Below are 52,656 nucleotides of genomic sequence, written 5' to 3'. Positions count from 1 at the left end.
CAGGCCCCGCCGCGACACCACACCCGTCACCCGTCTCTACGTCCGAGGCAAGGGCACCCAGCCCGACGGACGTTAAGCATCTCCCGATGACAAACGGTTAAGCATGTCCTGGGACCTCACATTGACAGCTACGACATCCATGGGTCGTCGGTGACGCTGGCGAGGTGCATGCTCGGGACAAGCCGCACGCATGTCAACGACACACAGCCGCCGAATCCCACCACGGGCACCTACCGAGCACGTACACCGAGAGGTTCCGAGGCGAACGCAGGGCAACCGCTGTGTGGCCCGGCCGACCGCGCCTGCGTGGAGGCCGCGGGTGGACGACTAATCCGTGGATCTTGTCTAGGTGGTTGCCGCGGAGGTCTGTGGATTGGGGTGGTCGTCCTTGCTTTACCGGCGATCCGGCCGGGAGAGCTGGCGGCGACCTTCGGCCGGATGCCGCCCCACGGTACGAGAACTGCAGTGCGGCCAGCCAGCCCGGGAGGTCTACCGCTCGGGCTGCTCGACTTCGCAGAGCGCTTTCCCCTGATGATCGAGTCGCTCAGCCGGCCGCCCGGGCTAGGCGATCTGCTCACACCGTCGCGGAGCGGCCCGGTGCGAATTGCCGAATACTGGCCTCGGTGACGCCGTCCACAAGGAGGTCGGCCAGGGCCTCGCCGACCGCCGGTGCGTACTTGAATCCTCCGCCGGAGAATCCGACGGCGACCGCGAGGTGCGCGGCGCCCGGGAGCAGCCCGACGACGGGTCGGCCATCCTCTGTGTACGACTCCACGTGCACCGAGGTCTGCACAGGACGCGGGTTGAGTTGGGGTAGCCAGCGCGCGACGACATCGCGGACCTCCGCCATGTGGTCGGCGGTGAGGTAGGGATTCGGCCGTGCCGGGTCGGCCACCTCTGGGTGCGGGCGGCTCTTCACCCCGATCTTTACCGTGGCGCCGTCCAGGCTGGGAAAGCCGTAGATGGAGGCACCGTCCGGCATGGCGACGCGTTCGAAGACTGGAAAGCGCTCCGTGCCGTACAGCGACGGATCGTCCGGTACGAACCATGTCTGCGCCAGCCGACGGGCGGTCAGCCCAGCCACTCCGATAGCCTCCCGCAGTCCGTCCGGCAGCAGCGTGGCAGCCCAGGCGCCGGGGGCGAGGACCACCGCGTCGAACGTCTCGCTGTGCGGTCGATCCGCGCTGCTTCGGTAGGTCAGCCTGACAGTCTCGGATCTTAAGTCGATGTCGAGGATCTCGGTATCGTGGTGCACCGTTGCCCCGAGCGCCGCGACCTGTTCGACCGCTGCGAGGATTGCCAGCTCGGGTCGGAGAAAGCCGGTCGCGGGGTCCTGGACGGCGATGTCCTCGTCGTCGACGGTGTGCTGGGGGAAGCGCTGCCGCAAGTCGTGTGCGTCGAGGATGCGATGAGCCAGCCCCCAGTTCTCACAGCTGGTCACGGCTTGCCGGACAGAGGTACTGCTGGCGGGGCCGAGGATCAGTCCTCCGGTCTGCTCGAGCAGACGTCGTCCGGTCGCGTCCTCCAGCTGACGCCATAGCTGCTCGGCCCGGAGAACCAGCGGCGGCAGGTCGGGGTCGGCCATGCTGATGACCGCGAACCGGCGGCTCTGCCCGCCGGAGGCCCCGCGGTGGTGCGGGACGCCCCAGCGATCGAAGGCATGCACCTCCAGGCCGCGCTCGGCCAGCTGCCAGGCGGCCATGCTCCCCACCGCCCCGGCCCCGATGACCGCCGCCCTCCTTCGAGCGGTTTCGACGAGCCTCATGAGGCCAGCGCCGGGGCGGCGAGGTACTTGAGGTTCTGGTACTCGACAAGTCCTTCGGCGCCGCCTTCCCGGCCGATCCCGGACTCCTTGATCCCGCCGAACGGCGCGGCCACGTGGGACAGCAGCCCCCGATTGATGCCGACCATGCCACTGTCCAACCGGCCTGCGACCCGGGCGATCCGGTCGCTGTCACGCGCCACCAGGTATGCCGCGAGCCCGAACGGGGTGTCATTGGCCAGCGCCACCCCCTCGTCCTCCGTCCGGAACCGGCGGATGCCCGCGACCGGGGCGAAGACCTCCTCCTGCTGCAGGAGAGCGTCGGCGCTGAGGTGATCCAGCACCACCGGGGCGAACCAGCTGCCGGCTCCGTCGGGCGCGCCGGCACGCCCCAGAAGCGTCGCCCCTTTCGCGACGGCGTCGCCGACCAGCCGGTCGGCCTTGGCGACCGCGCGGTCATCGATGAGCGGGCCGAGGTCGACGTCCGAGGTTCCCAATCCGACCCTGATCGCGGTGAGGGCCTCGGTGAGGCGGGCCGCGAACTCGTCGGCCACCGGTTCCTGGACGAGGAACCGGTTGGCCGCCACGCACGACTGACCCCCGAGGCGCATCTTGGCGATGACCGCCTCACGGACCGCGAGGTCGAGGTCGGCGTCGTCGAAGACCAGGAATGGCGCGTTGCCGCCGAGCTCCATCGACGTACGCAGCACGTGCGCGCCAGCCTGCTGCAGCAGCAGTTTCCCGACGGGCGTGGACCCGGTGAAGGACACCTTCCGCAGCCGTGGGTCGGCGATGAGGGTGCCGCAGACCGCCGCCGGGTCCGTGGTGGTGACCACCGTGAGGACTCCTGCGGGGACCCCCGCATCCTGTGCGAGCTGTGCGAGGGCCAGCGTGGTGAGCGGGGTGAGCTCGGCCGGTTTCAGCACGACTGTGCAGCCGGCGGCCAGGGCAGGCGCGGCCTTGCGGGTGGCCATTGCCAGCGGCACGTTCCACGGGGTGATGAGCAGGCAGGGGCCGACCGGGCGCGGGACGGTGACGATGTGCCAGCTGCCGTCGGGGGTCGGGGTGCTACGGCCGGAGCTGCGAACCGCCTCCTCTGCGTACCAGCGGACGTACTCGGCGGCGTAACGGACCTCGCCGCGCGCCTCGGCGAGAGTCTTGCCGACCTCGAGGGTGATGAGGACCGCCAAGCGCTCCTCGTCGGCGAGCATCGCCTCGTAGAGCCGGTGCAGGATGTCCGCCCGCCGCCGGGTCGGGGTGGCCGCCCAGGCGGGGAACGCGTCGTTCGCCGCGGTCAGCGCGAGCAGGGCGTCATCCGGTTCGCAGTCGGCGACGGCGGCGACCGGACGGCCGAGCGCGGGATCGGCGACGGCGAAGGTCCGCCAGGAGCGCGGCGCCGTCCACTCGGCGGCCAGGAAGCCATCGGGCAGCGACGCGGCTGCGGTCTCCGTGAGGTCGCGGTGCCGAGCAATGTCAGCCGGCCGCAGCGCCGACGCCTGCGCGGGCTCAGGCGGATTCGAGGGTACGGGCTCGGTCGAGAGCGGACTTGAGGACGTCGGCGGCACGGGAGATCTCCTCGGCGGTGATGACGAACGGGGGACTGACGTGCAGGGAGTTGTCGGCCAGCAGCCGGGTGAGGACGCCCCCCTCCCGCGCGGCGCGCAGTACGGGACGTGCATCGACGTCAGGGGCGAGCTGGACGGCCGCGAGCAGCCCGGTACCGGCCCGGACGTCGACGACGGTTTCGTGGTCACGCAGCGGGGTGAGGGCCTGAGCCAGGACGGGCTCGAGGTTCAGGACGCGCTCCAGCAGACCTTCCTCCTCAAGGATGCTCAGGTTCACCTCGGCGGCGACGCAGGCCGCGGCGTGGCCCGAGTACGTCAGACCGTGGCGGAAGGTCGGGGCGTCGGGGGTTTCTGCGAAGAAGGGCTCCCAGATGCGCCGGGACACCAGCACGCCGCCCAACGGCAGGTAGCCCGAAGTGATGCCTTTGGCCATGGTGAGGAGGTCCGGCTCGATACCGAATCGCTGGCAGGCGAACCACTGCCCGACACGCCCGAAGCCGGTGATGACCTCGTCGGCGATGAGCAGGATGTCCAGGCGTCGGCACATTTCGGCCAGCCCGGTGAGGTAGCCGGGCGGGGGCAGCAGTACGCCTCCGGTGCCGATGATCGGTTCGGCGATGAAGGCGGCGACGTTGTCGGGGCCGAGCCGGAGCAGCTCCGCCTCGGTGGCGGCCAGGTCGTTCCATGGCACGCGGGCGGTCTCGGGGATGAGCGAGTCGCTGCCGTACCCGTCGCGGTTGCTCTGGATGCCCGTGATGCTCGTACCGAACCCGTGCAGACCGTGGTAAGCGTGCTGGCGGGAGACGATGACGCGCTTGCCGGGCCGCCCGGCCACCTGCCAGTGCCGACGCGCGAGCTTGCAAGCGGTGTCGACGGAGTCGGAGCCGCCGCTGGTGAGGAAGACCTTCGCGTCGGGAATGGGACTCAGCCCTGCGAGGCGCTCGGCGAGCCGGATGGCAGGGCGGTTGGCCATGCCCTGGAACAGGTGGTACGTCTCCAGGACGTTCATCTGCTGACGAACGGCGTCGGCGATGCGGGTTCGGCCGTGTCCGACATTGGCGTGCCACAAGCCGGCCGGCAGGTCGAGCAGGTCCTGGCCGTCCTCGGTGCGCACCGAGGCCCCCTGCCCCGACGCGATGACCGTGAGGGTTTCCTCGATGGTGGACATCGCGGTCTGCGGATGCCACAGGCTGGTGCTCGTCAAGAAATGCTCCTCATCACATCGGGGAGGGGACTGTGGGTGGTGGCGGGAAGGGTGCGGGTCAGGCGGCGACCACGACGTCCTCGACGACCTCGGCGTGGATGTGCAGCATCCGGGCCACCAGGCCGTTGCCGCGGGTGAACTTTAGGTCCTCCGGCGCCACGGGGGCGTCCGCGCCAGTGAAGAATGCGGCACCTTGGTCCATCGACTTGTCGGACTTGTCATCGGGGTAGAGCGGGTTGATCGTGTTCTCGATCTTCGGCCACAGGGCCCGGGCGGCCTCGGTGCTCTCGAACTCCAGCGTCATCACCAGCGTGTTCGGAATGAGCTCCCCGGCACACTCGCGCAGAACCGAGCCCCCGAGGTAGCCGGGGTGACCCTCGAGGCTGCGCAGCCAGTCGACGAGGCTGGTGCGGGCATCCTCGATCTTGGTGGGCTCGGCAACGAAGATGAAGACGTCACGACGCTTGGACATGGTGTTCTCCTGTCTCGCCAGTACGGTCAGGGTGGGAATGAGGACTGCGCAGCGACACGACGCTGGGGCACAGCGCAGAAGTCACTGAGGGGAACGCGGCAGGTCGTAGAAGACCGCGCCGCTGGCCCCCTGCGTGTCGTCATGGACGAGCAGGGCGCCGAAGGACTCCCACAAGGCGATGGCGCCAGGGGAGTGGCGATAGGTGTGCAGAGCGATGGCCTGGTAGTGCCCCTCCTGGTCCGCGCGGTCGAGAATCGCTCGGACCAGGGCCCCGGCGATGCCTTTGCGGCGGGCGTCTTTGCGGACGTAGATGCGTACGAGCTGGCCGTGCCGGCCGTCCTCGTACCGGTTGACGACGTGTTGCGGGGTGAGGCCGGGCTTCAATCGTCCGCTGCGGATCCCGCCCGTCGCCAGGACCTCACCCGTGCTGTTGTCGGTCACCACCAGGAGGAAGGGACCGTTTCCCGGGGCGTAGTGGGTCATTGGGTCGTCGACGTCGGCGTGGATCTGCGGGTCGTAGGCGTCGCCGAAATCCTCGGCGATGCTACGCCGCATCACCGATTGGGCGCCGGGCAGGGTGCGCTCGCTCAGCGGGTGGATCGACCATCCTGCCGAGCCGTCCACGGGCGTCACCGCGCGTCCTGCGTGGCGAGCTTGGTCCGGTACGCCTCCCGGGCTTCCTTCGAGGCGTGGTGGCCGGACAACTCGTGGAGGCCGTCGGGCATCATGCCGTTGACGGTGGGGTGGATGTGGACGGTGACCCGATCCAGGTTGCCCACCGCGTGCATCAGGGAGTGCTGCACATTCTCGGCCACGTCGTGGGCCTCGGTCACGCTCAGCCCGGAGTCGATGCCGATCTCGGCGTCGCCCTCCATGCGGTGGCCCGACCAGCGGACGCGGACCTCGCCGACGGTCACGACGCCGTCGACGTCGGCGATGGTGGTGCGCATCCGGTCGATCGTCCCCGGCTCCACGCCGTCCATGAGACGGCGGATGATGATGACTAGGGAGTTGATCAGGATGCCGCTGATCGCCAGGGCGATGAGGAGGCCGACGATGGCGTCGGCGCGGTCGAACCCGAGCCACACGCCGATCACGCCGGCGACGACGGCGATCGAGGTGTATCCGTCGGCGCGGGCGTGCTGGCCCTCGGCGATCAGCGCAGCGGAGCCGATGCGACGGCCGGTCCGGATGCGGTACACGGCCACCATCTCGTTGCCGAGGAAGCCGACGAGCCCTGCGGCGAAGACCCACCACAGGTTGGTCAGCGGGTGCGGGTTGAGCAGCGCGTCGATCGACTCCCAGATGATCAGCACGATCGAGGCGACGATGACCAGGGAGATGAACAACCCGACCAGGTCCTCGGCGCGCCGGTAACCATAGGAGTACTTCTTGGTCGCCGCGCGCCGGCCCAGCCGGAAGGCGATGATCAGGGGGATCGTGGTCGCCGCGTGCCCCAGATTGTGGATGGTATCGGCCAGCAGGGCGATCGAGCCGGATACGGCGACGATGACCATCTGCGCGATCGCGGTGGCCATCATGCCGGCCAGCCCGATCCAGGCCGTGCGGATCCCGTCCTGGGCCGACTCCTCGGCGGTCTGGATCGCGTCGTTGGCGTCGTGGGCATGCGGGATCAGCGTGTGCTTGATCCGCGCCCACAGGCCGGTCCCGTGGTCGTGGCCATGGTCGTGACCGTGCCCATGCCCATGTCCGTGCCCATGGTCGGTTGTGGCCGACGCCTCGGCCGCGTGGTGATCGTGGTCGGAGTGTCCGTGTTCGCGGTCATGGCCGTGCCCGTGGCCGTTCACGACGGCGGGGGCGTCATCGTGTGGGTGGCCATGGCCGTGGCCGTGATCGTCTGCGGTAGTGGAAGCTCGCATCGAGAGTCCGTTCATGCCGGCGGAGAGGGAGTCGCGGGACCGAGAGGGTGCGTCGCGGGACCGAGAGGGTGAGTCCGCGGGGCTGGGAGAGTGAGTCGCGGGACCGGGAGAGAGGGGCGGTCGGCTGCCGAGTGGCGTCTGCCGCGCCATCACATCTTGTCCACAACAGCCAGCGATGGTCAACTGTTGTCAACAATATTCCTGCGATGAGGAGCGTGCAGGAGGTGCGGAAATCAGAACTTATACCTGGCAACTAGCGTCTGAAGATCGATGAAATCCGGGGAAACATACTCTTTACAAGCATGCGGCTCTGAATTGTTGACAACAGAGAATCGGATGCTTAGCGTTCCAGACACCACGCCGCCGGCCGCCTCGGGCGGCTCGCACCGGTCGTGATATCTCGCCGCTTCGCCGACGGCTCGCTCGCACCGACGGGCTCCGGCTCTCACCGGACCGACCACCGACGCTCCTACTCCCACCGGACCGACCCCCACCGGAGGAACTGCTCGTGGACCTGACCAGCGTGCGCCCTAAATACATCACCTTCGACTGCTATGGGACGCTGACCAGCTTCGACCTCAACCTCACCGTCAAGCCGCTGGTCGCCGACCGGATCTCCGAGGAGGACATGCCGCTCTTCCTCAAGGACTACCGCGCATATCGAATGGACGAGGTGCTCGGCGAGTTCAAGCTCTATCCCGACGTGCTCAAGGACTCCTTCAGGCGCACCTGCGAACGCTGGGGCATCGGCTACCGTCCCTCCGACGGCGAGGCGATCGTGGCCTGCGTGCCGACCTGGGGTCCTCATGCAGACGTTCCCCCGGCCCTGGCCAAGCTCGCCGACGCCTACCCTCTGGTGATTCTGTCCAACGCCGTCGACGAGACGCTGCAGCACAATGTCGACAAGCTCGGTGCCCCCTTCTACAAGGTGTTCACCGCCGAGCAGGCCAGGGCGTACAAGCCGCGCTACCAGGCCTTCGAGTACATGCTCGACCAGCTGGGCTGCGAACGCGACGAGATCGTCCACGTCTCCTCGCACATCTGGTACGACCTGATCCCCGCCCACGAACTGCGGATCCCGCACAAGATCTACGTCAACCGCGGCTACGACCCCTCCACGCCTTTCTACCAGTACGCCGAAACCGCCGACCTGTCCGGCGTACCGGCTGTGCTGGGTCTCTGAGATCGCAAGGAGGACGTCGTGAAGCTGACCAGCTACTGGCTCGACACCGCCGAACCGGCCGGCGACTTCCGCCGCACCGAGCTGCCTGAGCACGTCGATGTCGCGGTCATCGGTGCCGGGTTGACCGGCCTGTCCGCCGCGCTGCATCTTGCCCGCCGCAATGCCAGCGTCGCCGTACTGGAGTCGCACACCGTGGGCTGGGGGGCATCCGGCCGCAACGGCGGCATGGCCACGACCGGCCTGGCCATCTCCTTCCCCGCCGCCGTCAAGCGGTACGGCCCGGAGCGTGCGACAGCGATGTTCACCGCCTACGACGACGCGATCGACACCGTCGAGAAGATCGTCACTGACGAGGAGATCGCCTGCGACTTCGAGCGCTCCGGCAAGCTCACCCTGGCCGCCAAACCGGCGCACTACGCCGCTCTGGAGCGTTCGGCGGAGATGATCGAGAAACTCGTCGGCCGCTCGGTTCAGCTGGTCCCCCGCGGCCGTATGCGGGACGAGCTCGGCAGCGACCGCTATCACGGTGCGCAGGTCGACCCGAACGGGGCGGGCGCCCACGTCGGGAAGCTGGTCATGGGGCTGGCCCGCGCCGCGGTCGGACATGGGGCCCTGGTGGCGGAGAACGCCGCGGTAACCGGCGTCCGCCGCGTCGGTCCGGGCAACAGTCATCGGGTGCAGACCACGCGCGGCGTCCTGACCGCCTCCGACGTACTCATCGCCACCAGCGGGTACACGGGGTCGCTGACTCCGTGGCTGCGCCGCCGCATCGTGCCGGTGGGCAGTTTCATCGTCGTCACCGAACCTCTGCCTGACGACCTTGTCGCCCACCTCATGCCGCACCGGCGGATGGCGTCGGACACCAAGAACCTGCTGTACTACTTCCGTCCCACGCCCGACAACCGGTTACTGTTCGGCGGGCGGGCCCGGTTCGCCCTGTCGGACGCCCAGTCGGACCTCAAAAGCGGCGAGATCCTGCGCAAGGCCATCACCGAGGTGTTCCCGCGGCTGCGTGAGGTCCGGCTGGACTACTGCTGGGGCGGGCTGGTCGACATGACGATGGATCAGATGGTTCACGCCGGCGTACGGGACGGGATGCACTACTCCGTCGGCTACAGCGGCCACGGGGTCCAGATGGCCACCCACATGGGCAAGGTCATGGCCGACGTCATCGGCGGGGACCCCACCGTCAACCCCTGGCAGGGGCTGGCGTTCCCTCCGGTTCCCGGTCACTTCGGGCCGCCCTGGTTCCTGCCGGCCGCCGGGGCGTTCTTCCGTGCGCTCGACGCCGTGCGCTGATCGATCCGCGAACGTGTGACGACCCGGAGGTTCCCGAGTGTTGTACGTGCTGAGACGGTTCGCCGTCCTCGTGACGACCCTGCTGGTCGCCTCTTTCCTGGTGTTCCTCATCCCCTACGTCACGCCCGGGGACCCGGCCGCGCGGATCCTGCGGGCCCGGGTGGGCGACCTGGTCCAAGACCCGGAGTCGCTGGCCCGCCTCCGGGTCGAGTACGGACTGGACCGTCCGCTGCTCCAGCAGTACCTGTCCTGGCTGGGCTCAGCGCTCCAGGGTGATCTCGGCCGGTCGTTCACCAACGGCACGGAGGTTCTCCCTCAGCTGATGCGGGCGTTGTCGGTCACCGCCTCGATCGCCGTCATCGCCCTCCTACTCGCCCTATTGGTGGCGCTCCCTCTGGGAGCCGTCTGCGCCGTACGGCGTGGAACGATGCTCGACGGGGCGATCACCGGCATCACGCAGGCATTCGTGGCCGTACCGGAGTACTGGCTCGGCCCGGTCCTGGTTCTGGTGTTCGCCCTGGAGCTCGACGCCCTGCCCTCCTCCGGCTGGCATGGGGTGGAGTCAATGGTGCTTCCCTGCCTGACCGTGGCGCTGCGGCCGATGAGTTACTTCACCCAGGTCGCTCGCGCGTCGATGATCGAGGTACTCGAGGCGCCCTACATCACCGCCGCCCGCGGTCGCGGGCTGAGCTTCGCCCAGACCATGCTGCGTCACGGGCTGCGCAATTCCGTCCTGCCGGTCCTGACCCTGTTCGCGGTCTGGCTGGCCGGCCTGCTCGGCGGGTCGGTCGTCGTCGAGGTGATCTTCGCTGTGCCCGGGGTCGGGCGGCTGATGTACGACGCGGTCATCAACAACGACGTCCCACTCATCCAGGGTGGGGTCGTGGCGGTCGTCGGCCTGGCCGTGCTCATCACCACCCTCACCGATGTCCTTTACACCGCCATCAACCCGAACGCGAGGACAAGCCGTGTCCGTGCTTGACGTCTTCGGAGACGACGCCCGCCGCGACGAACCCGGCGCCGCGCCTCCGCCGGCACCGGTCGAGACCGCCGCCGCCCCGGCTCGCCGCCGGCGCGCAAAGTGGCCGCCGGCATTGCTGGCAGGATCCATCCTGTTCGGGGTGATCGCCACGCTCCTGCTGCTCGCACCGTGGCTGGCGCCCTATCCGCCTGCTCAGCAGGACCTCGTCGCGCGCCTGGAAGGCAGCTCCGCGGCTCACCTGCTGGGCACCGACCACCTGGGCCGTGACGTGCTCAGCAGGCTGCTGGACGGGGGCCGGTTCTCTCTGGCCGTCGCCTCGGTCACGCTGGTGATCTGCGCCGTCACCGGCACTTTCGTGGGGTTCGTCGTCGCGCGACGAGGTGGCTGGCTGGACACCGTCGTCATGCGCGTCACCGACATCCTGCTCGCCTTCCCCGAGATGGTGGTCGCGCTCTTCCTCGTCGCGGTCCTCGGCACCGGTGACCTGACGCTGCTGCTCGCCCTGACCATCGGCGGGTGGACACCGTTCTGCCGGCTGGCCCGCGGCGTCGCGCTCGAAATCAACGGCCGTGACTTCATCGAAGCGGCTCAGGCTCTGGGCTGCTCGGGGTGGTTCATCATCCGCCGCCACCTGCTTCCCAACGCCCTGCCCCCGTTGCTAGCCCACGCGGCAGTGCGTTTCGGCCACAAGCTCATCACCGTCGGCGCCCTGTCCTTCCTGGGACTCGGCGTCCAGCCGCCGTTCTCCGACTGGGGGTCGATGTTGTCCGAGGCCATTCCCTATCTCGACCGCTCGCCGCTACTGGTCCTGGCACCCGGTGCCGCGATCTTCATAGCCGCTCTCAGTGTCACACTCGCCGGTCGTGGTCTGGAGACACACCGAGCCCGTACAGGCCGGGCCTCGTGACCTGCGGAGCACCGCTGCACCCGCGCGGCGGTCAGACTGGAAATGCTCACCCGCTCCTGCGACTAAAGGGCGTGATCGGTGAGAACGGAACACAAACCCGGAGAAGCACACTCATGAGCCCTCAGACCCCGGCCCCGGCGGGCAGGACCTCGAAGCGGACGCTGACGGAGGTGGTCACCGGGCTGTTGCGCGACCGCATCCTCGGCGGGGAGTTCCCGCCGGGAACCCAAATGAACGAAGTCGAGCTCGCGGCGTACTTCGAGGTCTCTCGCGGCCCGTTGCGCGAGGCGATGCAGCGTCTGGTGCAGGAAGGCCTGCTGGTCAGCTACCCCCGCCAAGGGGTCTTCGTCCCCACCTTGACCAGAGAGGACCTGGAGGACATCTTCGTCGCCCGCCAAGCGATCGAGCGGGAGGCGCTGCGCCGGGTCACCGCCCGAGGGGTTTCCGCGGGCCTGGTCGCCGACCTCGAGATGATCGTCGCGCGTATGAAGGACGCCGTCGGCCGCGCGGACGAGAGCGCGCTGGCCGCCCTGGACCTCGCCTTTCATCGCCGGCTGGTCAGTGCCGCCGGCAGCACCCGGCTGGATCGGCTGTACGGACTCATCGCCAACGAGATGCAGCTGTGTTTCCGGATGATCGTCGACAGCTACAGCGATCGTTCCGTGCTACCGGCCGAGCACGAGCAACTGCTGCACGTCATCGCCAGCGGTGACAGAGTCGCCGCCAAGGCACTTCTGGACCGTCACTTCGCCGAGGTCGGCGAGCTCCAGCCGACGTCATCGGACCAACCGCTCAAGCACCGCCTTCACCCTCACTCGCATCGCCACCAAGATCCGTCGGCGTTTCATGAACATGCCGACGGCTACCGCCACGGCGACGACCAAGCAGCCCCACCACACCCCCGGGAGCAACCATGAGCGCGCGCCTGGAGGTCCGTGACCTGACCGTTCACGCTGGGCGGCCCGGACAGGCCTCACCCATCCTCGACCGCATCAGCCTGACCCTCGATCCCGGCGAGGTGCTGGCCGTGGTCGGTGAATCAGGGTCAGGCAAGAGCATGACCGCCCACTCGGTGCTGCGCATGCTGCCGGCCGGGTTGCACATGCACGCCGAGGGCCTGCGGCTGGGCGACGTGGACCTGCTCGCCGCCTCCTCACGGGCGTTGGATGGCGTTCGCGGCCGACGTATCTCCATGCTCTACCAGCAGCCCAAGCGCATGCTCGACCCGACGGCGACGGTCGGCAGCCAGGTCGCCGAGCCGCTGCGCCGGCATCTCGGCATGAGCCGACAGGCCGCCCGCCGCCGGGCCGTGGAGTTGCTCGCCGCGGTCGGGATCCCCGATCCCGACCGCCGGGCCGGTGACCATCCACACCAGATGTCCGGCGGCATGGCTCAGCGCGTCATGATCGCCATGGCGCTGGCCGCCCACCCGGACGTCCTCATCGCCGACGAACCCACCACCGCCCTTGACGTCACCGTCGAAGCGCAGATCCTGCGGCTGATCGCCGCCATGCAGGTCGAGACCGGAATGTCGGTCCTGTTCATCTCCCACGACGTCACCACCGTCGCCTCCATCGCCGACCGCATCGCCGTCATGTACGCGGGCCGCATCGTCGAGGACGGACCGGCCGCCGAGGTCATCACCGCCGCCGAGCACCCTTATACCCAGGCGTTGTTGCGCTGCTCCACCCTGCAGACCGACGACACCGGCCATCTGCACACCATCCCCGGCAACGCCGCCTCGGCACGCGCCGTCAGTCACGGCTGCCGCTTCCGCCCACGCTGCGCCGTTGCGGCCGGCGACGGGGAACTGGGCACCCACTGTGACAGCGAGGAACCCGATCTCGCCGGCTGCGGCACCCGTCGCAATTCACGATGCTGGGTCACCATCGAGCCCCGACGACAGGTGCCGGCATGAACGACGCTCCGCAGAACTCCGACATCGCTGTCATCGACCACGTGACCAAGCACTATCCCTTGTCTCGGAACGGGTTCGGGCGTCGGCTGCACGTGCACTCCGTCGACGACGTGTCCCTGCGCATCCATGCGGGGGAGGTACTGGGGCTGGTCGGTGAGTCCGGCTCAGGCAAGAGCACTCTGGCTCGGCTCCTGCTCGGCCTCGTACCAGCCGACTCCGGACTGATCGACGTCGATGGACTGAGGGTCGGCAAACTGCGCGGCGCCCAACTGCGTCAGCTGCGCAGGTCGGCGCAGCTGGTCTTCCAGGACCCGCACTCCGCGCTGGACCCGCGGATGACGCTGCAGGAATCACTGCTCGCCCCACTGCAGCAACACCACATCGGCACGCCGCAGGAACGCCTGCGGCGGGTCGCCACCGCGCTGACGGAGGTCGGGCTGGACCACAGCTTCCTGGAGCGCCGGCCGGGCGACTGCTCCGGAGGGCAACTGCAGCGGGTGGTCATCGCCAGAGCCCTCCTGCTGGAACCCAAGCTGCTCGTCTGCGACGAGCCCGTGTCAGCCCTGGACGCCTCGGTGCAGGCGACCATCCTGAACCTGCTGGTCGATCTGCGTCGCTCACGGGGGCTGAGCATGCTGTTCATCTCCCACGACCTGAGGGTGGTCAAGTTTCTCGCCGACCGGGTGGCGGTTCTCTACCTCGGGCAGATCGTGGAGATGGCCACGCACGACGACATCTTCACGGGCGCCCTGCATCCCTACACCCTGGCACTGTTGCATTCCAGTCAGGGGCACCGCATCGACGCCGGCGCGCCGGACCAGCTGAAGGGCGAACCACCCAGCCCCGTCTCCCCGCCTCCCGGCTGCCGCTTCAACACCCGCTGTCCGCTGGCCACCGACCATTGCCGCACCGTGCAACCCGACCTCGTCGACGCCGGAAACGGCCACCACGTCCGCTGTCACCGCTCCGCGGAGAGCAGAAGCCGCCTGGTCGTTGAGGAGATCCCCGCATGAGCCTTATGACCGCACGCACCGCCGCAGCGGGCGGGCCGCCCGCCGCCACCCGCTGGACTCCACCCGGTAAGGCGTTCGCCGGCGGACGCTGGCAGGAAACGGAACGGCACACCGCCGTCATCGACCCCGAAACCGGCGCTTTCCTCGGCGAGGTCGCCGACAGCACCTCTGCAGAAGTACGCACGGCCGTCGACGCGCTTGTGGACACCTTTCGGACCATCACCGCCGCCGACCGGGCCGACTGGCCGCTGTGGCAACGCCGGGAGACCCTGCACCGCGCCGCCGAACTCCTGAGGCAGGAGGCCGGACGGTTCACCGCCATCGTGAGCTCCGAGGGATGCAAGACGATCAGGGATGCCCGCCGGGAGGTGGCCCGAGCGGCGGAGACCCTACAGCTGTCCGCCGGAGCGGGACACGCCCTGCAGGGCACCAGCGTGCCGTTCGAGGACACCTCCCGTGGCGCGGACCGGCTCGGGTGGAGCAGCAGGGAACCGCTCGGGGTCGTCGCCGCCATCACCCCGTTCAACGACCCCCTGAACCTCGTGGCGCACAAGGTCGGCCCGGCGCTGCTGTCCGGCAACGTCATCGCGGTCAAGCCGCACGAGGCAACGCCGCTGTCCGCACTCGCCCTTGCCGAGCTGCTCCTGGAGGCAGGCGTTCCCGGCGACCGGATCGCCGTGCTACCAGGCGGCCCGACCGCCGGGCGGGAGCTGGTGTCGCACCCCGGCGTCGACGTCGTCTCCTTCACCGGTGGGGTCCGCACCGCTGACGAGGTCGCCCGCCTGGCCGGCGCCCGAACACTGCTGATGGAGCTGGGCGGATCCAACGCCGTCATCGTCGACCACGGCGTGGACCTGATGGCGGCCGCGCAGGCCATAGCTGAAGGGGCGTTCGGGTGCGCGGGACAGAACTGCCTATCGGTGCAGCGCGTCTACGTGGTCGCTCAGCACTACGACGAACTGCTCAGCCACTTGATCCATACGACCGCTCACCTGAGTGTCGGCAGCAAACATGACGAGACCACCGATGTCGGGCCGCTGATCGACGAGGCAGCCGCGCGCCGCGTGGAGCACCGGGTCGAGGAGGCCGTCGCCCGCGGTGCGGTCGTACGCGCGGGAGCGGTCCGTCAGGATGCCACGTACCAGCCGACCATCCTCACCGACCTCGCCCCTGACGATCCCATCGTCACCGATGAAATCTTCGGCCCCGTGGTCAGCGTGCTGCCCGTGGCTGGACTCGACGACGCCGTGCACCAGGCCAACCGCGCCGCCACTGGCCTGCAGGCCGGGGTTTTCACCCGCGACACCACCACAGCCCTGCGCACGGCCCGCCGTCTGCGGGCCGGCGCAGTAATGATCAACGACACGTCCGACTTCCGGATCGACGCCATGCCGTTCGGCGGTTTTCACCGCAGCGGCATCGGCCGGGAAGGCGTCACCAGCGCCGTCGTGGCGATGACCGCACCCAAGGTCATTGCAGCCCGGCTGACGTCCATCAGCTGAGCTCCCTCACCGGCAACTACTCATCCGCTGCCCATCCGACCGGGACAAACGTACGTCAACCGGTCATGTCGTGGTGCCCATTTCCCTTGCTCCCCCCAACGACGTTCAGAAGGAACACCAGCATGGCACGCACCTTGAAAACCCTCGCCGGCATGTCGACAGCCCTTGTCGTGCTCGCCGGCTGCTCGTTCGACTCCGGGAGTCCCGACGCCACCGCGAACGCCAGCTCCAAGCTGATCATCGCCGACCTCTGGGCGCCCGACTCCGGGTACGCCCTGGAGACCGACGACGCCTTCACCCTCACCCGCGCCGGCTGCCTGGAGACGTTGGTGGCCGTGGACAAGAACAACCAGCCTCAGCCCGCCCTGGCGACGGAATGGAAGCAGACGGCACCCAAGTCCTGGACGTTCACCATCCGTGAGACCAAGTTCCAGAACGGCACCGCGCTCACCGCCAAGGTCGTTGCCGACGATCTCAACCGGCTGCTGAAGGCCACGGCGCCGCCACGCAGCTTCGCCCCCAGCGTCATCTCCGCGGTCACCGCCGTCGACGACCGGACCGTACGGATCGACACGCCCGAGGAGGACCTTTTCCTGCCGCTACGGGTCAGCGTCCCCAATACCGGGATCCTCGCCCCTGAGGCCTTCTCCGGCACCACCACGAACCCGGTCGGCACCTGCACCGGACCGTTCAAGATCACCAACATCGGAACCGGCCAGTCACTGTCGCTCACCGCCAACGGCGACTACTGGGGCGGGGACGTCGCCCTCGACAGCGCCGAAATCCGCTACGCCGAGAGCGGCTCCACCCGCGCCACCCAGCTGCGTGCCGGTGAGGTCTCGGTGGCCGCCAACCTCCCCGTCACCACCCTTACCACCCTGAAGGGCGACAACAACATCACCCTGCAGCAGGTTGCGCTGCCCCGCACCACCGGCCTGTACCTCAACACCCGCAAAGCCCCTTTCGACAACGTCGAGGCGCGCCGCGCGATCCAGAAGGCCATCGGGCTCGACGCCATCGTCAAGTCGGTCTACGAGGGCACCGCCACCGCGGCGGCCGGGCCGTTCACTCCCGACGAGCCCTGGACGCCGGCCGGACTGCAGCCTGTGCAGGGAAGCGCCGCAGCCGCCAAGGCCGCCATGGCCGAGGCCGGTATCGACCCCGGCTCCCTCGGCTTCGAGCTCATCGCCTACTCCGACCGGCCCGAGTTCGCCGACCTCGCCCAGGTGATCCAGGCGCAGCTGGCCGAGGCCGGCATAACCGTGAAGATCCGCACCGGGGACTACGCCTCGGTCGAGGACGACCTCATGAGCGGCAACTTCCAGGCAACCTTGCTGTCCCGCAACCACCTCATCGACCTGCCCGAGCCCATCAGCGTTCTGCGCTCGGACGAAACGTGCAAGGGCAGCTTCAACCTCGCCGGATACTGCAACTCGAAGGTCGACGCGCTCGTCAAGGAGGCCGGGAGCACGGCGGACTCGACCAAGCGCCACGCCCTCTACGGTCAGATCGCCACCCAGCTGGCCACCGACGTGGCCTTCATCCCGCTCGTCCACGAGAGCCTCACCATGGGCGTCGCGGACACCGTCCAAGGCCTGCCGACCGACCCGCTGGAGCGAACCCTGCTCACGAAGGACACGAAGCTGTCGTGACCAAGGCTCTCCCAGAACACACCGGCACCCGGACGACACGGCGCTACGTCGTCGACGCCGTCCCGGGTGACGGCATCGGCACCGAGGTCGTCCCCGCCGCCGTGCGCTGCGTCGACCACCTGGCCACGACCTTCGGGTTCACCATCGAGTGGCGCGACCGCGCGTGGGGGTGCGACCACCACCGAGAGCACGGGCGTATGATGCCCGTCGACGGCCTCGAAAAGCTGGCCTCCGCCGACGCCATCCTGCTGGGCGCCGTCGGAGCGCCGGACATCCCCGATGACATCACCCTGTGGGGTCTGCTCATCCCCATCCGCCGGGAGTTCGTGCAGTACATCAACCTCCGGCCGGTCCGATCGCTGCCCGGAATCGGCTCCCCGTTGCGCTCGAACGCCCCGATCGATCTGATCGTCGTACGCGAGAACGTCGAAGGCGAATACAGCGAGGTCGGCGGCCGGGTCAACCGCGGTCGGCCCGGCGAGTTCGCCGTCCAGGAGGCGGTGTTCACCCGGGCCGGCGTCGAGCGGGTCGCACGCTTCGCCTCCGACCTGGCCAGGCAACGCTCGGGCCGGCTGATCTCGGCGACGAAGTCGAACGGCATCATTCACACGATGCCGTTCTGGGACGAGGTGGTGGCCGAGGCGGTCGACGGCAGCGGGGTGAAGCTGGAGAAGGTCCTCATCGACGCCCTGGCCGCACGCCTCGTGCATCGGCCGGAGAGCGTCGACGTCATTGTCGCCTCCAACCTGTTCGGCGACATCCTCTCCGACCTCGCCGGTGCCCTGGCCGGGTCGATCGGAGTGGCGCCCAGCGCCAACCTCGACCCCACCAAGACGTACCCGTCGATGTTCGAGCCGGTGCACGGATCGGCACCCGACATCGCCGGCATGGGCATCGCCAATCCGGTCGGCACCCTCTGGGCTGCATCCATGATGCTGGATCATCTCGGCGAAGCCGCCGCCGCGGCCAGTCTCGTGTCCGCCTTCGAGCACGTCCTCCGTACGGGGACCGCCACACCCGATGTCGGCGGCACAGCGAGCACCGAGCAGTTCACAACCGCTGTCGTCCACGCCCTCGCCGAGGGAACATCGTGAGCACGCGCCCGCGATCCGAGGCCCGGCCGAATCCACTGGACGCGACCGCCGTCCGGCGTCATCTGCACCGGCGGCCCGAGATCGGCTTCCTCGAGATCGAGACCGCAGATCTTGCCTGGAGCCTCCTCTCCGACCTGGGCTGGCGGCGCCGCGGCGGCCGCGAACTCGTCGACGTGCACGATCACCCTGGTATGCCGAGCCGCGACGAGCTCGACGCTGCCGTCCAGCGGGCCGCCGCGCAGGGTGTGCCAGCCGCGTCGGTACACCGTTTCCGTGACGGAAACACCGCCTTCGTCGCGGAGCTGCAAGGCACTCGCCCGGGTCCGCTGGTCGGCCTGCGGGTGGACATGGACGCCCTGCCGATCCAGGAGAGCCGCTCCGGCAGCCACCACCCCGCGGCCCAGGGTTTCGGCTCGGACATCGATGGCGCGATGCACGCCTGCGGGCACGACGGGCACATGGCCATCGCGCTGCGGGCAGCAGCCCTGCTGTCTGACAAACAGTTCCCCGGCACCGTACGGCTGCTGTTCCAGCCCGCCGAGGAGGGTGTCCGCGGCGCTGCTCCCATGGTGGCCGCCGGGCTTGTCGACGACGTCGACGTCCTGCTGACCGTCCACCTCGGCTTCGGCACCCCGGATGGATGCGTCGCGGCCGCGACCGAGCTGTACGGGACCTCGAAACTGCGCGCGGAGTTCACCGGGATCGCCGCCCACGCCAGCGGAGCGCCCGAACAGGGCCGCAGTGCCCTGCTGGCGGCGGCGTCCGCCGTTCTGGGCCTGCACGCTCTGCCCCGCTACGCGACGGCGACGACCCGCGTCAACGTTGGGACGCTGCACGCGCCCGGCGCGGCGAACATCGTCAACGCGTGTGCCGTCCTCGGCGCAGAGGTCCGGGCCGACGCCGCCGCCGAGCACGACGACCTGGAGCAGCGCGCCCGCGACGTCCTCCACGGCGCGGCCGCCATGCACGGTGTCACTGTGGACATCGCCAGAACCGGCTGGGCAACCAGCGCGAGCACCGACGGCGCGATCCTCAGCAGGATCGAAAGCCTCGCCCCGAGGTGCGGCCTGCGTCTGCTGCCACCGCGTCCCCTACGCGCGAGCGATGACGCGACGCTGTTCATGCGGCGCGTCCAGGAATGCGGCGGACTCGCCGGATACCTTCTCGTGGGTGCCGGAACATATGGACCGCATCATTCGCCGACCTTCGACCTGAACGAGGCTGCGCTGGCCCCGGCCGCTGATCTCCTTGCCGCGCTCATCCGATCCTGAGGTCTCCCAAGGCCGGGTAGTCAGCGCCGGGTCGCGGCCTCATCTGCCGCCGAACGTTCCCATAGCAATGCCATGCCCGCCTCCGATCCCGGCGACCACCCCGCAAACTCTGACCGGAGCCGCGGTCTTTTCCGCGATCGTCAGACCACGGCGTGGCTTGAGCTGCACCGGGACCAGGCCCATCTGACGCATGAGCTTGCGAACGAGTTCATCGTCCACCTCGACGCCGACGCGCCTGAGCTCCGCATGGGCGCGGCGATGCCCGTAAATCCTGCCGGATTCGGCGAACACAAACCCGACCAAGGGCTTGAGATCCTCGCGCCGTTGCTCGGTCGCCGACATCGGGCGCTTCTCCCAGTCGTAGTATCCGGATTTCGACACGCCGAGCAGGCTACATCAGGATGATCTCGAAGTTGGCCTTCTAGGCGAGAATGAGTTCGTACTTCTCGCTTACGGGAGTTTTTTCGCAAAGAAGGCCGCGGCTTTTTTCAGAAAAGCGTTCTCCTGCTCAAGTTCCTGAACGCGCCGTTCCATCTCCTGGAGCCTGGCGCGGTCGATGGCGGCGCGGCCCTCATCGGTGGTACCAGAGTTCTTCGACTTCTCCGCTTTCACCCCATTGCGAACCGTCTCAGCCACCAGCCCGAAATCACGGCAACCTCTGCAGGTGTCTTCCCGCCTTCGATGACGACCCGCACGACTTTGGCCCGCAACTTGGGCGGATATATTCTCGGCTTCTTGCCACGTGCTTCCTTCCCGGACTATCTCTGACCCTACTTGGGTCCGAGTCCGGAAGGTTCGGGGCACCTCACACGAAGTGCTCGGCCACGTACGTGGACGGGAACGGCCAGACCAAACCGCTGGGGGACGGCCGCGAAGCCACCGTGGCGCAATGGCGCGACGGCGGTGACTTCGAGATCACCTTGGATGTGCCGTGGGACGGCCTCAATCACCCCGACAATATGGGCACCTGCAGTATCTTCCCGTCGATCAAGTACACCAACAACCCGGAGCTGCCGGACAACTACCAGACGCTGAACCCGATGCGGGACGGCAAGCGGTGGGACCAGTACTTCATCTGCGACAGCGCCACCTGGATCACCGCGTACAGCGGCGGGTGCGTGGTCGGCACCATCAGGCCTGTCTTCATCCTCGACGGCAACGAAGCGAAGGTGCGGGAGACGGTCTCCCACCTGGAGAGGGCCCTCTACAGCCCCAACCTCACCGATCCGGATCCCTACCCCGGGAAATGGATCCCCGGGCCGCTTCGACTGGAAGAACCCAGGATGCGAGCGGAAGGTGGGCAGGATCGACGGATGCCTCCACCGGACCCTGGACAGAACCGTGATCGACCGGAACAGGAGCATCGCGATCCCTGCATGCCGCAAGATTAAGCCGGGATACGTCACCTGCTCGCAGGCGATCGGGTCGTCCAACCGGGCACGGCTGACGGCCAGAAGGCCAGGGCGAGCATGGCGGTGGTGACATGCCGGTGCCAGCCGGCCCAGGTGCGGACCTGGTAGTCGGTCAGGCCGAGCAGATCCTTGCCGGTCTCGTTGTTCTCCTCAATGTGCCACCGATGATGCCCATCTATCCGTATTGGCCTCTAGTGTGACGCTGCCACCTGCGGCGATACTCAGAAGGAGAAGATCGTGCACCGCGCCAACGAGCTGGGCCTGGCCGGCGCCGTATCCCTGGCGGTCGCGATCACCGCCGCGATGGCTCTGGTGGCCGAGGTCGTGCTCGGCAATTGGCTCGCCATCGTGTTCGGCGCCGCGGCGGCACTGGCCACCTGCTGGCTGTGGCTCCTGCAGCCGATCATCGACCTGCGCCGCCAAGCAACGGCCAACCCACCGCAGGCAACAGATGGCGCGGACTAACGAGCCGAGCGCGAATCCCCGGCGCCAAGAGCCGGCCGAACACGAACGCCCGCTACGGGAACAACCCCACGGACGGAGGTTCCCACCCATGACCAGTACCGAGTGGAAGAACACAGCGATGCGCGACAACCCCCGCGCAGCAGCTGGTCGGCTTGGCGGGGGCGGTGGGGGGCGGTGCGGGGGCAGTGTGGGGTCGCGACGGAGGGACAGGCGGAGCCGGGAGTGGCCGTCCGGGTGGTGGCACACCTCGAGGTCACGGCGGATCTGACCGAGTGGCCAGGTCGGTGACCTCGCCGGTGGCGCTGGTGGCCGCCAGCGCGGTGGCGAACAGAATGAGCTGGTTGAGCACCTTGAGGAAGAGCAGCATCGCCACCGCTCCGGTGACGACCTGGTAGGCGGGGTTGGCGGCGGTGAGATTGAGCAAGGCTTGGCCGAGGGACTTGAGGATCTCCAGGCCGATCGTGATGACGAGCGCCGGCCCGATCACCCGGCGCAGCGGTAATCGCAGCCGTGGCGGCGCGGTCAGCAGCGCCATGGCCAGCAAGGTATTTACCCCGATTCCCAGCACGAACGCAGCCACCGACAGCACCCACCGGGCAGGGGTGGCCTCCACACCCACGGTGTTCACCGCAAGCCAGGTCAGCACCCACTCGGCGGCGAAGGCGACGGTGAGCGACAGGGAGAGCAGCACCCCGAGCCCAGCCACCACGCCCAGGTCGATGATCTGACGCAGGAAGAAGTTGCCCGGGTACTCCTCGAGCCGCCAGATCGCCCTGGTCGCCGAGCGCAGCGTGTCCATCCAGAACAAGCCCGTCAGCGGCAGCACCACGCAGGCCACCAGCCCGGCCGTTCCCCCGGCATTGCGAAGCGCTTGGACGTCCAGGCGCGGGAAGGTGTCGCTCAGGTAGCGCTGCACCTCGGCCAGCGCCGCCGGATAGTCCAGGATGCGGCCGAGGATGGCGAACCCCAGCAGGACCAAGGCGAAGGTGGCGAAGAAGGCGTAGTAGGTGAGGGCGGCCGCCAGCCGGCCGGCGTCGGCCTTGTCGTAGCGGATCAGGGCGCGCACCATGTGATCCAACCAGCCGTGCCGGCTCCTCGCTCGCTTCCAGCCTGTCGCCATCCGGCCGGCCCAGCGCCGGGCGGCGCTCATGGCCGGGGCCGGTACGTCGGCAGAATGCGGCCGTGAGCGCGCGCCGCGGTCGTTTCACAGAAGATGGCTCACCGTGCCGTCGTGAAAAGGTTGGTAGGGCGGAATGACCCCTACCCGTGACGCACCTTTTATCTCTCCAACATTTCCCTGGCTTGAATCCTGAAAGCGTGCCTATCTCCGGCCGGTGGGGAAGGTTCCGTGCATGGATCCACCTCAGGAGCGCCTTTTGCGGTTAGTGCCTGCGACCTTGGCGAGGATGGCCGCGTGGTGCGCGTGTCTGATCGTCATCGGCATCGTGGCCAACTACGTGTTCGGCTTCGTGGCGACGATGCGCATCCTCGCCCTGCCGGTGGCGGTCGCCCTGCTGCTGACCGCGCTGCTGTTCCCGCTCACCCGACGCCTGCGCGCGTCGGGCCTGAGGGCGATCTACGCCACCTGAATCACCATGCTCGTCGCCCTCGCCGTGCTGAGCGGGACGGGCTGGATCATCGGCGTCCGGGCCAACGCGGAGTTCCCCGGCTTGGTGACACAGGTCAGGCAGACGGCCAAGACGGTGGAGGACTGGCTCTACACCGGCCCTTTGCACCTGGAGCCCATCCAGCTCAGCCGCTGGGTGGACGAGATCGCCAAGTTCGTCACCGAGCGGCAGCAGCAGATCACCTCGACGGTTCTCGCGGGCACCGTGGTGGTGATTGAGGTCCTGGCCTCGATCGTGCTCCTGCTGTTCGTGACGTTCTTCCTGCTCAAGGATGGCGACCGGATCTGGTCCTGGTTCCTCAAGGGGTTCGGCCCGAGAGCGCCGCGGGTCGACCGGGCCGGGCGGACTGCCTGGGCCACACTGTCCCACTACGTGCAGGGCACGGTGGCCGTGGCCGCGGTGCACGGCGTGCTCATGGGTCTGGTGCTGGCCGTCATGGGCGTCCCGCTCTGGGCGGCACTCGCCGTACTGATCTTCCTGGCTAGCTTCATCCCGATCGTCGGCATCCTGTTCGCCGGCGCGGTCGCGACGCTGGTCACGCTCGGCGCGAAGGGCCCGATCTACGCGCTGATCTTCATCGGCATCCTGATCGTCGAGCAGCAACTGGAGAATCACGTGCTCCAGCCGCTGATAGTCGGCCGGGTGCTGCACTTCCACCCGCTGGCGATCATCCTCGTGCTGGCCGTCGGCGGCATCCTGGCCGGGATCGCGGGCGCGGTCGTGGCCGTGCCGATCACCGCCGTCCTCTACCGGGCCGTGCCCGAGCTCTTCAAGGACGATCCGATCCCCCTCCCGGCGGGACCGGCCCCAGAACCACCGGCCCCAGAACCGCCGGCGCAGGCCGTACCTCCTGGGAAGGAACCCGAGCAGAAGGACTGACGGGCTTGGAGGCGAGCGCAGGCGCGCTCGAACTGGACTTGTCAAGTGTGGCTCCTGCAGCCGATCATCGACCTGCACCGTCAAGCAACGGCCAACCCACCGCAGGCAACAGATGGCGCGGACCAACGAGCCGAGCGCCGGTGAATCGGCCACGTCTGACCTACCGATCGCGATCGGACCGCGCTCATGGCGAGGGCCGACGTGTCACCGTAAGGCCGTGCGCGCAGCCGAGCGCAGCGGAGGGATCCATCCCGCGCGGGATGCGGTCGGTTGGGGTGCAGCTGAGCCACTGGTCGATGAGCCGGCCCAGCTGTTCAGGCACGTCCGGGGTGAGGTGGTCGGCGCGTTCGGGGCGGGTGCCGGCTTGCATCAGGTGGCGGACCTGCAGCAGGTCGGCGTCGGTGCCGACGGCGGTTTCGAGCTCGCGTCGCAGCGGCGCCAGGCCGGTCAGCAGCCAGTAGGCCAGGGCGCCGACGCCGTACAGGTCGGACAGCGTGCTGGGTGCGGCGCCGGTGACGCCGAGCTGCTCGGGGCTGGCGAACCACTTGGTGCCGCCGGGGACACCGTGGAGACGCTCTTGCCCGCCTGGTGCAACTGGGACATGCCCCAGTCGATGATCCTGATGTTGGCGGGGCCGTCCAGCACGATGTTCTGCGGCTTGATGTCCGGGTGGATGATGCCGCTCGCGGCGGCGGCCTGCAGCCCGGCCAGCACCTGATCCAGGACCTGCAGGCTCCGCTTCAGCGAGACGCCGGCGCTTGCCCGCTGCTGGAGGTGGAGGCTGCCCGGCTGATAGAGGGGGGAGATGAGGTAGACCGCCTGGGATCTGCGGTCTCGGCCGGAGTCGAGGATCTGCCCGATGTGCCGGTGGTGCAGGCGCATGCTCCGTACTTCCCGCAGGGAACGTGCGGAATCGCTGGGGGTCGCTGGTGGCCTGGTGGAACGCCTTGGCCACGACGGTGGTGGCGGGATCAGCGAGCTCGTAGGCCTGGTACAGGGCGGCCATGGCGCTGGCGTCGGCGTTGAGGGGTGCGTAGATCCGCCAGCGGCCGTTGAGCACCATGATCGGCACAGGGCCGTCGGCAAGTGCAGGCGCCGGCTGCGTGACCTGGCCCGCCTGGGCCTGCCGCCGGGGCAGGTGCCGGCTTTGAGCGCGCTGTAGCTCGGCCGAGGCGATGATCTGCGTTAAGGCGATGATCTGCGCCGAGGCGGTGATCTGCGCCGAGGCGGTGATCTGCGCCGAGGCGGTGATCTGCGCCGAGGCGGTGATCTGCGCCGAGGCGGTGATCTGCTCGGCGTCGGTGCGAGACTGGCCGAGGATCGCGGCGGTCTGGATCTGGGCTTCTCCCAGCACCTGATGCCGTAGCCGATCTAGCTCAGCTGTTGCCTCAGCGGGAAGACAAGGGCGTGGCCCGGCGGTTGTCCTGCTGGCAGCGGCGGCGAGACCAGACATGTGCGCACGACGTCTCAGCGCGCTGCCGCGGAGCCGAACCCGACCCTGCCCGTACCCGTGCTCGCACGCCTGCCGGAGTCTCTGCCCGGGGTGGTGCCATACATCGGGAAGCTGCGGTCCAGGCCGGTGAGGCGCAGCACCCTGGTCAGGTGTGGACGGGGGGCGGCCAGGCCGAGGGTGATGTCCAGGGATCTGGCCCGGTGCTGGACGCCGACCACGGCGCCCAGTCCGGCGGCGTCGCAGAACGACACACCGGACAGGTCGAGGATGAGCAGGTTGGTGCTGTGCCGCAACGCTCGCAGCAGGCGTTCGCGCACCGCCTCGCCGGTGCCGATGTCCAGCTCGCCGCACAGGCGAACGACGGTGGCGGTGGCAGGGATGAGCCACAGACCTGCCCCGGAGCGGGGATGGAGGGTCGTCATGAGTTGCTCCGATCCTGCAGGTGAAGACCTGCCGTCTGGTGCCAGCCGGTGAGCTCGAGCAGGCGTCGCACCTGCGGGGAGGGCGAGCGCAACGTCAGAACGTGGCCGCCGCGCAGACCGGCGGCGGCGGTGACCAGGGCGCGCAGTCCGCCGACGTCGCAGAACACCAGGCCGCTGAGATCGACGCAGAAGCTGCCACCACCCGCCATCGAAGCCAGCGCACCAGTCAGGGCGAGCAGCGTGGCGCGGTCGAGCTCACCTTCAATCCGCAGACCCGCGCGATCGACGAGCGGCGTGATGCGCAAGAGCCGGTCGGCAACCGTGCCAGGTGTGAGAGCGCCGACCGTGTCCGCGGTGTTCATGCTGGCTCCTACGGGCGGGGGCGTGCGGGCTAAGGTGGGCGCGGGTGTGAGGCGGTCATGAACACGATGCGCTGGGCCGGCGTGAACGGAGCAGTTTAGTGCGGTGACCTGATCGTCTAGCGGGCTCGACCAGGTGGAAAGCGGCAATCTCCACCAGGCTTATCATCAGCCGTGATCACCGGGCTGACGCTGGCGTGGTGATCAGGGCGGTTCTGTCGGCTGCATCGCTCGTGGCGTGTTGCGGGAATGGGGCGCTCTGCTGTTGACCGCAGCCGGTGTCTGGCGCAGAGCTCGGCTGGCGGTGGGCGCGACGGGATCGGACAACACTCAGAGCTCAAGGACGGCAAGGTGAATGGCGTTGAATGCTCGATTTCCGCGGCGGCCGGATCCGAACGATGGCGTGGATCAGGCCCTGGCCGACGTCTTGAAGGCGATCGGCACATCCTCGCGTACGCTCGTCCTTCAGAACGCGGCGGGCATGGCCTGCCGCGGTGACCGGCAGCGGCTGGCCGTCTGTCTGGAGGCGATGACGCCTGGTCAGCTCTTTGAGGTGGCCGCTGCCGCGCGGTTGCTCAGTGCCGCGGCCGACCAGGAGCTCGCCAGGAGGGACCCGTAGCGGTGTGCAGTCCCCCTGCCAGAACGCGTGATCAGGATGCGTGGTCGCCGCGGGCGGGCTGTCGGGTCTGCCCGCCTTCGTTGTCCCAGTCGGACAGGCTCAGCTCCTGCTCGGTGGTGGCGTCGGCGGGGCGGTGTTGGCCTGCGGTGGCGAGGATGTCGCCGGGACGGGTACGGCCCCTGGAATCTGCCCGGCATCGGGTGGCTATGGCGAGCGCTTTGTGAGCGGCGGCTGTGGTGTCGGGTGGGATGACGAGCAGGTTGAGGTGCTCGATACCCGGGATGATCAGGTTGATCACGTGGGGGTCGATGGTGCGGAACCAGCCCACTTTGACGTGACGCCCGGGGGCGGCGATGTGGTGCGGGATGTTGTCCCAGGTGTCGATGTGCAGGCCCACGCGCAGGACCCGTCGGTTCAGCCGCTGGTCTATGGCGGTGATCAGGGCGGGCAGTTCCGCGCCGGTGTCGTAGGTGGCGGGCCACCACGCGCCGTCCACGGCGCCTCGGCGTGTGAGGCGGGATCCAGGCTGAGCCGTACCTTCTCAGGGCCGGTCATGGGAAGGCTCGCGGCGTCGTGCGGCCAGGCGTGCCGGGGTCGGCCAGCGTACGTCGTGGATCCAGCCGAGTTTTTCCAGCAGCCGGATCAGCCGGGCGGAGATGTCGATCTGGCCGGGCAGCACGCCGTGGCGGGCGCAGGTGGGGTCGGCGTGGTGGCCGTTGTGCCAGCTCTCGCCGAACGACAGGATCGCCAGCGGCCAGAAGTTCGCGGCCCGGTCACCGGCGCGGGTTTTCAGCGGCCGCTCACCGAAGACGTGGCAGATGGAGTTGATCGACCAGGTGACGTGGTGCAGCATCGCGATGCGTACCAGGGCGCCCCAGAAGAACGCGGTCAGCGCGCCGTGCCAGGTGCCCGTGGCCAGCAGGCCGATCGCGGGCGGCAGCAGCAGCGAGGCCGCGACCAGTGGCAGGAACAGCCGGTCCACCCGGCCGATGCCGGCGTCGGCGAGCAGGTCCTTGGCGAAGCGCCGCCGGTTGGTGAGGTCGCGTCCGAACATCCAGCCGACATGCGCGAACAGCAGCCCTTTGGCCAGGCCGCGTACGCTGTGCCCGTAACGCCAGGGCGAGTGCGGATCGCCGTCGCGGTCGGCGAAGGCATGATGGCGCCGGTGGTCGGCCACCCACTGGATGACCGAGCCCTGCACGGCCAGGGACCCGGCCACGGCCACGACGATCCGCAGCCACCGGCCCGCCTTGAACGCGCCATGGGTGAGATAGCGGTGGAAGCCCACCGTGACGCCGAGTCCGGTGAGGACGTAAGCCGTGGCGGCGATCGCCACGTCGACCCAGCTCAGCCCCCACCCCCAGGCCACCGGCACGGCGGCGGCCAGTGCCGCGAACGGCACCAGCACGAACACCCACAACGCGACCACCGCCGCGACCGGTTTACGCCCGTCGATGATCGGCGCCGCGCCGATCCGCTCCCGATCGACGATGCCTGCACCTGTCGAAGCCATGCCAGTTCCCCCGTCACACGTGCAGCAGTGTCCTTTCGCCCCCTGGAACCAGTCCGCCTGCCCACGCCTTCAGCGCTCACTCTCCCCTTGGGCTGTTCTTGGGATTACCAGGGTGATCTGGTGGAGAAAGCCCTGACGCTGGGGGTGCTCGGCGGTCAGCGGTTCTGGCGGCGGCGTCGGCTGGCCAGGCGGCGGAGCTGGGTGATGCGGGCGGTGCCGAGCACCAGGGTGAGCAGGATCCCGCTGATCATGGCGATCAGCATCGCGACCGCGAGCGGCAGCGTGCCGTGCAGGCCGAGGAAGGACACCTGCGTGGGGGTGGTGTTCTGCAACATGAACACGATGAAGGCGACGGACACGAGCGCGGCGGCCCACACGCCCGCCCAGGCCACGCTGGTGCGGGTGACGGGTACCGGCCTGGAGGTCTCGGCGCTGGAGCCCGGGTCCGCGGGGCGCACGGCCGGCGCTGGTGAGCTCTCGCCTTGGGGCACATCGGCTTCAGCCGTTCCAGCGGATGGCCCGGATCTGGTACGGAAGCGGTGCAGGATGTCCATGACAACCCTTTCGGTGAGCCGGCCTGGCAGGCACCTCAAAAGCGGCGGGATGTCGTCGTTTCCGGATACCTCGACTCTACGTCACTCACCTGGCACGCCAAGCGGGCGCTCACCAGAGCGGCCGACCAGGCGGTCAGCGCCGCCAGGTCCTTCTTCGGGCCTGCCGTCATGCCGGATCCCGTCGCAGCAGCCGCACACGCCCCGATGCTCAGGGAGATCCGCCGCGCCCAGTCGTTTGATCCGCTCGGTATTCCCGTCAACGGCTCGCCCCGCGACTTCGACTCGCGTCAGCAACGCGAAGTCCCCACCCCGATCTCTCCTGACGCCTCCGCGCTCGGTGTCGGTGTGAATCCCGGCTGCCGGGCACGCTGCAATGCCGACAGCTCCTTTGCATCCCGCGCGACATGAAGGCTGGCATAAAAAATGCCCGCGCCATGACGCGAGAATATTCTCACACGCCACAGCACAGGTTGAGCTTTTCGCGACGCTCAGCCGGTGATCAGCTCTTGTCGCGAATCACATCGTAGTTGGAGAACTCGATCGGGCCCTCGCACAGTTTGGCCATGTGCGCGTTGAACCGGTCGGTTTCCGGCAGCTTGCTGTTACGCTGGGCCTCCTCATAGGAGGAGAACTCCACGATGGCCACGTAGTGATCGGGGCGATCGCGGTGCTTCGCCACCACCTCGCGTCTTACATAGCGCGTGCCCTTGGTCTGTGTCCGCCACTCGTTCATGAGCGACTCGACTTCCCCGGCGCGTTTGGTGTCGAATTCCAGAATCTGTACGAAGCTCATAAGAGCCTCCCCTTTTCCTTGGCTTGCGTTCCTTATTCAATACCCATCCGAAATAAATAGCAAGGAAATTTCGCACAAATTAGCGAATTCCACTCTCGGCATAAGGTGATGGGAGGATTTGCGCCGGTGAAATCTCCGGCCGATTCTGCGGGCCGGCGGCCCTCAAAGTTCGCGATCCGGCAGGTCAAGACGATCCAGTGGCCCCTCTTGGAAGATCTCGCCCGGCCCTGCCTGAGTCTGGGACGAGGGTCGCTGACACGTGTGCATCGGCCGAGGACGTCGCGCGGTGTTGGGCTCCGGTTCGGGCCCGGGAGACTGTCGGCGATCATCAACGGTCGGCCGGATCCTCGGCGCGAAGGTGCCAGAATTCGGAGGGAGACGGCTACGAGCTCGTTGTCGGGTGAGTTGATGGCGTTCTGGACAGCTCGCCCGCGTTCCGCGCCCGGCCCTGGCAGGGGTCACCAGCTGATCAGCATCCACTCACCGCGAGAGCGAGGAAGTCCGCGAAGCGCCCCGGGATCCCGGTCCATCGCTTTTGTGGCGGTCCGTCGAGACGCGGGATCGAGCCGGACGCGTGTCAGATACTGCGCGTCGGTAACGCGCCCACAGGCTCGCTATCGCCGCAGGTGATGAGACTTACTGGGAATGGACGTTTCCACCGGCTCGCAGATCACCTTGACTGAGCACTGATCAGCCGGCGCAGCTTGCGTCGCTGTCACCATGAGGGGGTCGTGATGACCCTGGACGCAGAAGGAACGAACGCGACCGCGCGCGCCGGTCTGAACGGTCAGGCGCAACGTTGCGATCGCACCGATCTGCTCCCGGCCGTGGAGCCCGGGCTGCTCGAATGTAAGGAATGCCTGGCCCTCGGCCGGACCTGGACGCGGTTGCTGGTGTGCCTGACCTGCGGGTGGGTCGCCTGCAGCGATGATGCGCGCGGCGGCCACGCCAAGGCCCACTACCAGGAAACCGACCACCCGGTGGTCGCCGCCCTGGACCCGGGCTCGACCTGGCGCTGGTGCTACGTGCACCGGCGAACCGTATAGACAAGACAAAAGAGAAATAATGGCTATTTTTGAACGGCCGGTGAAAGATCGGGCTGGACTATGACGGCGCATCCCCATTTCCCGGGGCGGAGGAGCACCCTGCGGCCGGCAGAGCCCAGATGGGGCTGACGGCGGCGATCGTGATCCTGCCGTTCTTCGCGCTCAGCGTCGCGATCGTCCTGGGGTGGGGGCAGGGAGTCGCGCTCACCGATCTGCTGCCGGCGGCGGGTTTGTATGGGGTGACTGGGCTGGGGGTGACGGTCGGGTTCCACCGGCTGCTCACTCACGGCTCCTTCGCCGCGCGGCCATGGCTACGCGTGGCGCTGGCCATCGCCGGGTCGATGGGTTTTCAGGGCAACGTCATCGACTGGGTCGCCGTCCATCGCCGCCATCACGCCTTCACCGACCAGCCGGGCGATCCGCACTCTCCCTACCGGTTCGGCACCGGCCTGCGCGGGCAGCTTCGGGGGCTTGCCCACGCCCACCTGGGCTGGCTGTTCGCCGACGACCGAACGCCGGCCGAACGCTACGCCCCGGACCTGCTGGCCGACCCGGCCATGGTCCGGGTGGCCCGCGCCTTCCCCGCGCTGTGCGCGCTGTCGCTGGCATTGCCGTTCCTGGCCGGCTGGGTGATCATCGGCACCCTGTACGGCGCCCTGACCGCTTTCCTGTGGGCCGGGTTGATCCGCGTCGCGCTGTTGCAGCACGTCACCTATCGAGGCGCGCCAGATCCTCGACCACGTGGGCCGGGCCGGGCAGGCCGCACGCAACGCCGTCGCCTCAGCGCCCACGCTGCGGGCCGACATCATCGACGCCGGCTACGACACCATGCCGCAGATCCTGCGCGAACTCCAGCACGCCCATCCCGACATCACCATCCACCAGGTCGAAGCGGGTACCCCCGAGCAGTACCGGCAACTGGCCGACGGCCGCATGGACATCGCCATCAGACACGCCTCCCAAACCCCGGCCGAGGTGACATCCAAGCTGATCAGGCTCGATCCCCTCGGCGTCCTGGTACCCAATGACCACCGCTTCGCCGACATGACGGACAGCGTCCCCGTCGCCGCCCTCGCCGACGACCTGCTGCTGCTGGGCGAGGAATCCCAGACGCCGGAGCTCAACCAGTTCGTCATGGCGCTGTGCCGGTCGTCAGGGTTCGCGCCCACCATCTACGAGGGAACCGTGGAGAGCACCCGCGCCGCCGCCGACCTCGTACTCCAGCACCGCTGCGTGCACTGCATCCCCTCCTCCTTCCGCACCTCCACCCGGCCGGGCACCACCTGGCGGCCCCTGATCGAACCTGCCACGCACTACCCCTGGTCACTGTTGTGGCACGACGCCAACCCCTCTCCCCACATCGCCACCGTCATCGACAGCGCCCGGCACCTCGCCGAGCGGCTCGGCTGGCTGCAACCCGTCGGCCCGCCCACTGGACCAACCACCCCCAGCGAAGACACCCCGACGGCCACCAGCCACAGTGATGAGCCTGTCTGATGCCCCGGCTCTGAACGCGGTGATCGGTCCTGGAGATGGGGCCTTCCTGGATCGCCTGTTTCCCGTACGCACGGGTGAGTGTTTGGCTCGAGGTGAACGAGTGTGACCGTCGGCGCCGACACCCATGCGGCGGCCGGCCCCCTGCTTCGACCGGTCCGGAAGGCCGATCCCATGCAGACATCGATGCACCGCCAAAGGAGCTCGGCCATGGGCATCATCGCTTGGATCATCCTCGGACTGGTCGCCGGGGCAGTGGCCAGAATGCTGGTCCCCGGCAAGGACCCGCAAGGTTTGATCATTACTTTAGCGCTCGGCATCGGCGGGGCGCTGCTGGGTGGCTTCGTGGCCACCGAGGTGTTGCACGTCTCTGGCATCCAGGGGTTCTTCCACCTGTCCACCTGGCTGTGCGCCATCGTCGGCGCGGCAGCCCTGCTGCTCGGCTACCACCTGATCACCGGCCGGCGTCCGGGCCGCCGAACCGGCCGCTGGGCCGGCCGCCGATGACCCCGCCCAGCACGCCCCGCAACCCATCCCAGAGCTCACGCGCCTGCCGCGGCAGGGGTGGTGCGTGATGCCCATCGCGGGAGCCATCCTGGTCATCGTCTTCGGCGCCATCCTCACCTTCGCCCTGGCCGATGGCTCGGTGGGCGGCGTCGACCTGCGCATTGTGGGCGTCATCCTGATGCTCGGCGGCGCCGCCGGGCTGCTGCTGCCTCTGCTGCTGCGCAGCAGGTCACGCTGGAGCCAGTCGACGGTCCGCAGCCGCCAGGACATCATCGACGACCGCGTCAACGGCCGCATCGACGACCGGCCGCCGCCCACCCTGGTAGACCCACTCGGCGACGACGGCGGACAGGGCGGTACCCGCAGGCTCCCGGACGATCGTCGCCTGTGACAAGGGGGAGCGCCAAGTTCCTCCAAGGCAGCGGCGTCCAGGAAGAACCTCTCCAGTTCCTGTTGACCTGGCCTTCCAGACTCGTTTCTTGGCTTCGTCGGCGCTTCGGTCTCGAATATGAACGCACCCCTGAGCCAGCGGGACACCCGCGGTGAGGCCGAGCGGGAGTTGCGGACCCGCGAGAAGCGGTTCGCCACCCTCGGACATCAAGCCGCTCAGCCCGCAGGCCCGGCAGAGCTACCGCGCGCAGTGGACCAAACTGCAGGAGCAGTTCGTGGACGCGCCAGGCGCCACCGTAGACGAGGCCGATCAGCTCGTGATGGCGGTCCTGGCCGAACGCGGATACCCCACAGAAGACTTCCAGCAGCAGCTCTCCAACCTGTCGGTGATGTACGGCCGCACCCTGCACCCTTACAGGAAGGCCCGCCAGATCAGCGGGCATGCCGCACGTGACGAAGCCTCCACCGACGATCTGCGGCAGGCCATGGTGCACTACCGCCCGTGACGGCCATCCGGCACTGCACGGCGACCCTCGAGAGAGCTGACGCATGAACATCCGCAACGACGAAGAGCGCCTCGGCCAGACCACCGACATACCGCCACCTCGACCCGCACCCGTTCTCGATCACGACACTCCGCCGGCCACCACCTCCGACAAGCTTGTCTTCGACCCGGCGGCCGAACCCGCGCCACCGCAACTCGGCGTCCACCACCGGGTGCAGGTAGCCGGAGCCGTAGCACGCGGACAACCCGACCGCGCGCCACAGGGCGAGCGTGACGTGCGCGAAACCTGGCACACGCCCTTCTCAGCCGCGCGGGCTTCGGCCGAGGAGGTGCGCACGTGCGTCGCGCCACGCTCGAAACGCAGTGTCTTGTGAGTCCACTCGGCGGTGCGCTACCCGGGGGCTGCACCGGTGTCGCCCCGGCGCGCGGGGACCGTCCGACCTCGGCCAGCTCCGGCTCAGCCGGGACGTACGACGAGGCAGCCGCTCCGGCAGGTCGTCGAAGAGGTTGGCGGCAGATAGGAACTCCAGGTCGGTCCCGAACCGGCCGATCCCCCGCGGGCGGGCTCGTCCAGGCGGACCGCCCAGACGCCGGATCGAGCCGAGCCAGCGCATTCTCCCCCGTTCTGAGGGCGTGGAACGGCAGGTGATCGCCAACGGAGGTATTCATGGGATCGCGGATGTCCAATCCCGCAGTGATCGTCCCCGGACTGGGGCGGTGACGGGCACTGTTCAAGGCCATCGGCAACGGCTCGGTGCCCGATGCCGTAACTCGTCCAACGCTCCTGGCCGGGGGCGCTGTCCCATGCCGGCTTGCATCCATACAAACCTTGAGCGGCAAGAGGCTCAAGTCGACTGAGCGTCTTAGGAGATGATCTGTGTGTATCGAAGACTTGGAGATCAGGCCATCGGACGTAATTTTCGGCACTTACACCCCGCTACAAGTTCCCAGGCCCAGGGTTCCAGGTGCAGCAACCGACCGAGGGTTGGAAGCCTGGGGCTATGGCTGCTTCCTGCATCGGCTCGATCTGGGCTAGTAGCGGTGGGGTCCGACGTGCCCCTCGAACAGCAGGCACGGCGCTGGCTCGTCCCCGTACGGGGAGCGCGGGTCGGCGTTGGGGTCGGCGCGTTCGGCCGGGCACGGCGGCAGTGTGACGAGTTCGCGGGCGCGGATGTCCCAGCGGATCCAGATGAACCGATCTGGTTTGGGCAGCACCTGGACGTGCGCCGCGTGAGTGCCCGGATGGCCGGGCGCCAGCTCGCACCCGTAAACGGCCTTGCGCTCGCGTGCGCCGCCCTTGGCCAGCGGGGCCCATTCGGCGTCGGTGAGCACGTTGTAGTGCGGGCAGTCCTGCTCACCGGTGTGCCGTTGCAGGCCGGTGGTCAGCGCGGCCGCCAGCCCCGCCGCGGTGAAAACCTGATGCACGGCGTTGTGGACCAGTTCGACGTCGTCGTCGCTCAGCTCCACCGCGCCGAGCTGGTCGGCCAGCAGCCGCACATGGGTGGCGAAGTGCCGGCAGGCGTCGACCAGCGCGGTCACCGGAGCCACCGCGTCTTGCGGCGGGTCGGCCGGAGCGTCTTGGTGCGTCACAACGGATACGCTACGCCGCCCTCCTGTCATGCGCACGGCGGCGGGCGATGCCGTCAGAGCGTGTCGAGGCCGCACGGTGCCGGGTTGCGCCGCTCATCGACAAGCCTCGGCTGGGGGCGGGCGGGCTGTGCCGATCAGTCAAAAGGTGAGCGTGACCAGCGAGTACGCGGCGAAGAGCAGCAGTGTCGTGCCGGCCGCCGCACCGGTGACCGCGCTGATCGTCAGGCGGCGACGGCGGGCGATCGGGATCGACGCGGCAGCGACGGCGGTCAACACGGTGGCCAGCGCGTACAGGCCGACGCACCGGTCATCGGGCGCCGCAGACACCACGCGATGTCCGGAGAGGGACCGGGCCATCACGACGACACACAGTAAAGGTGATCAACATGGCCGTTCTCATCGGCGCGGCGCGCGCCAAGGCCGACCCACTGAGCGAGGCGTACTTCGTGAGAGCCGCCGGGGCCCTCGACACACACTGCGCAGGACCCTGGCACGTCTGCATCTCCTGCGCCGCCACCTGGCCATGCGAGCCGGCACTGGCCGCCGCGTTCATGCTCGAACTACACGCTGACTGAACGCGGGGAACCGCGAACCGGCCCGCTCAGCACAACGACATGTGGTTCTGGGTGACGGTGAAGTCGTGCGTCATGGACGACCCGCGGACTTCGATGTCCTCACTGTGCACGCGGCGGCCTGCGCGTCGGCGACGTGGAAGCGCAGCCAGGGCGGCCCGGTGATGGCCACGCCGAAGAAGAACAGCTCTCCGGTGCCGGGTCGCCCTTGAGGTGGGCGGTCATCGCGATGGTTAGCCGTCAGGTAAAATCGTAACGGCCGCCCGTGTCCAGTTCTGGGATGATCGCCGTCGGCAGGCATGCCTCATTGAGCGCGGCCGCGATGGTTGATCAGGTTGGTGTTGGCCGCGCTTGCGGGACCACAGGCTGCGGACAACGGTCATCAGCTGACCTGCACTCACTCACCGCGGAACCCCGACGAAGCTCGCGAAATGCGCGATCCGGCCGACTAGCCCGCCCCAATGGCCGCCAGTTCGGGATTTTTGTATCTCCGGTCAGGGCGGGCAGGACGCCTTATGGCCGCACCACCGCGACGGAGTTGCGGCCGTGGCACAGAACGCCGAGGGTGACGGATCCGAGCATCACTGTGCCGATCGCCCCTCGGCCCTGGGAGCCGACGACGACCAGATCTGCCTTCTCGGAGGCGCTCACGAGCGCGTCGACAGGGTGGGCCCGCCGGATGTCTTCGACCACCGCCACCTGCGGATATTGCTGCCGCCACCCTTTGAGGATGCCGGCTGCGATCTGGCACTGGTCGGCGTGGATCTGGTCCAGGTCATGGATGGTCTCGGAGATGTGAGCGTGGTTCGGCAGTTGCCACGTGTAGACGGCGCGTAGCGTGCTGGCGCGAAGCATCGCCTGCTCGAAAGCGTAGGCGAGGGCGGGCTCGCAGGCGTGATAGTCGTCGAGCCCGACAACGATCTCCCCGTGGGAGGTGTCGGAGTCGGAGCGGACAACGACCACCGGGCCACGGGCGTGCCCGGCTACGTGGGTGCTCACCGAGCCGAGCATGGCCCCCGGAAGGCCGCCAAGGCCTCTGCCGCCGATCACGACCTCGGCGGCGTCACCGGCCTGACCGCGCAGCACCGCCGCGGCGGCGCCCTGCGACAGCTCGCTGGTGACATCGATGCCAGGTTGTCGCTTGCGCGCGACCGCCTCGGCGTCGGCGAGGACGCTCTCCGCGCTGAGGGTGACGGCATCACCCAGCCCGAGGGCGGGGAACCTCGCGGTCTCGTACGGCGAGCGGTCCACGGCGTGGACGATGCGCAGTCGGGCCGCCGCGCGCGCAGCGTCGTCGGCCGCCCACTCAACGGCCGCGGTCGCGGCGGCCGAACCGTCGACGCCCACAACAATGACAGGATTCATGGCCCCTCCAGATTTGTAACATCTATTTGCTCATTGCTCGATGCCCGCAATATGTCGGCCCATGGGTCGGCAAGTGGATGTGTGCCGTCGATGCCGTTGGCGGCGGCCATGATCAGCGCTTGAACATGCCTTTGATCCTCCTGCTGCGCTGCCTCATATTATTTTCAGGCCGACCGGCCAGGCCTTTCGACTCCAGATGCTGGTTTCCGGTGGCGCGGCCGAAGTAGAGCATGATCCAGCCCTTGATGACCCGTGCCCTGGCCTCGATCTTCCTTGTCAGACTCACAGTGCTTCCCTTCAGCGATTCTCGGGCGTCCATCTCGAAGAACCGTGGATCCGCCGTCGCCAGGCACCACGCTTGGTCGGCGTTTTGCGGGCCGCAACACGACCCGAACTCAAAGGTGCCCTTTTGGCCGATAATGGGAAACGAGCAATCACCGTCCCTGTTATCACCACAATCGATAACTACACCGATTCTGCCGATGACGGCCTAACGTCTTTCCGTGCCTCGCGGAATGAGGTAAAATAACGGTACCGAGGACATTTCGTGCGTTGGCATACAGGTTGGCGTCGCCCGCGGCGATAGACCACTCTCGGCCCCCTCTTGGGGGCCTGAACAGGCCAGGCGACGATGATGACAGCAGCCCTCTCTCCGTCCGCACCGCCAAGCCCCGTTACCGCTACCGCCCTCAGGACGCATTCCGCGCTCAGGCTCAGCCTGAATCCCTTGCTGGATCGGAGCGGCACCGTTGACGGGGCGTGGTGGCCCCGCACTCGCGACGCCGCTGCTGAACTACCCGCCCTCATCTCGGCCGTCGACCAGCGCCTCGGCAGGGCCGTGCTGCGTGTCGGCCTGTATCGGGACGCATGGGATCACATTCCGCGCCGCATCCCGGCCCGCGGTCGTCAGGTCAGAGTGGGCTGGTTCCGCAGCTCCGACCCACACCTGATCACCCTGAGCATCGCGGGAACCGCGCCCATCACTTTGTTGGTCGTTGCACCTGACACGGCGAACGGCCCGGCCACGGCCGCGCTCACGCACGCCGCCGCAGGCACGATCGGCGTTCGTCCCGGCGACATCCTCCGCCCTGCCGTCCCCGACGAGGGCACGCCCGGACAAGAGGGCTCAGCCTCCTGGGAGAACGAGGGCGGCCGCCTCACCGATCGCGCGCCCGCCGCCACCTGACCCGCCACCGAGCCGCCGGTCCCACCGGTCGCCGATTCTCGATGAAGACGGACACGGTCCGATCCTTCAGTGCGGATCAGGGACACCCCACCGGCAGGACCTGATCGAGTTACTGAACGCGTGAAGTCCGTCACGGGTGAGGGGTCATCGACGGGGCCGTACCCGCCGAGTGAGATTCCCGCGGCCATCACGTACACGCAACCAGGCCGCGCCGAGGACAGGCGTCGGCGGCGTGTGAGGCGCACCACGGCAGAGGTCGCGCGATCGCTGTCCTCCTTCGACTCTGACAAGAGAGGAACGGTCATGAGTTCGACAACCCCGCTGACCCCGCGAGCCCCCACCCCTGAGGAACGGCCGTACCCGATCCGGGTGCGCGCCCAGCAGGACGGCTCTTTGTCGCGTTGGCTGTGGCTGGTGAAATGGCTGCTGATCGTGCCACACATGCTGATACTGATCCCGTTGTGGATCGCTTTCTGCCTGCTCAGCCTCGTCGCGCTGGTCGCGATCGTCATCACCGGCCGGTACCCGCGGCCGATCTTCGACTTCAACGTCGGCGTCATACGGTGGAGCTGGCGAGTGGGCTACTACGCCTATGACGCGCTCGGCACCGACCGTTACCCGCCGTTCGCCCTGGCAGAGGTTCCCAGCTACCCGGCCGGACTGAGTGTCGAGTACCCAGCGCGGCTGCACCGCGCTCTCGTTCTGGTCAAGTGGCTCCTGGCCATCCCGCACCTCCTGATCGTCGGGATCCTGTTCAGCGGCAGCGCCTGGATCAGCTCGCAGGCCGGTGGCGAGGCCTGGAGTTGGGGCGGCGGCGGTCTGGTCGCACTGCTCGTCCTGGTTGCCGGGATCGTGCTCGCCGTCACCGGCCAGTACCCCCGGCCACTGTTCGACCTCATCCTCGGCCTGAACCGCTGGGGGCTGCGGGTCGCCGGCTACGCAGCCTTGATGACCGACCGATACCCGCCCTTCCGGCTCGATCTCGGCGGGGACGACCCCGGCGCCGCCGCCGTCCCGAGCAGAGGACCTGCCGTACGCTCCGGCTCTGGCAGCGGCTGATCACTTCTGGATCGCTCAGGGGATCGCGGGGGAGTGCCCGCTTGCGGGCGCCGAGTCCGGTCGGCTCGGCAGCCCCGCGTCCCGCGGTGATGACGCTCTCAGCGATCCAGCCGGCACCGACGTACACCGAAGGGCAGACCATGGAACAGACCCACAACAGGCCGATGACCGGCAGGGCAGCGCTCGTCACCAATGAGATCGACAAGCGGCCCGATCACGCGGCCAACGCGCAGTGGCTCAAGGACAACCCGGCTGCCATGCCACAGGTGGGCGCCGGCCGCTGGGCTGTGTACGACCGTGACGGCCAGCTGCGCGGCCACCTCGTCGGTGACGGCCCGACCCGTGATACCCGCTTCAAGGCGATCACGGCGACGAACGAGTGGACGCCTCCTGGCCACGCGCCAGGCGGCTACGGCATCACCCTGCACGATGCCGGAGCGCACCTCCTCGACGCCGGCGTGAGTGGTAGGCAGCTCGATGCGGAAGCGGGTGACTGAGCACCACTACAGGGGGTAGGCGAGGCTTCGGCGGCAGGGGCGTCGCCTTGGCCGTACGAAGGAGCTGGGCGAGGCGCTGTTTGATCTTCTCGGCTACTGCCTCTCCGAAGAGAGTGCTTCATCACCAGACTTGCTGGATGAGCTCGCACAGAAAGTGATCATGGGTAACCATGGCCAGTATGAGCGACGATGATGACGCGCGTGCTGAACTGGAGGAATGGAGCGAGTTCATCGGCCGGATCCGCTACGACGGTCCACGTCCTGGTGATGCCGGTGACGAGCGGTTGGCCGATGAGGCGGTGGCCAACGAATTCTCCAGCTGGGGTCGACTCGACGGCTCACCCGAGATGAACAACCTGATCTGTCGCGCCTTGGAGATCGGCTACCTGCGGGCACTGCAGGACGTTCGCGAGCAACGGATCGCCGGGCTGGGGCCCACAGACTGACATCAGTACGAAAGGCGCGGTTCACCCTCCGCGCCAACGCTTCCCCCTCCCCGCACCGGCCCAGCCGCGGATCATCGAACTCGACATCCGCCAGCGTGATCGACTCGGTGGCGTTCTGGGCCGGAAGCCATTCATGATCATGCCGCAGGCCGGTAACCCGGCGGCCACGCGTGCTGGCCTGGCCGGCAGCAGCGGTGCCGCCGGCAATGCTCTGGCGGTGGCCACGGTGTCGGGAGGCATAGTGGTCGGGCAGGCCACGGGTTCGGCTGGGGTGATCGGCCCGTGTCTGTTCGACGGCCGAAGGCGAGAGGCGGCGCCAGCCAGGCTCCGGTGCTGGGCGGCGACCCAGCGATCGCGATCACCGGGCCCTCGTGGGCGACCTGTATGCCCCGCAGGTACCTTCCGGCAAGTACGGCCGGTGTCCCCTCAGCGCAATTCCAGGATCAGGTCGTCGCCGGCAACCTATGTGCCTCTGGTACGCGCGAGGGCCGAAGGCGTCTGGCAGCCGACGATCGCGAGGTTCTCGTGGACGAGTTCGTCCTTCGTCAGCGCCTCGACCATGAACAGGGCGTAGTCCACGCGGCGCGTGATGTTGCTCTTGAGGATGGGTCGCCTACGTGTCGGCTCCACACGGGCAGTCCCTGGCTCTCCCCTTCCTCAAGACTGCTTCCGCGTACCACGGTCCAACCGGTGTCGCTGGCGAACACCCGGCGGCACGCTCCCACCTGGTCGTCGAGGTCGACGACGCGGACGAGCCGCGCTGCCCAGCCGGCGATCTTGACGACCCAGCCCCGGACGCGATTATTACTCGGCTGGAGGGCGCCGCGTCCGTGGTGCGGTAGGCGGATGTGGAGGGCTGCTGCCTACAGCGTTCGACACTGGGCAGGTACCCCTTGTCGACGCTGGCGAAAGGAGCCGGCCGTGTCTGAAAACGTCACACTGATCATTCGATTCCGCCTGGTGGGCGGTGAAGACGTGTCCGTGGTGAGCGGGGACTTCGACGGGGAGCCGGAGGCGGTGACGGCGATCGCTCGTGCTGTGGACGAGCGGCGCAGCCTGGTGTTGATGCGGGCGAGATATGAGCGTGAGGCCGACGTGCACGGCGTGGTCATCAACCTCGCCAACGTGGTGTCGGCGCGTGTGTCGAAGACGGACAGCGCCGAGGCGGGCCAGTACCTGTAGCGGGCGGTTGCCCCGACATGCCCTGACATTGGCCAGCCGGACGGTGCCCTCAGCCAGCCGCGTAAAAGTCCGGCGTTGGGTCAAAGCCGGATCCCGGCAGAGAGAAAATCTAGTACGGGGGAACTGAATCAGTCATGACGGGACGTGTGCCGGGGGCCCGCAGCAGGGTTGCGGTGGACCGGTCGGAAGGCTTCGGTGAGCGGCTGCTGGGGCAGTTGCTGGACCGGGCTCACTCTATGCCGCCACAGCTCATCGCTCCGCTGGTGGCGGAGGAGGTGCGCAGGATCGGTGGCTGGGATGTATCGATTCTGCTGCAGGACTATGACCAGGTGATGTTGGTGCCGCTGCCGGGCAGGGGGCTCACGGGCGGCGATCCTCTGCCCATTGACGGGTCATGGGCAGGTGAGGCTTTTGTCAGCGAGAGGAGGGTGGAGCATCCGGTGGCCGGCGGCATCCGGATGTTTCTGCCGCTGCTCGATGGCAGTGACGAGGTTGGGGTGATGGCCCTGACCCTTAGCAGCGTCGACGACGACGACCGCCGATTGCTGCGACGGCTGGCCGGCCTGGTCGCCGACATGCTCGTTACCAAGAACAGTTATACAGACCGGTTCTTCCTGGCACGGCGTCGCAAGCCGATGAGCGTGTCCGCGGAGATCCAGTGGTCGCTGTTGCCCCCGTTGTCCATGGCCATCCCGCAGGTCGCGGTTGCCGGAATCATGGAGCCCGCCTACGACGTCGCCGGGGATAGCTTGGACTACGCCCTCAACGACGAAGTCCTGCACATCGCCGTCATCGATGCGATGGGCCATGGCATGAACGCCGCCGTGCTGGCGACCGTGGCCATTGGCGCCTACCGGCACGCCAGACGCGCCAACGTCGGGCTTGCCGAGTTGTACGAATTTATGGATACCGCCATCAATGAGCAGTTCGGTCCCGATCAGTTCGTCACGGCACAGATGGCGCGTCTGGATATCGGGTCGGGTTACTTGGAATGGGTCAACGCAGGGCACCCGGCGCCGTTGCTGATCCGCGGCAACCGGGTCATCGAGGCGTTGGAGGGTGCGGGCACCCTTCCGGTCGGTTTTGGCGGTGCCGCCCCGCAGATCAACACGCGCCAGCTCGTGCGCCACGATCGGGTGCTGTTCTACACCGATGGTGTTGTCGAAGAGCACGAGATCGGTGGTGAGCAGTTCGGCGAAGAACGTCTGATCAGCTCCATCGAGCACGTTGGGCCTATGTCGAGAAGCGTGCAGGAGATGGTACGAAGCCTCTCTCACACCCTGATGCGCCAGAGGAAGGGGACGACAACTGATGACGCGACCCTCTTCCTGGTCGAATGGTGCGGCGGAAGCGCCGACCACCTCGCCGAAATCGACCTCTGAGCCTTCTGAACGCGTTGCCGATCCTGTACAACGCCGCATCAAAACTCGCGCGTATGGCCTGAGCTGGGGGTTTCCGGTCCTCCGCTCAGAGTTGATGAACCGGTCCTGGTCCGGAGCAGATGGCAGGACCACGGCAGGACCCCAATGCTTCGCAGGCCCGTACAAGCGGGACAGACAAGCATAGGTGGCTGGCCCCATCGAGAAGTACCAGCGGCCCCACCCCGCCGGGATGGACCGGCTTGGACCAGGAAATGCCCGTGGGGACCGGTCTGCGAGCGCCGATGAGGGCGATGACGATGGGTGGGCCTTTCCGCGCACGATGCGAGATGCGTGATACACCGGGACATGCCCGTTTGCTGGGCGGCACGGCCTGGCCACGATCGTGACGGTCGGCGTCCCTGCGTAAGCGGTGAACGTCAGTGTGGATGCAGGCCGGACTGTGGGTGCGCGTTCGGTCAGGCCATCATCTGTAGGCCGCGGTCCAGACCGGTGATGCGCAGGACGTGGGAGGTGTACGGGCGCGGATTGGCCAGGGCGAGGGTGATGCCTTGGGCTCGGGCGCGGTACTGGATGCCGATCAGCACGGCCAGGCCAGAGGCACGCCGACTGGGGATCTCGCCGGCTAAACCTGGGGCTCGGCCAGAACGGTCTCAACTGCAAGACCACCTACGTCGAGGGCGGAGTCGTCAAGGACGGCACTCATGGCAGAACTGCCAAGATCACCGATTGGGCCGGCGGAGGCGACTTCGAATTCACGCTGAGCGTGCCCTGGGATGGACTCGACCATCCGGACAAAGTCGGCACCTGCGCCGTGCAACCCTTCGTTCGCTACATCGACAACCCAGACATCACCGACCTGATGTGGTACTTCCATCCGCGCTTCCGGGAGAAGAAACACGTCCAGACCTTCATCTGCGACAGCGCCGACTGGATCGCGGCACACGCTGGAGGATGCATCGTCGGATCCGTGGCTCCCATCTTCATCCTCAATGCCAACGACACCGACAGAGGAAGGAAATGCGTCGAGAAGAGCGTGGAGAACATCTATACGGCGCTGTACGACCCTCAGAACAGCAAGCCCAATCCCCCTGGATGGCCGACCAAGAAGATTCCGGGCGGCTGGAACGTCAACAATCCCGGCTGCAATTACGTAGCGGGACAGCCCGGCGGGTGTCTGCACCGGACGCGGGACACAGAAATACACCGCAAGAACCGTAACGTGGCGATTCCGGCGTGCACGCTGTACGAAGGGGCGTACTCCAGACCGGACTCGTGCGACGAATTCCCGGTTGTCGGTCTTCTACCAGAGAAACCGCATCAGAGAGCGCTCGCCCTTCTGGGTGGACGTCATCCAGCTAGGGCATTCACGCCCGGCGAGCGGAGCCCCGGGCATCGTGGCCACGGAGGCGCTGTACTCCGAAGAGATCTCCGATTTCCGAGGCTGCAGTATCGATGGGGTCGACAATCCCATCGGTCCCAACTGATCAGTTAGATTGATCGGCGAGCGGTCTCCGGCACAGGCCTCGGCCCGTGCCGGAGACCCTGGTGAGCGGACGAGAGGCCATGAGCGACTACGCGGACATTGACGACGTCTTCCCCGACCCGGCGGGCCTCATCTGGATGAAGGGCATCGCTGCCGACCAGGCACTGCGCGACATCGGTGCCGATCCCTGCGGCGAGGTGGTGAATGCCGACTGGAGCCGGGTCCAGGCGACGCTCTGGGACTCCTGTGAGGAGGACGAGAACGACGAGAACGAGGACGACGAAACGTCCGGGCGGGCGGCGCTGTTCGCCGTGGAGGGCGATGGGGCGGTTCTGATCGAGCCGATGTCGTGCTGGGGCGCCGACACGGCGCTGCTACGGCGGCTGACCGCCTCAGGTGGAGAGGCGCTGGGCCTGAGTTGGACCGTCAACCTCCACGTCTCTGTCACCTTCGCGGCTCGCGGAGAGATCCTGGCCACGTTCGACCCGATGGAGTTGTTCGCCGCCACCGGCGATGAGCGGACGCCGTTGCCGGCTGGTTGGACTCCCTGCCGGTCAGCGCTGCCGAATGGCACGGCAACGGCAAAGCGGCCGCCTTTGTCCTGGGCGAGCGCCTGTCCGGCATCCGCGTCGATCGTGCGTGGCTTGCGCGCCGCCACCGAATGGTGATCTCGTCCGACTCCACGTCACCCCCCGCGCTGTTCCTCGACAAGCAGATGCGCGAACTGGCCGCCGCCGATCCGCGGATAGCCGCACTGGCCGCCGCCCCCGGACCAGACAAGCTGCCGGAGATCGTCCGCATGGCCGTGGACCTGGCGCTGTACACCACCGGCCTCGACGGAGATATCGTGGAGGAAGCCCTCGACCTACTGGCCACCGGCGAGCGAGGCGCCCGCGCCGCAGCGGCCCGCGAGCGGCTCAGGCGCCTGCACGCGACACTGCGGCAGGAGGCTCAGGCCGCGTACGAGTGCTCCGGAGCGACCGGCTTCGCCGTGCCAGGCCACGACACGGAGGTCGGCCGGCTCATGCTGCGGCAGGAGGCGGTGAAGACACTACGGCACGCGCTCGACCCCGATCTGGAGAAGGCCGCTTCCAACGCACTGAGCCGTGCGGCGGCCACTCGGTTGAGTCACGAGAACGGCGACTACCTTTGCCACCGCACGCTCACCGCGATCCAGTACTACATCGTCCACGGCGAGTGGCAGAACGCATCCCTGGCGAATTCGCGAGGTCAGGACGCCTCGGGGATCCAGATGCGCAGGGCTGAGGGCCCGCGGCGAGCCCACGAACGGTAGGCGATCAGGGAAGGCTCTGGGCTTCGCCGGATCGGTGGTGCTGTGCGGCGGCCACCACAGATTCGTGTTCTGCTCACAGCATTTCGACAGCCCTGGCATTGGACATCCGGTCGGGGCGGCGTTGTACGGGGCTTTGGGCAGCCGCCTGGGACGGGTTGGTTACGGGGTTGTGTAGGGGTTTTGGGTGAGCAAGTGGGCCTTGTAGCCTTCGCCGACGCCGAGTTCGGGGGTACCGTTCCAGTCCTTGATAAGGACGGCGCCGGTGCTGCAGCCCCACGGGTTCCAGGTCCATGCCAGGTGGGACAGGCCGTGTGCGGTGGCCCAGTCCATCAGCGTGTCCATGTAGTCGTAGCCGCAGTTGTCCTGGCCGAACTCGCCGAGCACTACGGGTACCTGCTGGGCGAGCGGGGCGATTTGGGTGTCCCAGCAGGACGCGGTGGCGCAGGCGTTGAAGCTGTACGCGTGCCAGGACGCGGCGATGTTGTTCAGCGGGTCGTTCGGCTTGTATGCCAGCCACTCCCGCATGTCGTTGGCCCACTCCAGGCCGCCCACCATGAGGACGTTGGTCGCGCCGGTTGCCCGGACCGCGTCGACCAGGTCCTGCATGCCGGCCACCTCATAGGGAATGCCGGCGCAGGTGCCGCCGTCGCGCAGGCACTGCCAGCCCAAGGTCTTGTTCCAGTCGCTGCCGATCTCCGGGTACGGCTCGTTGAACAGATCGAAGACGACAGAGTCGTCGCCTTTGAAGGTGTTCGCGACGCCGGTCCAGAACTGGGGGGCGTACTGCGCGTCCGGCATCGGCTTCTGGCACGTCGCGGTGGCGTCCTTGCAGTGCCAGTCCGGCCCGTTGCTGTAGGCGCCCGAGGTCCAGTGCAGGTCGAGGATCGGGGTGATGCCGTTGGCGACCAGCAGGCTGACGTAGGCCTTCACACCCTGCTGGTAGGTGGCGCCGCTGGGCGAGCCGTTGACGCCGAGCCAGCATTCTTCGTTCAACGGCAGGCGCACCGCGTGGATGTTCCAGCTCTTCATGGCATCGACCGAGGCTTGGTCGACCGGGCCGCCGTCCCATTGGCCTTTGCCTTGCACGCAGGCGTATTCGCCGCTTGAGCGGTCCACGCCGAGCAGACGGTAAGGCTTGCCGTCCGACGTGACGATCTTGTTGCCGGACACCCGCAGGCGTGGTGCTGGACCACTGGGGTTGGGGGAGGGACTGGTGGTTGTGGTGGGGGTCGGCGTGGTCACCGAGCCGGTGCAGATTGTGCCGTTGAGCGCGAACGAGGTCGGTACCGGGTTGGCGCCCTTCCATGCTCCGGAGAAGCCGATGGAAGTGGACGCGCCGGTGTCCAGTGACCCGTTCCAATTCAGGCTGGCGGCGGATACTTGAGCCCCGGACTGCGTCCAGGTGGCGCTCCAGCCTTGGGTGACCTTCTGGTCGGCGTTGGGGAAGTCGAACGTCAAGGTCCACCCCCTGACGGCGGAGCCGAGGTTGGTGATGGCCACGTTGGCGGTGAATCCGCTAGGCCACTGGCTCTGGACGGTGTACGTGACGGAGCAGCCAGTGGCGGCAGCCGAGGAGGGGAGTGTGGTCGCTGCCATGCTGCCTAGCGCCAGGACTCCGACGGCGCCGAACGCGAGCAGCGCATGACGATGTTTCATCTGATCCCTCTGTTCGAGATAGATGCGGACAGCTGCTCCAGCATGCTTAGTTAGCAAAGTTATAAAGGTCAATCACGAAGGGATAGCCAGGAGGAACGGCACCTGGAGGTCGGGATAGGACCCCAGCTCAAGGGCTTGGCGGTGGAGCTGCTCGTCCGGCGGGTCGCTGAAAATAAGGTAGCTTTTGTACATCAGGTGTGGGAGGTGGCACGGTGACGAGCCCCATCTGGGCAACTCGGACGAAGACCCGCGGAATGGTGCTCGACTTGATCCGGGCGGCACGGGCGATCAGCCGGGGGGAGCTCGTGGGGGCGACCGGTTTGACGGCACCGACGATCTCCGAGGTCGTGCGTGAGCTCATGGTCGACGGTCTGGTCGTCGAGGCGGGGCTGGGGGCGTCGACGGGTGGCAAGCGACCGATGCTCGTCCAGCTCAATCCTTCGGCCCGCTACAGCGTCGGGGTGCAGCTGGAACGCAATACGTGCGTGATCGTTGTGGTCGATCTGGCCGGCCGGCAGATCGCGAGGATGTCGTTCAGCGGAGTGTCGTCGATGCCGCCGGAGCGCGGGCTGTCGTCGGTGGCCACGCAGGTAAACGCGCTGCTCGACACGGCGGGCGTCGAACGTGACAAGGTGCTGGGGGTTGGCTTGGTCAGCTATGGGCCGCAGGATCGGCGGACTGGTGTGTTGTTGACCCCGCAGCCCACCGAGGAGTGGTTCGGTTACCCGATCGCGGACCGTCTCGCCGAGAGCCTCGGTCTGCCGGTCCTGTTGGACAACGACGCGGCGGCGGCCGCGATCGGTGAGTACTGGATGGGTGCGGTAGAGCCACGCAGCACCTACGGCTGCATCTACATGGCCACCGGGATCGGTGGTGGCGTGGTGATCGCAGGAGAGGTATATCGCGGCAGCTCCTCGAACAGCGTGGAGATCGGCCACATCTCCATCGACGTCAACGGGGACGAGTGTCCTTGTGGCAACCGCGGTTGCCTGGAGAACTACGCCGGCCCGGCCGCGTTGGTCAGGCAGGCGCTGACGACGCCCGGGCTTGGCCAGCGGCTGGCGCTCGATCCGGCCGGAGACGACTTCCTCACCGAGTTCACGCGGCTCGCAGCCGCGGCGAACGCCGGCGACCCGGCCGCCCGAGGCTTGGTCGAACGGTCGGCCCGCTATCTGGGTTGTGCCGCGGTCACCATGACCACCCTGTTCGACCTCGACACAGTCGTCCTCGCCGGGCCGAGTTTCGCGGTCGCCGGTTCTATCTACCAGTCAGTGATCCAGGAGGAGGTGGACCGCCGCACCTTCGCGCGGCGGGCCCACCGGGTGCGGGTCGTGCCATCGGTCAGCGGGTCGGACGCCGCGGCGATCGGTGGGGCGGTCCTCGTCCTGCAGAGCGAATTGATCCTCGGCCACGGCGGCCGTCCGACGGACAGCGCCGAACCACTGTCCCCCGAGGGCGAGACGGCGGACGCAACCACCGTGTGACGTCGCCCGGAGGCTCGGACGAACGCATCTGTACCGATGAGGCGCCGCGCGCCTGTGGCACCCGGGCGGAACCCTCCTTTGTCCGAACGTCTACGAAAGTGCAGCTGGGGCCTCGCGCACAATCTGGGCAGTGATTACAGGCGCAGCTGAGTGGTTGACCGGCCCGAAGAGATCGGTCGGGTCAACCCACGCACGAACGGTGCTTCTCCGACGAGGCGATCGACTTCAGCCCGCAATGTTGACTTAATTAAATTTGCTACGTAAGTAGACGTCTGGGGGTGAGATCCCACGCCGCCGACCGATCGGAGCAGTTCCGATGATGCGTACCACGGTCCACGACGGGTGGCACCTGGCTGCCGTGGGCGGGCCGGTGCCCGACTTTCTCGCCGGACGCCGCCTGCCGGCCCAGGTGCCGGGCAGCGCACACCTGGACCTCATTGCCGCGGGTGTCATCGCCGATCGTACCTGGATCGCACTGAGGCCGCCCTGGGTTGGGCACATCGTGTCGACTGGCGGTACTCGACGACGGTCCAGGCCGAGGCGCCTGGCCCGGGCGAGTGGGTGGAGCTGGTCTTCGACGGCATCGACCCGGTCGGCATCGTCGAGCTGAACGGCCACGTCCTGGGCCATACCGCCAACATGCACCGCAGCTACCGCTTCGACGTCCGCGAGGTGCTGCGCGAGTGGCGTCACATGCTGCTGGCCGACCCCGGGCTGCCGCCGACGCTGCTGCCGGACGAGTGGAGCGGAGAGCGGGCCCGCCGCCGCCTCCTTGATCTCTACGCCGCCTGGAGCCGCCCGGCCCAGACCTGGTGGTGGACGCGCGAGGATGAAGCAAGTGAGACATAGGGCCGCTGCAACGCGATCACAGTGTGTAAGGTCGGGCAAAGTTCGGCAAACTATTGACGCCTGTCGCATAAGTGTCTAACTTCGGCGACGCCCGATCTCGCATGAGCCATGAGGTCTCCGGGGGCACGCTTCGTGGCCGGAAAGGATCTTCCATGCAGACCCTGTCGCGCGCGGTCGCCGCCGTCGTTCTGACGGCGACCGTCGCGCTGGTCCCCGGCGTCGCGCGGGCCGGTCAGGAACAGGGCGCCGAGCCCGCCCACTACACCGGCAAGCTCCCCGACGGCTCGACATGGATCGCGGATGTGCCGGCCAACTGGAACGGACGGCTCGTTCTGTTCAGCCACGGGTTCGGTCCCCTGGTGCCGCGGAACCGGCCCAGCGACGCGGCGGGTGAAGCGCTGCTCGCCCGCGGCTACGCCCTGGCGGGCTCGTCGTACGCGCCCGGCTCCTGGTGGGCCCTGGGCAGCGCCGTCCAGGACCAGATCGACACCCTCGACGCCGTCTCGAAGATCATCGGCCGTCCCCGCCTCACCATCGCGCTCGGCCAGTCCATGGGCGGCCTGGTCAGCGCCAAGATCGCCGAAACCGGCGCGGTGGACGGGGTGCTCAACACCTGCGGCATCGTCGCCGGCGGCGTGGACCTCAACAACTACCAGCTCAACGCCGGACACGCCGTGGCGACACTGCTCGCGCCCGGCCAGAACATCAAGCTCACCAACTACACCACCCCCGACGAGGCCTCCACCGCCGCCTCCCAGCTCACCCAAGCCGTGACGAACGCCCAGAGCACTCCCGCCGGACGCGCCCGCATCGCCCTCGTCGCGGCGCTGCACAACATCCCCGCCTGGTCGTCCGGTGCGACGCCGCCGGCGCCGCACGACTACACGGCCCAGCAACTGCAGCAGTACCAGTGGTTCGCCTCGGGAGTCCTCAACTTCACCTTCGGCGCCCGCTACTGGATCGACCTCGCCGCCGGCGGCGACAGCGCCTGGAACAAGGGCCTGGATCACTCGCGACTGCTCCGCTCGTCGGCCAACCTCAAGCAGATCAAGGCGCTCTACCGCCAGGCGGGCCTGAACCTGAAGGACGATCTGACCCTGCTCACCGCCAAGGCCGCCAAGCAGGTCGAGCCGGAGCCGCTGGCCTTGATGACCCAGACCTCCGAACCCACCGGCCGCCTCAAGGTCCCGGCCCTGTCCATCCACACCATCTCCGACCAGCTCGTCCCGGTCGAACAGGAGAACGAGTACGCCGCCGCCGTGCGCTCCGCGGGGCGGCCGCACCTCCTGCGTCAGGCGTACGTGCACCGCGTCGGCCACTGCAACTTCTCGGCCTCCGAGTACGTCGCCTCACTCCAGACCATCGAGCAGCGCGTCAGCACCGGCCACTGGCCCGCCACCACGGCACAGTCACTGAACGACGCGGCCGCCGCCCTGTCGCTCGACGCCTCCGCCTTCGTCCACTACAAGCCGTCCCGCCTCCTCGTCCAGCCCTCCCACCCCTGACCCACCCGACCGTCTTCGGACTGTGCCCGCATCCCGCCACTACACCTCGGCGGGGTGCGATCGTGCCCGACCGACGGTAGAGCCGCCGGTTCGTCGTTGATCGATGAGATCGTGCGGGGGAGCGCCCGGCGGATGCTGGCCGAGGCGCTTCAGGCCGAAGTCGACGCCTACATCACCCGGTTCGCCGACGCGCGCGACGACCGGGGCCACCGCATGGTTGTCCGTAACGGTTCCCATCAGCCCCGCGAGGTTCTGACCAGCGCTGGGGCGATTGAGGTGAAGGCGCCGCGGGTCACCGCCGCCTCCGCCCTGGCGTGCGAGGTCAGAGCGACCTCGCCGTCGATCCCGGGTGTCCGGCGCCCGGTGTTGCGTTGAGTGACCTGGCGGACGCTGACCAGCGTGTTCGACCAGGACCTCAGCATCATCTTCTGCAAGGACCGGACCGTGGCCCAGTCCTGTTCCCGCGTCGCCTTGAAGATCCTGCGCCGCAGCCTCACTACGTTCAGCTCATGGGTCCGCCAGTCGATGGTGTCCCAGTCGTGAATGCCCTCGGGTCCGTTCACCGTGATGGTGTCCAACTTGCCCCTCGGTTCGAAAGGCCCGCGGCCTCGGCGTTCAAAGGCTCACCTGCCCACGTCAGCGCCCTTTCGGGCCCGGACGCCATGTCCGGCATCCGGCCGGTTCCCCGCAACGGACTGCCTGAAGGAGCAGCCATACCGTCGTCAGGTCCAGTTGCCTTTCGGCCACCGGCATCCGCTTCTTGGGCATCCTGTCCCGCCGAGGAGTTCCGCCCCGCTTGCGATCGGCCTACCAGACCACCACGGCGGTCTGGACCTCGACGGGGTTTCCACGTTCCGCGCACACGAGATACGACCGGGGAGGGCGCCCTTCTCAACCCCGAGGCCAGCGGTGTTCACACGTCCAGCACAGGGGGACTGGACGCCACTTGCCGCCTCTTCCAGCAGCCAGGCCCTGCCACCCTGGTCCTCATCCCGTCGCCCAGGGCTCTCTTTGACGAGGCCTCATCGAAGGGTTCACTCGCGTTCACCCGTCCGGTTTTCCCTTGCCCGGTTGCTCCCCCAGACGGAACAGGGGCCCTTGGGCGTCTTCCCCGAGCTTCGCACCCCATTGGGCAAGACCCACAGGCGCACGTCGGGGCGGGGACCGATCTTGAAAACTGATCAGGAACTACACACCCGGCATGGTCGGCCTCCAATCTGCGAGTTCACTCGGTATGGTGAGGTCGGCCCGGAGCGCCCTGCCGATGTCGCCACCGGTGGGTTTCTCCGAGCCGCCTCCCGCACCCGGCGTGCCCCTCTCAGGGCACCGGGCGCTCCACAAGCCCCGCGGGGACTACGTTCGC

Annotated in this window: 59 protein-coding genes and 5 pseudogenes; 38 read left to right on the top strand and 26 right to left on the bottom strand. The window is 68.0% G+C overall.

What is annotated here, in order from left to right:
• Positions 1-574: 574 nt before the first annotated feature.
• From solA to Q9G87_RS57850, 6 genes are all read right to left on the bottom strand, one after another.
• The gene (gene solA, locus Q9G87_RS57875) at positions 575-1,765 is read right to left on the bottom strand and encodes an N-methyl-L-tryptophan oxidase (RefSeq protein WP_305925224.1); all 1,191 of its coding nucleotides are present in this window, start codon (positions 1,763-1,765) and stop codon (positions 575-577) included.
• On the bottom strand, positions 1,762-3,327 hold the full coding sequence (locus Q9G87_RS57870; protein ID WP_305925223.1) for an NAD-dependent succinate-semialdehyde dehydrogenase: 1,566 nt from the start codon (positions 3,325-3,327) through the stop codon (positions 1,762-1,764). The genes solA and Q9G87_RS57870 overlap by 4 nt, the downstream gene beginning before the upstream one ends.
• Complete coding sequence (locus tag Q9G87_RS57865; protein ID WP_305925222.1) at positions 3,269-4,531, bottom strand: aminotransferase family protein; 1,263 nt, start codon at positions 4,529-4,531, stop codon at positions 3,269-3,271. The genes Q9G87_RS57870 and Q9G87_RS57865 overlap by 59 nt, the downstream gene beginning before the upstream one ends.
• A 58-nt stretch (positions 4,532-4,589) precedes the next feature.
• Positions 4,590-5,003: a hypothetical protein gene (locus Q9G87_RS57860; RefSeq protein WP_305925221.1), complete on the bottom strand. Its 414-nt coding sequence runs from the start codon at positions 5,001-5,003 to the stop codon at positions 4,590-4,592.
• A gap of 81 nt (positions 5,004-5,084) precedes the next feature.
• Entirely contained in the window at positions 5,085-5,636 is a 552-nt protein-coding gene (locus Q9G87_RS57855; protein ID WP_305925220.1) for a GNAT family N-acetyltransferase, read from the bottom strand.
• Positions 5,633-6,883, bottom strand: coding sequence for a cation diffusion facilitator family transporter (locus Q9G87_RS57850; RefSeq protein ID WP_305925219.1), 1,251 nt, complete (start codon positions 6,881-6,883; stop codon positions 5,633-5,635). Before Q9G87_RS57850 ends, Q9G87_RS57855 begins: the two co-directional genes overlap by 4 nt.
• Positions 6,884-7,391: 508 nt before the next feature.
• Between Q9G87_RS57850 and Q9G87_RS57845 the strand changes: the two genes are divergently transcribed.
• The 11 genes from Q9G87_RS57845 to Q9G87_RS57795 all read left to right on the top strand — a co-directional run bounded on the left by Q9G87_RS57845 (position 7,392) and on the right by Q9G87_RS57795 (position 19,704).
• Positions 7,392-8,066, top strand: coding sequence for a haloacid dehalogenase type II (locus Q9G87_RS57845; protein WP_305925218.1), 675 nt, complete (start codon positions 7,392-7,394; stop codon positions 8,064-8,066).
• 18 nt (positions 8,067-8,084) lie between these two features.
• Positions 8,085-9,365 (top strand): NAD(P)/FAD-dependent oxidoreductase, encoded by a 1,281-nt coding sequence (locus Q9G87_RS57840; RefSeq protein WP_305925217.1) that lies wholly within the window; start codon positions 8,085-8,087, stop codon positions 9,363-9,365.
• A 37-nt stretch (positions 9,366-9,402) separates the two neighbouring features.
• Positions 9,403-10,347 carry an ABC transporter permease gene (locus Q9G87_RS57835; protein WP_305925216.1) on the top strand — a complete coding sequence of 315 codons (945 nt, stop codon included), beginning with the start codon at positions 9,403-9,405 and terminating at the stop codon, positions 10,345-10,347.
• On the top strand, positions 10,334-11,254 hold the full coding sequence (locus tag Q9G87_RS57830; protein WP_305925215.1) for an ABC transporter permease: 921 nt from the start codon (positions 10,334-10,336) through the stop codon (positions 11,252-11,254). Before Q9G87_RS57835 ends, Q9G87_RS57830 begins: the two co-directional genes overlap by 14 nt.
• Positions 11,255-11,367: 113 nt before the next feature.
• The gene (locus Q9G87_RS57825) at positions 11,368-12,171 is read left to right on the top strand and encodes a GntR family transcriptional regulator (RefSeq protein ID WP_305925214.1); all 804 of its coding nucleotides are present in this window, start codon (positions 11,368-11,370) and stop codon (positions 12,169-12,171) included.
• Complete coding sequence (locus Q9G87_RS57820) at positions 12,168-13,172, top strand: ABC transporter ATP-binding protein (protein WP_305925213.1); 1,005 nt, start codon at positions 12,168-12,170, stop codon at positions 13,170-13,172. Before Q9G87_RS57825 ends, Q9G87_RS57820 begins: the two co-directional genes overlap by 4 nt.
• Entirely contained in the window at positions 13,169-14,185 is a 1,017-nt protein-coding gene (locus tag Q9G87_RS57815; protein WP_305925212.1) for an oligopeptide/dipeptide ABC transporter ATP-binding protein, read from the top strand. The genes Q9G87_RS57820 and Q9G87_RS57815 overlap by 4 nt, the downstream gene beginning before the upstream one ends.
• On the top strand, positions 14,182-15,687 hold the full coding sequence (locus tag Q9G87_RS57810; RefSeq protein ID WP_305925211.1) for an aldehyde dehydrogenase family protein: 1,506 nt from the start codon (positions 14,182-14,184) through the stop codon (positions 15,685-15,687). Before Q9G87_RS57815 ends, Q9G87_RS57810 begins: the two co-directional genes overlap by 4 nt.
• 122 nt (positions 15,688-15,809) lie before the next feature.
• A complete protein-coding gene (locus Q9G87_RS57805) occupies positions 15,810-17,339 on the top strand; it encodes an ABC transporter substrate-binding protein (protein ID WP_305925210.1) in 1,530 nt (509 codons plus the stop codon).
• Positions 17,336-18,433, top strand: coding sequence for a tartrate dehydrogenase (locus Q9G87_RS57800; RefSeq protein WP_305925209.1), 1,098 nt, complete (start codon positions 17,336-17,338; stop codon positions 18,431-18,433). The genes Q9G87_RS57805 and Q9G87_RS57800 overlap by 4 nt, the downstream gene beginning before the upstream one ends.
• Positions 18,430-19,704, top strand: a complete 1,275-nt coding sequence (locus Q9G87_RS57795; RefSeq protein ID WP_305925208.1) for an amidohydrolase — start codon at positions 18,430-18,432, stop codon at positions 19,702-19,704. The genes Q9G87_RS57800 and Q9G87_RS57795 overlap by 4 nt, the downstream gene beginning before the upstream one ends.
• A 39-nt stretch (positions 19,705-19,743) precedes the next feature.
• Here the strand turns inward: Q9G87_RS57795 and Q9G87_RS57790 are convergent, their stop codons facing one another.
• Together Q9G87_RS57790 and Q9G87_RS57785 are read right to left on the bottom strand one after the other, a co-directional pair.
• Entirely contained in the window at positions 19,744-20,085 is a 342-nt protein-coding gene (locus Q9G87_RS57790; protein ID WP_305925207.1) for an IS3 family transposase, read from the bottom strand.
• 69 nt (positions 20,086-20,154) lie between these two features.
• On the bottom strand, positions 20,155-20,340 hold the full coding sequence (locus Q9G87_RS57785) for a hypothetical protein (protein ID WP_305925206.1): 186 nt from the start codon (positions 20,338-20,340) through the stop codon (positions 20,155-20,157).
• A gap of 194 nt (positions 20,341-20,534) precedes the next feature.
• Here Q9G87_RS57785 and Q9G87_RS57780 point away from each other — a divergent pair, with 194 nt between their 5' ends.
• Complete coding sequence (locus tag Q9G87_RS57780; RefSeq protein WP_305925205.1) at positions 20,535-21,095, top strand: hypothetical protein; 561 nt, start codon at positions 20,535-20,537, stop codon at positions 21,093-21,095.
• 62 nt (positions 21,096-21,157) lie between these two features.
• Here Q9G87_RS57780 and Q9G87_RS61400 read toward each other — a convergent pair.
• Positions 21,158-21,280: pseudogene (locus tag Q9G87_RS61400) on the bottom strand (IS701 family transposase); the annotation flags it as partial.
• Between the two features lie 58 nt (positions 21,281-21,338).
• On the opposite strand from Q9G87_RS61400, the pseudogene Q9G87_RS57775 reads away from it, so the two are divergent.
• Positions 21,339-21,581 (top strand): annotated as a pseudogene (locus tag Q9G87_RS57775) (DUF6328 family protein); the annotation flags it as partial.
• Positions 21,582-21,834: 253 nt separating this feature from the next.
• Here Q9G87_RS57775 and Q9G87_RS57770 read toward each other — a convergent pair.
• Positions 21,835-22,650 (bottom strand): YhjD/YihY/BrkB family envelope integrity protein, encoded by an 816-nt coding sequence (locus Q9G87_RS57770; RefSeq protein WP_305925204.1) that lies wholly within the window; start codon positions 22,648-22,650, stop codon positions 21,835-21,837.
• A 337-nt stretch (positions 22,651-22,987) separates the two neighbouring features.
• On the opposite strand from Q9G87_RS57770, the gene Q9G87_RS57765 reads away from it, so the two are divergent.
• Together Q9G87_RS57765 and Q9G87_RS57760 are read left to right on the top strand one after the other, a co-directional pair.
• On the top strand, positions 22,988-23,170 hold the full coding sequence (locus tag Q9G87_RS57765; RefSeq protein WP_305925203.1) for a hypothetical protein: 183 nt from the start codon (positions 22,988-22,990) through the stop codon (positions 23,168-23,170).
• Positions 23,171-23,176: 6 nt separating this feature from the next.
• Positions 23,177-24,088: an AI-2E family transporter gene (locus Q9G87_RS57760; protein WP_305925202.1), complete on the top strand. Its 912-nt coding sequence runs from the start codon at positions 23,177-23,179 to the stop codon at positions 24,086-24,088.
• 447 nt (positions 24,089-24,535) lie between these two features.
• Here the strand turns inward: Q9G87_RS57760 and Q9G87_RS61230 are convergent, their stop codons facing one another.
• Positions 24,536-24,970, bottom strand: coding sequence for a protein kinase domain-containing protein (locus tag Q9G87_RS61230; RefSeq protein WP_371826003.1), 435 nt, complete (start codon positions 24,968-24,970; stop codon positions 24,536-24,538).
• Positions 24,971-25,263: 293 nt separating this feature from the next.
• Between Q9G87_RS61230 and Q9G87_RS61225 the strand changes: the two genes are divergently transcribed.
• The gene (locus tag Q9G87_RS61225; RefSeq protein ID WP_371826002.1) at positions 25,264-25,446 is read left to right on the top strand and encodes a hypothetical protein; all 183 of its coding nucleotides are present in this window, start codon (positions 25,264-25,266) and stop codon (positions 25,444-25,446) included.
• A 109-nt stretch (positions 25,447-25,555) separates the two neighbouring features.
• Here Q9G87_RS61225 and Q9G87_RS57750 read toward each other — a convergent pair whose 3' ends face one another.
• Together Q9G87_RS57750 and Q9G87_RS57745 are read right to left on the bottom strand one after the other, a co-directional pair.
• Positions 25,556-25,963 (bottom strand): STAS domain-containing protein, encoded by a 408-nt coding sequence (locus Q9G87_RS57750; protein ID WP_305925200.1) that lies wholly within the window; start codon positions 25,961-25,963, stop codon positions 25,556-25,558.
• The gene (locus Q9G87_RS57745; protein WP_305925199.1) at positions 25,960-26,325 is read right to left on the bottom strand and encodes an STAS domain-containing protein; all 366 of its coding nucleotides are present in this window, start codon (positions 26,323-26,325) and stop codon (positions 25,960-25,962) included. The genes Q9G87_RS57750 and Q9G87_RS57745 overlap by 4 nt, the downstream gene beginning before the upstream one ends.
• Before the next feature lie 400 nt (positions 26,326-26,725).
• Between Q9G87_RS57745 and Q9G87_RS57740 the strand changes: the two genes are divergently transcribed.
• Positions 26,726-26,941 (top strand): hypothetical protein, encoded by a 216-nt coding sequence (locus Q9G87_RS57740; RefSeq protein ID WP_305925198.1) that lies wholly within the window; start codon positions 26,726-26,728, stop codon positions 26,939-26,941.
• A 31-nt stretch (positions 26,942-26,972) separates the two neighbouring features.
• Here Q9G87_RS57740 and Q9G87_RS57735 read toward each other — a convergent pair.
• The 3 genes and pseudogenes from Q9G87_RS57735 to Q9G87_RS57725 all read right to left on the bottom strand — a co-directional run.
• Positions 26,973-27,443, bottom strand: a pseudogene (locus Q9G87_RS57735) (DUF5994 family protein); the annotation flags it as partial.
• A 39-nt stretch (positions 27,444-27,482) separates the two neighbouring features.
• Positions 27,483-28,454, bottom strand: a complete 972-nt coding sequence (locus Q9G87_RS57730) for an acyl-CoA desaturase (protein WP_305925197.1) — start codon at positions 28,452-28,454, stop codon at positions 27,483-27,485.
• Between the two features lie 155 nt (positions 28,455-28,609).
• On the bottom strand, positions 28,610-28,912 hold the full coding sequence (locus Q9G87_RS57725; protein ID WP_305925196.1) for a LapA family protein: 303 nt from the start codon (positions 28,910-28,912) through the stop codon (positions 28,610-28,612).
• A 24-nt stretch (positions 28,913-28,936) separates the two neighbouring features.
• Here Q9G87_RS57725 and Q9G87_RS57720 point away from each other — a divergent pair, with 24 nt between their 5' ends.
• The gene (locus tag Q9G87_RS57720; RefSeq protein ID WP_305925195.1) at positions 28,937-29,416 is read left to right on the top strand and encodes a hypothetical protein; all 480 of its coding nucleotides are present in this window, start codon (positions 28,937-28,939) and stop codon (positions 29,414-29,416) included.
• Positions 29,417-29,507: 91 nt separating this feature from the next.
• On the opposite strand, the gene Q9G87_RS57715 is transcribed toward Q9G87_RS57720, so the two are convergent.
• A complete protein-coding gene (locus tag Q9G87_RS57715; protein WP_305925194.1) occupies positions 29,508-29,801 on the bottom strand; it encodes a hypothetical protein in 294 nt (97 codons plus the stop codon).
• A gap of 734 nt (positions 29,802-30,535) precedes the next feature.
• Here Q9G87_RS57715 and Q9G87_RS57710 point away from each other — a divergent pair.
• From Q9G87_RS57710 to Q9G87_RS57680, 7 genes and pseudogenes are all read left to right on the top strand, one after another.
• Positions 30,536-30,847 (top strand): UBP-type zinc finger domain-containing protein, encoded by a 312-nt coding sequence (locus tag Q9G87_RS57710; RefSeq protein WP_305925193.1) that lies wholly within the window; start codon positions 30,536-30,538, stop codon positions 30,845-30,847.
• Between the two features lie 119 nt (positions 30,848-30,966).
• Positions 30,967-31,500: pseudogene (locus tag Q9G87_RS61220) on the top strand (fatty acid desaturase); the annotation flags it as partial.
• A gap of 88 nt (positions 31,501-31,588) precedes the next feature.
• Positions 31,589-32,344: a LysR family substrate-binding domain-containing protein gene (locus Q9G87_RS57700; RefSeq protein ID WP_305925191.1), complete on the top strand. Its 756-nt coding sequence runs from the start codon at positions 31,589-31,591 to the stop codon at positions 32,342-32,344.
• Positions 32,345-32,551: 207 nt separating this feature from the next.
• Complete coding sequence (locus Q9G87_RS57695; protein ID WP_305925190.1) at positions 32,552-32,848, top strand: GlsB/YeaQ/YmgE family stress response membrane protein; 297 nt, start codon at positions 32,552-32,554, stop codon at positions 32,846-32,848.
• Positions 32,849-32,915: 67 nt separating this feature from the next.
• On the top strand, positions 32,916-33,239 hold the full coding sequence (locus tag Q9G87_RS57690; RefSeq protein ID WP_305925189.1) for a DUF6458 family protein: 324 nt from the start codon (positions 32,916-32,918) through the stop codon (positions 33,237-33,239).
• A 274-nt stretch (positions 33,240-33,513) separates the two neighbouring features.
• Entirely contained in the window at positions 33,514-33,744 is a 231-nt protein-coding gene (locus tag Q9G87_RS57685) for a hypothetical protein (protein ID WP_305925188.1), read from the top strand.
• 43 nt (positions 33,745-33,787) lie between these two features.
• Positions 33,788-34,117: a hypothetical protein gene (locus Q9G87_RS57680; protein WP_305925187.1), complete on the top strand. Its 330-nt coding sequence runs from the start codon at positions 33,788-33,790 to the stop codon at positions 34,115-34,117.
• 658 nt (positions 34,118-34,775) lie between these two features.
• Here the strand turns inward: Q9G87_RS57680 and Q9G87_RS57675 are convergent.
• Entirely contained in the window at positions 34,776-35,333 is a 558-nt protein-coding gene (locus Q9G87_RS57675) for a hypothetical protein (protein ID WP_305925186.1), read from the bottom strand.
• 138 nt (positions 35,334-35,471) lie between these two features.
• Entirely contained in the window at positions 35,472-35,693 is a 222-nt protein-coding gene (locus Q9G87_RS57670; protein ID WP_305925185.1) for a hypothetical protein, read from the bottom strand.
• A 26-nt stretch (positions 35,694-35,719) separates the two neighbouring features.
• Between Q9G87_RS57670 and Q9G87_RS57665 the strand changes: the two genes are divergently transcribed.
• Positions 35,720-35,908, top strand: coding sequence for a hypothetical protein (locus Q9G87_RS57665; RefSeq protein ID WP_305925184.1), 189 nt, complete (start codon positions 35,720-35,722; stop codon positions 35,906-35,908).
• Positions 35,909-36,418: 510 nt separating this feature from the next.
• Here Q9G87_RS57665 and Q9G87_RS57660 read toward each other — a convergent pair.
• Both Q9G87_RS57660 and Q9G87_RS57655 read right to left on the bottom strand, forming a co-directional pair.
• Positions 36,419-37,270, bottom strand: a complete 852-nt coding sequence (locus Q9G87_RS57660; RefSeq protein ID WP_305925183.1) for a universal stress protein — start codon at positions 37,268-37,270, stop codon at positions 36,419-36,421.
• 112 nt (positions 37,271-37,382) lie between these two features.
• Positions 37,383-37,556, bottom strand: coding sequence for a hypothetical protein (locus Q9G87_RS57655; protein WP_305925182.1), 174 nt, complete (start codon positions 37,554-37,556; stop codon positions 37,383-37,385).
• 345 nt (positions 37,557-37,901) lie between these two features.
• On the opposite strand from Q9G87_RS57655, the gene Q9G87_RS57650 reads away from it, so the two are divergent.
• The 4 genes from Q9G87_RS57650 to Q9G87_RS57635 all read left to right on the top strand — a co-directional run bounded on the left by Q9G87_RS57650 (position 37,902) and on the right by Q9G87_RS57635 (position 40,458).
• Positions 37,902-38,456, top strand: coding sequence for a DUF5994 family protein (locus tag Q9G87_RS57650; RefSeq protein WP_371826001.1), 555 nt, complete (start codon positions 37,902-37,904; stop codon positions 38,454-38,456).
• A 303-nt stretch (positions 38,457-38,759) separates the two neighbouring features.
• Complete coding sequence (locus Q9G87_RS57645; RefSeq protein ID WP_305925181.1) at positions 38,760-39,515, top strand: DUF4389 domain-containing protein; 756 nt, start codon at positions 38,760-38,762, stop codon at positions 39,513-39,515.
• Positions 39,516-39,655: 140 nt separating this feature from the next.
• Positions 39,656-40,012 carry a hypothetical protein gene (locus Q9G87_RS57640; RefSeq protein WP_305925180.1) on the top strand — a complete coding sequence of 119 codons (357 nt, stop codon included), beginning with the start codon at positions 39,656-39,658 and terminating at the stop codon, positions 40,010-40,012.
• A gap of 179 nt (positions 40,013-40,191) precedes the next feature.
• Positions 40,192-40,458 (top strand): hypothetical protein, encoded by a 267-nt coding sequence (locus tag Q9G87_RS57635; protein WP_305925179.1) that lies wholly within the window; start codon positions 40,192-40,194, stop codon positions 40,456-40,458.
• Positions 40,459-40,920: 462 nt separating this feature from the next.
• On the opposite strand, the gene Q9G87_RS57630 is transcribed toward Q9G87_RS57635, so the two are convergent.
• Positions 40,921-41,088 (bottom strand): hypothetical protein, encoded by a 168-nt coding sequence (locus Q9G87_RS57630; protein ID WP_305925178.1) that lies wholly within the window; start codon positions 41,086-41,088, stop codon positions 40,921-40,923.
• Between the two features lie 291 nt (positions 41,089-41,379).
• Here Q9G87_RS57630 and Q9G87_RS57625 point away from each other — a divergent pair, with 291 nt between their 5' ends.
• Together Q9G87_RS57625 and Q9G87_RS57620 are read left to right on the top strand one after the other, a co-directional pair.
• The gene (locus Q9G87_RS57625; RefSeq protein WP_305925177.1) at positions 41,380-41,640 is read left to right on the top strand and encodes a hypothetical protein; all 261 of its coding nucleotides are present in this window, start codon (positions 41,380-41,382) and stop codon (positions 41,638-41,640) included.
• Positions 41,641-41,774: 134 nt separating this feature from the next.
• Entirely contained in the window at positions 41,775-43,022 is a 1,248-nt protein-coding gene (locus Q9G87_RS57620) for a PP2C family protein-serine/threonine phosphatase (RefSeq protein ID WP_305925176.1), read from the top strand.
• A 455-nt stretch (positions 43,023-43,477) separates the two neighbouring features.
• Here Q9G87_RS57620 and Q9G87_RS57615 read toward each other — a convergent pair whose 3' ends face one another.
• On the bottom strand, positions 43,478-43,606 hold the full coding sequence (locus tag Q9G87_RS57615) for an STAS domain-containing protein (RefSeq protein WP_305925175.1): 129 nt from the start codon (positions 43,604-43,606) through the stop codon (positions 43,478-43,480).
• A 38-nt stretch (positions 43,607-43,644) separates the two neighbouring features.
• Positions 43,645-44,226 (bottom strand): hypothetical protein, encoded by a 582-nt coding sequence (locus tag Q9G87_RS57610; RefSeq protein WP_305925174.1) that lies wholly within the window; start codon positions 44,224-44,226, stop codon positions 43,645-43,647.
• A gap of 326 nt (positions 44,227-44,552) precedes the next feature.
• Here Q9G87_RS57610 and Q9G87_RS57605 point away from each other — a divergent pair, with 326 nt between their 5' ends.
• Complete coding sequence (locus Q9G87_RS57605) at positions 44,553-45,173, top strand: DUF6461 domain-containing protein (protein ID WP_305925173.1); 621 nt, start codon at positions 44,553-44,555, stop codon at positions 45,171-45,173.
• Positions 45,167-45,799 carry a hypothetical protein gene (locus Q9G87_RS57600; RefSeq protein WP_305925172.1) on the top strand — a complete coding sequence of 211 codons (633 nt, stop codon included), beginning with the start codon at positions 45,167-45,169 and terminating at the stop codon, positions 45,797-45,799. The genes Q9G87_RS57605 and Q9G87_RS57600 overlap by 7 nt, the downstream gene beginning before the upstream one ends.
• A gap of 159 nt (positions 45,800-45,958) precedes the next feature.
• Here the strand turns inward: Q9G87_RS57600 and Q9G87_RS57595 are convergent, their stop codons facing one another.
• Positions 45,959-47,455: a cellulase family glycosylhydrolase gene (locus tag Q9G87_RS57595; RefSeq protein ID WP_305925171.1), complete on the bottom strand. Its 1,497-nt coding sequence runs from the start codon at positions 47,453-47,455 to the stop codon at positions 45,959-45,961.
• Between the two features lie 212 nt (positions 47,456-47,667).
• Between Q9G87_RS57595 and Q9G87_RS57590 the strand changes: the two genes are divergently transcribed.
• From Q9G87_RS57590 to Q9G87_RS57575, 4 genes and pseudogenes are all read left to right on the top strand, one after another.
• Positions 47,668-48,939: an ROK family protein gene (locus tag Q9G87_RS57590; RefSeq protein ID WP_305925170.1), complete on the top strand. Its 1,272-nt coding sequence runs from the start codon at positions 47,668-47,670 to the stop codon at positions 48,937-48,939.
• A gap of 342 nt (positions 48,940-49,281) precedes the next feature.
• The gene (locus tag Q9G87_RS61215; RefSeq protein WP_371826000.1) at positions 49,282-49,788 is read left to right on the top strand and encodes a glycosyl hydrolase 2 galactose-binding domain-containing protein; all 507 of its coding nucleotides are present in this window, start codon (positions 49,282-49,284) and stop codon (positions 49,786-49,788) included.
• A gap of 152 nt (positions 49,789-49,940) precedes the next feature.
• On the top strand, positions 49,941-51,293 hold the full coding sequence (locus tag Q9G87_RS57580) for a hypothetical protein (protein WP_305925168.1): 1,353 nt from the start codon (positions 49,941-49,943) through the stop codon (positions 51,291-51,293).
• A gap of 54 nt (positions 51,294-51,347) precedes the next feature.
• Positions 51,348-51,587: pseudogene (locus tag Q9G87_RS57575) on the top strand (transposase); the annotation flags it as partial.
• Here Q9G87_RS57575 and Q9G87_RS57570 read toward each other — a convergent pair.
• Positions 51,530-51,856 (bottom strand): reverse transcriptase N-terminal domain-containing protein, encoded by a 327-nt coding sequence (locus Q9G87_RS57570; RefSeq protein ID WP_371826004.1) that lies wholly within the window; start codon positions 51,854-51,856, stop codon positions 51,530-51,532. The pseudogene Q9G87_RS57575 and the gene Q9G87_RS57570 overlap by 58 nt on opposite strands.
• Positions 51,857-52,656 lie beyond the last annotated feature (800 nt).

It is taken from the genome of Nonomuraea turcica, assembly GCF_030718205.1.
Taxonomy (GTDB): Bacteria; Actinomycetota; Actinomycetes; order Streptosporangiales; family Streptosporangiaceae; genus Nonomuraea.
This window is presented reverse-complemented; position numbering and strand designations above follow the sequence as displayed.

Coding starts and splice junctions, on each gene's coding strand:
- solA (WP_305925224.1), bottom strand. CDS start 1,765: ATGAGGCTCGTCGAAACCGCTCGAAGGAGGGCGGCGGTCATCGGGGCC.
- Q9G87_RS57860 (WP_305925221.1), bottom strand. CDS start 5,003: ATGTCCAAGCGTCGTGACGTCTTCATCTTCGTTGCCGAGCCCACCAAG.
- Q9G87_RS57850 (WP_305925219.1), bottom strand. CDS start 6,883: ATGCGAGCTTCCACTACCGCAGACGATCACGGCCACGGCCATGGCCAC.
- Q9G87_RS57825 (WP_305925214.1), top strand. CDS start 11,368: ATGAGCCCTCAGACCCCGGCCCCGGCGGGCAGGACCTCGAAGCGGACG.
- Q9G87_RS57820 (WP_305925213.1), top strand. CDS start 12,168: ATGAGCGCGCGCCTGGAGGTCCGTGACCTGACCGTTCACGCTGGGCGG.
- Q9G87_RS57815 (WP_305925212.1), top strand. CDS start 13,169: ATGAACGACGCTCCGCAGAACTCCGACATCGCTGTCATCGACCACGTG.
- Q9G87_RS57810 (WP_305925211.1), top strand. CDS start 14,182: ATGAGCCTTATGACCGCACGCACCGCCGCAGCGGGCGGGCCGCCCGCC.
- Q9G87_RS57805 (WP_305925210.1), top strand. CDS start 15,810: ATGGCACGCACCTTGAAAACCCTCGCCGGCATGTCGACAGCCCTTGTC.
- Q9G87_RS57770 (WP_305925204.1), bottom strand. CDS start 22,650: ATGGTGCGCGCCCTGATCCGCTACGACAAGGCCGACGCCGGCCGGCTG.
- Q9G87_RS57765 (WP_305925203.1), top strand. CDS start 22,988: ATGGCCGCGTGGTGCGCGTGTCTGATCGTCATCGGCATCGTGGCCAAC.
- Q9G87_RS57760 (WP_305925202.1), top strand. CDS start 23,177: ATGCTCGTCGCCCTCGCCGTGCTGAGCGGGACGGGCTGGATCATCGGC.
- Q9G87_RS61230 (WP_371826003.1), bottom strand. CDS start 24,970: ATGCGCCTGCACCACCGGCACATCGGGCAGATCCTCGACTCCGGCCGA.
- Q9G87_RS61225 (WP_371826002.1), top strand. CDS start 25,264: ATGATCTGCGTTAAGGCGATGATCTGCGCCGAGGCGGTGATCTGCGCC.
- Q9G87_RS57750 (WP_305925200.1), bottom strand. CDS start 25,963: ATGACGACCCTCCATCCCCGCTCCGGGGCAGGTCTGTGGCTCATCCCT.
- Q9G87_RS57745 (WP_305925199.1), bottom strand. CDS start 26,325: ATGAACACCGCGGACACGGTCGGCGCTCTCACACCTGGCACGGTTGCC.
- Q9G87_RS57730 (WP_305925197.1), bottom strand. CDS start 28,454: ATGGCTTCGACAGGTGCAGGCATCGTCGATCGGGAGCGGATCGGCGCG.
- Q9G87_RS57715 (WP_305925194.1), bottom strand. CDS start 29,801: ATGAGCTTCGTACAGATTCTGGAATTCGACACCAAACGCGCCGGGGAA.
- Q9G87_RS57710 (WP_305925193.1), top strand. CDS start 30,536: ATGACCCTGGACGCAGAAGGAACGAACGCGACCGCGCGCGCCGGTCTG.
- Q9G87_RS57695 (WP_305925190.1), top strand. CDS start 32,552: ATGGGCATCATCGCTTGGATCATCCTCGGACTGGTCGCCGGGGCAGTG.
- Q9G87_RS57690 (WP_305925189.1), top strand. CDS start 32,916: ATGCCCATCGCGGGAGCCATCCTGGTCATCGTCTTCGGCGCCATCCTC.
- Q9G87_RS57680 (WP_305925187.1), top strand. CDS start 33,788: ATGAACATCCGCAACGACGAAGAGCGCCTCGGCCAGACCACCGACATA.
- Q9G87_RS57665 (WP_305925184.1), top strand. CDS start 35,720: ATGGCCGTTCTCATCGGCGCGGCGCGCGCCAAGGCCGACCCACTGAGC.
- Q9G87_RS57660 (WP_305925183.1), bottom strand. CDS start 37,270: ATGAATCCTGTCATTGTTGTGGGCGTCGACGGTTCGGCCGCCGCGACC.
- Q9G87_RS57650 (WP_371826001.1), top strand. CDS start 37,902: ATGATGACAGCAGCCCTCTCTCCGTCCGCACCGCCAAGCCCCGTTACC.
- Q9G87_RS57645 (WP_305925181.1), top strand. CDS start 38,760: ATGAGTTCGACAACCCCGCTGACCCCGCGAGCCCCCACCCCTGAGGAA.
- Q9G87_RS57640 (WP_305925180.1), top strand. CDS start 39,656: ATGGAACAGACCCACAACAGGCCGATGACCGGCAGGGCAGCGCTCGTC.
- Q9G87_RS57635 (WP_305925179.1), top strand. CDS start 40,192: ATGAGCGACGATGATGACGCGCGTGCTGAACTGGAGGAATGGAGCGAG.
- Q9G87_RS57620 (WP_305925176.1), top strand. CDS start 41,775: ATGACGGGACGTGTGCCGGGGGCCCGCAGCAGGGTTGCGGTGGACCGG.
- Q9G87_RS57600 (WP_305925172.1), top strand. CDS start 45,167: ATGGTGATCTCGTCCGACTCCACGTCACCCCCCGCGCTGTTCCTCGAC.
- Q9G87_RS57595 (WP_305925171.1), bottom strand. CDS start 47,455: ATGAAACATCGTCATGCGCTGCTCGCGTTCGGCGCCGTCGGAGTCCTG.
- Q9G87_RS57580 (WP_305925168.1), top strand. CDS start 49,941: ATGCAGACCCTGTCGCGCGCGGTCGCCGCCGTCGTTCTGACGGCGACC.